General features: G+C 71.2%; 63 protein-coding genes (1 of these 63 only partly in view). 59 read left to right on the top strand and 4 right to left on the bottom strand.

What is annotated here, in order from left to right; genetic code table 11:
* From RF647_RS16945 to tuf, 15 genes are all read left to right on the top strand, one after another.
* Positions 1-293, top strand: partial view of an IclR family transcriptional regulator gene (locus RF647_RS16945; protein WP_368812736.1) — the 3' end only. Its footprint begins 472 nt before the window's first position; only the last 293 of its 765 coding nucleotides appear in the window; the start codon falls outside the window, past its left edge; its stop codon occupies positions 291-293.
* Between the two features lie 134 nt (positions 294-427).
* Positions 428-1,627 carry a 4-hydroxybenzoate 3-monooxygenase gene (locus RF647_RS16940; protein ID WP_368812735.1) on the top strand — a complete coding sequence of 400 codons (1,200 nt, stop codon included), beginning with the start codon at positions 428-430 and terminating at the stop codon, positions 1,625-1,627.
* 168 nt (positions 1,628-1,795) lie between these two features.
* Positions 1,796-2,617 carry a protocatechuate 3,4-dioxygenase subunit beta gene (pcaH, locus tag RF647_RS16935; RefSeq protein ID WP_368812734.1) on the top strand — a complete coding sequence of 274 codons (822 nt, stop codon included), beginning with the start codon at positions 1,796-1,798 and terminating at the stop codon, positions 2,615-2,617.
* Positions 2,610-3,185, top strand: coding sequence for a protocatechuate 3,4-dioxygenase subunit alpha (pcaG, locus tag RF647_RS16930; RefSeq protein ID WP_368812733.1), 576 nt, complete (start codon positions 2,610-2,612; stop codon positions 3,183-3,185). Before pcaH ends, pcaG begins: the two co-directional genes overlap by 8 nt.
* Positions 3,186-3,276: 91 nt before the next feature.
* Positions 3,277-4,722 (top strand): lyase family protein, encoded by a 1,446-nt coding sequence (locus RF647_RS16925; protein ID WP_368812732.1) that lies wholly within the window; start codon positions 3,277-3,279, stop codon positions 4,720-4,722.
* Positions 4,719-5,552: an alpha/beta fold hydrolase gene (locus tag RF647_RS16920; RefSeq protein WP_368812731.1), complete on the top strand. Its 834-nt coding sequence runs from the start codon at positions 4,719-4,721 to the stop codon at positions 5,550-5,552. Before RF647_RS16925 ends, RF647_RS16920 begins: the two co-directional genes overlap by 4 nt.
* On the top strand, positions 5,549-5,974 hold the full coding sequence (gene pcaC, locus RF647_RS16915; protein WP_368812730.1) for a 4-carboxymuconolactone decarboxylase: 426 nt from the start codon (positions 5,549-5,551) through the stop codon (positions 5,972-5,974). The genes RF647_RS16920 and pcaC overlap by 4 nt, the downstream gene beginning before the upstream one ends.
* A gap of 87 nt (positions 5,975-6,061) precedes the next feature.
* Entirely contained in the window at positions 6,062-7,255 is a 1,194-nt protein-coding gene (locus tag RF647_RS16910) for an acetyl-CoA C-acyltransferase (protein WP_368812729.1), read from the top strand.
* A 50-nt stretch (positions 7,256-7,305) separates the two neighbouring features.
* A complete protein-coding gene (locus RF647_RS16905) occupies positions 7,306-7,998 on the top strand; it encodes a 3-oxoacid CoA-transferase subunit A (RefSeq protein ID WP_368812728.1) in 693 nt (230 codons plus the stop codon).
* A 1-nt stretch (position 7,999) separates the two neighbouring features.
* The gene (locus RF647_RS16900; RefSeq protein WP_368812727.1) at positions 8,000-8,677 is read left to right on the top strand and encodes a 3-oxoacid CoA-transferase subunit B; all 678 of its coding nucleotides are present in this window, start codon (positions 8,000-8,002) and stop codon (positions 8,675-8,677) included.
* Positions 8,678-8,753: 76 nt separating this feature from the next.
* On the top strand, positions 8,754-9,566 hold the full coding sequence (locus RF647_RS16895) for an IclR family transcriptional regulator C-terminal domain-containing protein (protein ID WP_368812726.1): 813 nt from the start codon (positions 8,754-8,756) through the stop codon (positions 9,564-9,566).
* A gap of 314 nt (positions 9,567-9,880) precedes the next feature.
* Positions 9,881-10,255, top strand: a complete 375-nt coding sequence (gene rpsL, locus RF647_RS16890; protein WP_017833291.1) for a 30S ribosomal protein S12 — start codon at positions 9,881-9,883, stop codon at positions 10,253-10,255.
* The gene (gene rpsG / locus RF647_RS16885; protein ID WP_017833292.1) at positions 10,255-10,725 is read left to right on the top strand and encodes a 30S ribosomal protein S7; all 471 of its coding nucleotides are present in this window, start codon (positions 10,255-10,257) and stop codon (positions 10,723-10,725) included. The genes rpsL and rpsG overlap by 1 nt, the downstream gene beginning before the upstream one ends.
* Positions 10,726-10,794: 69 nt before the next feature.
* Positions 10,795-12,909 carry an elongation factor G gene (fusA, locus tag RF647_RS16880; protein ID WP_133409338.1) on the top strand — a complete coding sequence of 705 codons (2,115 nt, stop codon included), beginning with the start codon at positions 10,795-10,797 and terminating at the stop codon, positions 12,907-12,909.
* 159 nt (positions 12,910-13,068) lie between these two features.
* The gene (tuf, locus tag RF647_RS16875) at positions 13,069-14,259 is read left to right on the top strand and encodes an elongation factor Tu (protein WP_368812725.1); all 1,191 of its coding nucleotides are present in this window, start codon (positions 13,069-13,071) and stop codon (positions 14,257-14,259) included.
* Positions 14,260-14,346: 87 nt separating this feature from the next.
* Here tuf and RF647_RS16870 read toward each other — a convergent pair whose 3' ends face one another.
* The gene (locus tag RF647_RS16870) at positions 14,347-14,730 is read right to left on the bottom strand and encodes a VOC family protein (RefSeq protein WP_133409340.1); all 384 of its coding nucleotides are present in this window, start codon (positions 14,728-14,730) and stop codon (positions 14,347-14,349) included.
* 491 nt (positions 14,731-15,221) lie between these two features.
* Here RF647_RS16870 and rpsJ point away from each other — a divergent pair, with 491 nt between their 5' ends.
* From rpsJ to glmM, 34 genes are all read left to right on the top strand, one after another.
* Positions 15,222-15,530, top strand: a complete 309-nt coding sequence (gene rpsJ / locus RF647_RS16865) for a 30S ribosomal protein S10 (RefSeq protein ID WP_003803825.1) — start codon at positions 15,222-15,224, stop codon at positions 15,528-15,530.
* A gap of 16 nt (positions 15,531-15,546) precedes the next feature.
* Positions 15,547-16,203 carry a 50S ribosomal protein L3 gene (gene rplC, locus RF647_RS16860; RefSeq protein ID WP_017833296.1) on the top strand — a complete coding sequence of 219 codons (657 nt, stop codon included), beginning with the start codon at positions 15,547-15,549 and terminating at the stop codon, positions 16,201-16,203.
* Positions 16,204-16,210: 7 nt separating this feature from the next.
* The gene (rplD, locus tag RF647_RS16855; RefSeq protein WP_017833297.1) at positions 16,211-16,834 is read left to right on the top strand and encodes a 50S ribosomal protein L4; all 624 of its coding nucleotides are present in this window, start codon (positions 16,211-16,213) and stop codon (positions 16,832-16,834) included.
* On the top strand, positions 16,831-17,136 hold the full coding sequence (gene rplW, locus RF647_RS16850) for a 50S ribosomal protein L23 (RefSeq protein WP_017833298.1): 306 nt from the start codon (positions 16,831-16,833) through the stop codon (positions 17,134-17,136). The genes rplD and rplW overlap by 4 nt, the downstream gene beginning before the upstream one ends.
* Before the next feature lie 30 nt (positions 17,137-17,166).
* The gene (gene rplB, locus RF647_RS16845) at positions 17,167-18,006 is read left to right on the top strand and encodes a 50S ribosomal protein L2 (protein WP_017833299.1); all 840 of its coding nucleotides are present in this window, start codon (positions 17,167-17,169) and stop codon (positions 18,004-18,006) included.
* Between the two features lie 12 nt (positions 18,007-18,018).
* Complete coding sequence (rpsS, locus tag RF647_RS16840; RefSeq protein ID WP_017833300.1) at positions 18,019-18,300, top strand: 30S ribosomal protein S19; 282 nt, start codon at positions 18,019-18,021, stop codon at positions 18,298-18,300.
* Positions 18,301-18,353: 53 nt separating this feature from the next.
* Positions 18,354-18,719 (top strand): 50S ribosomal protein L22, encoded by a 366-nt coding sequence (gene rplV, locus RF647_RS16835; RefSeq protein ID WP_017833301.1) that lies wholly within the window; start codon positions 18,354-18,356, stop codon positions 18,717-18,719.
* A complete protein-coding gene (gene rpsC, locus RF647_RS16830; protein WP_017833302.1) occupies positions 18,720-19,571 on the top strand; it encodes a 30S ribosomal protein S3 in 852 nt (283 codons plus the stop codon).
* Positions 19,572-19,988 (top strand): 50S ribosomal protein L16, encoded by a 417-nt coding sequence (rplP, locus tag RF647_RS16825; protein ID WP_017833303.1) that lies wholly within the window; start codon positions 19,572-19,574, stop codon positions 19,986-19,988.
* Positions 19,989-19,990: 2 nt separating this feature from the next.
* Positions 19,991-20,266 (top strand): 50S ribosomal protein L29, encoded by a 276-nt coding sequence (rpmC, locus tag RF647_RS16820; protein ID WP_017833304.1) that lies wholly within the window; start codon positions 19,991-19,993, stop codon positions 20,264-20,266.
* Positions 20,263-20,553 (top strand): 30S ribosomal protein S17, encoded by a 291-nt coding sequence (rpsQ, locus tag RF647_RS16815; protein WP_368812724.1) that lies wholly within the window; start codon positions 20,263-20,265, stop codon positions 20,551-20,553. Before rpmC ends, rpsQ begins: the two co-directional genes overlap by 4 nt.
* A gap of 355 nt (positions 20,554-20,908) precedes the next feature.
* Positions 20,909-21,277, top strand: a complete 369-nt coding sequence (rplN, locus tag RF647_RS16810; RefSeq protein WP_017833306.1) for a 50S ribosomal protein L14 — start codon at positions 20,909-20,911, stop codon at positions 21,275-21,277.
* 2 nt (positions 21,278-21,279) lie between these two features.
* The gene (gene rplX, locus RF647_RS16805; RefSeq protein ID WP_109268117.1) at positions 21,280-21,624 is read left to right on the top strand and encodes a 50S ribosomal protein L24; all 345 of its coding nucleotides are present in this window, start codon (positions 21,280-21,282) and stop codon (positions 21,622-21,624) included.
* On the top strand, positions 21,624-22,193 hold the full coding sequence (gene rplE, locus RF647_RS16800) for a 50S ribosomal protein L5 (protein WP_017833308.1): 570 nt from the start codon (positions 21,624-21,626) through the stop codon (positions 22,191-22,193). Before rplX ends, rplE begins: the two co-directional genes overlap by 1 nt.
* A gap of 85 nt (positions 22,194-22,278) precedes the next feature.
* Entirely contained in the window at positions 22,279-22,677 is a 399-nt protein-coding gene (gene rpsH / locus RF647_RS16795; RefSeq protein ID WP_017833309.1) for a 30S ribosomal protein S8, read from the top strand.
* A gap of 23 nt (positions 22,678-22,700) precedes the next feature.
* A complete protein-coding gene (gene rplF, locus RF647_RS16790; RefSeq protein WP_031282950.1) occupies positions 22,701-23,237 on the top strand; it encodes a 50S ribosomal protein L6 in 537 nt (178 codons plus the stop codon).
* Positions 23,238-23,239: 2 nt separating this feature from the next.
* The gene (gene rplR, locus RF647_RS16785) at positions 23,240-23,611 is read left to right on the top strand and encodes a 50S ribosomal protein L18 (protein WP_017833311.1); all 372 of its coding nucleotides are present in this window, start codon (positions 23,240-23,242) and stop codon (positions 23,609-23,611) included.
* Positions 23,608-24,339 carry a 30S ribosomal protein S5 gene (gene rpsE / locus RF647_RS16780; protein WP_368812723.1) on the top strand — a complete coding sequence of 244 codons (732 nt, stop codon included), beginning with the start codon at positions 23,608-23,610 and terminating at the stop codon, positions 24,337-24,339. Before rplR ends, rpsE begins: the two co-directional genes overlap by 4 nt.
* Complete coding sequence (gene rpmD / locus RF647_RS16775; protein ID WP_017833313.1) at positions 24,339-24,548, top strand: 50S ribosomal protein L30; 210 nt, start codon at positions 24,339-24,341, stop codon at positions 24,546-24,548. The genes rpsE and rpmD overlap by 1 nt, the downstream gene beginning before the upstream one ends.
* A gap of 2 nt (positions 24,549-24,550) precedes the next feature.
* Positions 24,551-25,039 carry a 50S ribosomal protein L15 gene (rplO, locus tag RF647_RS16770; protein WP_133409341.1) on the top strand — a complete coding sequence of 163 codons (489 nt, stop codon included), beginning with the start codon at positions 24,551-24,553 and terminating at the stop codon, positions 25,037-25,039.
* Between the two features lie 274 nt (positions 25,040-25,313).
* Positions 25,314-26,624, top strand: a complete 1,311-nt coding sequence (secY, locus tag RF647_RS16765) for a preprotein translocase subunit SecY (protein WP_031282952.1) — start codon at positions 25,314-25,316, stop codon at positions 26,622-26,624.
* Positions 26,625-26,709: 85 nt separating this feature from the next.
* The gene (locus tag RF647_RS16760) at positions 26,710-27,273 is read left to right on the top strand and encodes an adenylate kinase (protein ID WP_133409342.1); all 564 of its coding nucleotides are present in this window, start codon (positions 26,710-26,712) and stop codon (positions 27,271-27,273) included.
* Positions 27,274-27,390: 117 nt separating this feature from the next.
* On the top strand, positions 27,391-28,227 hold the full coding sequence (gene map / locus RF647_RS16755) for a type I methionyl aminopeptidase (RefSeq protein ID WP_368796623.1): 837 nt from the start codon (positions 27,391-27,393) through the stop codon (positions 28,225-28,227).
* A 50-nt stretch (positions 28,228-28,277) separates the two neighbouring features.
* The gene (gene rlmN / locus RF647_RS16750; protein ID WP_031282953.1) at positions 28,278-29,450 is read left to right on the top strand and encodes a 23S rRNA (adenine(2503)-C(2))-methyltransferase RlmN; all 1,173 of its coding nucleotides are present in this window, start codon (positions 28,278-28,280) and stop codon (positions 29,448-29,450) included.
* A 262-nt stretch (positions 29,451-29,712) separates the two neighbouring features.
* Positions 29,713-29,934 carry a translation initiation factor IF-1 gene (gene infA, locus RF647_RS16745; protein ID WP_017833319.1) on the top strand — a complete coding sequence of 74 codons (222 nt, stop codon included), beginning with the start codon at positions 29,713-29,715 and terminating at the stop codon, positions 29,932-29,934.
* 55 nt (positions 29,935-29,989) lie between these two features.
* The gene (rpmJ, locus tag RF647_RS16740; RefSeq protein ID WP_017833320.1) at positions 29,990-30,103 is read left to right on the top strand and encodes a 50S ribosomal protein L36; all 114 of its coding nucleotides are present in this window, start codon (positions 29,990-29,992) and stop codon (positions 30,101-30,103) included.
* Positions 30,104-30,271: 168 nt separating this feature from the next.
* A complete protein-coding gene (gene rpsM, locus RF647_RS16735; RefSeq protein ID WP_017833321.1) occupies positions 30,272-30,640 on the top strand; it encodes a 30S ribosomal protein S13 in 369 nt (122 codons plus the stop codon).
* Positions 30,641-30,722: 82 nt separating this feature from the next.
* The gene (rpsK, locus tag RF647_RS16730) at positions 30,723-31,127 is read left to right on the top strand and encodes a 30S ribosomal protein S11 (protein WP_017833322.1); all 405 of its coding nucleotides are present in this window, start codon (positions 30,723-30,725) and stop codon (positions 31,125-31,127) included.
* Positions 31,128-31,264: 137 nt separating this feature from the next.
* On the top strand, positions 31,265-32,272 hold the full coding sequence (locus RF647_RS16725; protein ID WP_017833323.1) for a DNA-directed RNA polymerase subunit alpha: 1,008 nt from the start codon (positions 31,265-31,267) through the stop codon (positions 32,270-32,272).
* Between the two features lie 67 nt (positions 32,273-32,339).
* Positions 32,340-33,101, top strand: coding sequence for a 50S ribosomal protein L17 (gene rplQ / locus RF647_RS16720; protein ID WP_368812722.1), 762 nt, complete (start codon positions 32,340-32,342; stop codon positions 33,099-33,101).
* 103 nt (positions 33,102-33,204) lie between these two features.
* Entirely contained in the window at positions 33,205-34,173 is a 969-nt protein-coding gene (locus RF647_RS16715; RefSeq protein ID WP_368812721.1) for a tRNA pseudouridine(38-40) synthase TruA, read from the top strand.
* A gap of 295 nt (positions 34,174-34,468) precedes the next feature.
* Positions 34,469-34,912 (top strand): 50S ribosomal protein L13, encoded by a 444-nt coding sequence (rplM, locus tag RF647_RS16710; protein WP_017833326.1) that lies wholly within the window; start codon positions 34,469-34,471, stop codon positions 34,910-34,912.
* 33 nt (positions 34,913-34,945) lie between these two features.
* Positions 34,946-35,452, top strand: coding sequence for a 30S ribosomal protein S9 (gene rpsI, locus RF647_RS16705; protein WP_031282957.1), 507 nt, complete (start codon positions 34,946-34,948; stop codon positions 35,450-35,452).
* Positions 35,453-35,585: 133 nt separating this feature from the next.
* The gene (gene glmM / locus RF647_RS16700) at positions 35,586-36,941 is read left to right on the top strand and encodes a phosphoglucosamine mutase (protein WP_368812720.1); all 1,356 of its coding nucleotides are present in this window, start codon (positions 35,586-35,588) and stop codon (positions 36,939-36,941) included.
* Between the two features lie 73 nt (positions 36,942-37,014).
* Here glmM and mscL read toward each other — a convergent pair whose 3' ends face one another.
* From mscL to coaA, 3 genes are read right to left on the bottom strand one after another with little or no spacing between them, the layout of a single operon-like run.
* The gene (gene mscL / locus RF647_RS16695) at positions 37,015-37,407 is read right to left on the bottom strand and encodes a large conductance mechanosensitive channel protein MscL (protein WP_368812719.1); all 393 of its coding nucleotides are present in this window, start codon (positions 37,405-37,407) and stop codon (positions 37,015-37,017) included.
* A 9-nt stretch (positions 37,408-37,416) separates the two neighbouring features.
* Entirely contained in the window at positions 37,417-38,259 is an 843-nt protein-coding gene (locus tag RF647_RS16690) for a M15 family metallopeptidase (protein WP_368812718.1), read from the bottom strand.
* Complete coding sequence (gene coaA, locus RF647_RS16685) at positions 38,259-39,215, bottom strand: type I pantothenate kinase (protein WP_031282962.1); 957 nt, start codon at positions 39,213-39,215, stop codon at positions 38,259-38,261. The genes RF647_RS16690 and coaA overlap by 1 nt, the downstream gene beginning before the upstream one ends.
* A 172-nt stretch (positions 39,216-39,387) precedes the next feature.
* On the opposite strand from coaA, the gene RF647_RS16680 reads away from it, so the two are divergent.
* The 10 genes from RF647_RS16680 to RF647_RS16635 all read left to right on the top strand — a co-directional run bounded on the left by RF647_RS16680 (position 39,388) and on the right by RF647_RS16635 (position 55,110).
* On the top strand, positions 39,388-41,463 hold the full coding sequence (locus RF647_RS16680; protein ID WP_368812717.1) for a PTS mannitol transporter subunit IICBA: 2,076 nt from the start codon (positions 39,388-39,390) through the stop codon (positions 41,461-41,463).
* Positions 41,463-42,608 carry a mannitol-1-phosphate 5-dehydrogenase gene (locus tag RF647_RS16675; RefSeq protein WP_133409349.1) on the top strand — a complete coding sequence of 382 codons (1,146 nt, stop codon included), beginning with the start codon at positions 41,463-41,465 and terminating at the stop codon, positions 42,606-42,608. Before RF647_RS16680 ends, RF647_RS16675 begins: the two co-directional genes overlap by 1 nt.
* Before the next feature lie 124 nt (positions 42,609-42,732).
* Positions 42,733-44,625, top strand: a complete 1,893-nt coding sequence (gene glmS / locus RF647_RS16670) for a glutamine--fructose-6-phosphate transaminase (isomerizing) (RefSeq protein ID WP_368812716.1) — start codon at positions 42,733-42,735, stop codon at positions 44,623-44,625.
* A 77-nt stretch (positions 44,626-44,702) separates the two neighbouring features.
* Positions 44,703-45,074 carry a holo-ACP synthase gene (locus tag RF647_RS16665; RefSeq protein ID WP_368796615.1) on the top strand — a complete coding sequence of 124 codons (372 nt, stop codon included), beginning with the start codon at positions 44,703-44,705 and terminating at the stop codon, positions 45,072-45,074.
* Complete coding sequence (locus tag RF647_RS16660) at positions 45,071-46,639, top strand: NAD(P)H-hydrate epimerase (RefSeq protein WP_368812715.1); 1,569 nt, start codon at positions 45,071-45,073, stop codon at positions 46,637-46,639. The genes RF647_RS16665 and RF647_RS16660 overlap by 4 nt, the downstream gene beginning before the upstream one ends.
* A gap of 135 nt (positions 46,640-46,774) precedes the next feature.
* Positions 46,775-48,961, top strand: coding sequence for a glycogen debranching protein GlgX (glgX, locus tag RF647_RS16655; RefSeq protein WP_368812714.1), 2,187 nt, complete (start codon positions 46,775-46,777; stop codon positions 48,959-48,961).
* Positions 48,962-49,045: 84 nt separating this feature from the next.
* A complete protein-coding gene (gene treY, locus RF647_RS16650) occupies positions 49,046-51,403 on the top strand; it encodes a malto-oligosyltrehalose synthase (protein WP_368812713.1) in 2,358 nt (785 codons plus the stop codon).
* Positions 51,404-51,408: 5 nt separating this feature from the next.
* A complete protein-coding gene (gene treZ, locus RF647_RS16645; RefSeq protein WP_368812712.1) occupies positions 51,409-53,280 on the top strand; it encodes a malto-oligosyltrehalose trehalohydrolase in 1,872 nt (623 codons plus the stop codon).
* Between the two features lie 107 nt (positions 53,281-53,387).
* A complete protein-coding gene (locus tag RF647_RS16640; protein ID WP_368812747.1) occupies positions 53,388-54,413 on the top strand; it encodes an aldo/keto reductase in 1,026 nt (341 codons plus the stop codon).
* A 19-nt stretch (positions 54,414-54,432) separates the two neighbouring features.
* Positions 54,433-55,110 (top strand): LysE family translocator, encoded by a 678-nt coding sequence (locus tag RF647_RS16635; RefSeq protein ID WP_368812711.1) that lies wholly within the window; start codon positions 54,433-54,435, stop codon positions 55,108-55,110.
* Positions 55,111-55,287: the final 177 nt, after the last annotated feature.

Raw genomic sequence — 55,287 nt, 5'->3', positions numbered from 1 at the left:
ACCTGCAGGGGCCCCTCACCGCGTTCACCGAGCTCTCGCCGACCGACCCCGCGGTGCTGGCCGCGGAGCTCGAGCGGATCCGCGGCGCGGGCCACGCCCTGCAGACCGGCTATCTCGAGGCCGGCACGGCGGGCATCGCCGTCCCCATGCGGGGGCGCGGCGACCAAGTGGTGGCGGGCCTGGGCGTCATCACCCCGGCGGGCGACCCGGCCGCGCGGGCCGGGGCGATCGTCCAGGCGCTGCACACGGCGGCGCACGGCATCCGCCGGACCCTGCGGGACGCCCCGCGCTGAGACGGGCCGCGGCACCGGCTCCCGGGCACACCGCGCCCGTCGCCCCCGCATCCCGTTCAACGGGACGACTGTGGTGCCGCCCACAGGCCGCTGAGACACTGGACACGATTCCCGTCGTATCACCAGGAGCACTCATGAGCGCACAGCGCACCGTTCTCAGCACGCAGGTCGGCATCGTGGGCGGCGGCCCGGCCGGGCTGATGCTGGCCCACCTGCTCGGCCGCGCCGGCATCGACAGCATCGTGGTCGAGAGGCGCGACAAGGACACCATCCACACCACCCACCGGGCGGGCATCCTCGAGGCGCCCACGGTGCGGATGCTGACCGACTCCGGCGTCGACGGGCGGGTGCTCACGGAGGGCCACGAGCACGAGGGCACCGTGCTGCGCTTCGAGGGGGAGAGCCACCGGATCGACTTCAAGGAGCTCGTCGGCGAGTCCGTGTGGCTCTACCCGCAGAACGAGGTGTTCCTGGACCTGGCCGACGCCCGGGAGCGCGACGGCGGCGACGTCCGCTGGTCCGTCACGGACACCGAGGTGGTCGACCTGACCACCGACCGGCCCGGCATCCGCTTCACCGACGCCGCGGGCGAGGACTTCGAGATCCGCTGCGACATCCTCGTGGGCGCCGACGGGTCGCAGAGCATCTGCCGCCGCGCCATCCCGGAGCAGGAGCGCACCGACAACTTCATCGAGTACCCCTTCGCCTGGTTCGGCATCCTCGCCGAGGCCCCGCCGAGCGCCCCGGAGCTCATCTACTCGAACTCCGAGCACGGCTTCGCCCTCATCTCCCAGCGCAGCGGGACGGTCCAGCGGATGTACTTCCAGTGCGACCCCGAGGAGGACGTCGACGACTGGGACGACGAGCGGATCTGGGCCGAGCTCCAGCGCCGGGTCGAGGGCCCTGACGGGCTCCGGCTACAGGAGGGCCCCATCTTCGACAAGACCGTGCTGAAGTTCCGCTCCTACGTCTGCGAGCCCCTGCGCCACGGCAACCTGTTCCTCGTCGGCGACGCCGGCCACACCGTCCCCCCGACCGGCGCCAAGGGCCTGAACCTCGCGTTCTGCGACGTCCGCGTGCTCGCCCCGGCGATCGTCGAGTTCTTCCGCTCGGGCGACGGCACCGGGCTGGCCGGGTACTCGGCCACGGCGCTGGAGCGGGTGTGGAAGGCGCAGAACTTCTCCTACTGGGCCACCCACCTCATGCACACCCAGCCGGGGGAGAACCCCTTCAACCAGAAGCGCCGGCGCGGCGAGTTCAAGGCGATCACCGGCTCCGAGCGCGGCGCCGCCTACTTCGCGGAGTCCTACACCGGCTGGCCCGACGACCGCTGACCCCCGGCCCCGCCGGGGCCTTCCCACTGTGACCCCACAATAAGTTCGCACAGTGAACACATGTGCGAATGCTGCACCGGATGCGCTAGCCTCGGAGAGTTCGCCGCGGACGCGCCGACCACCGCGCCCGCCGGTGCGGCAGCCACCTCGCAACAAAGGAGCTGAACCATGACCGACCAGGACCAGGGGCCGGAGGAGTCCTTCGTGCACCTCACCCCGAAGGGCCCCGACGACGCGGCGGACACGCAGGCCGACCTCGACCGCGAGATGGCCGGCATCAGCGCCGACTACAGCGCGTCCGGCCGCACCGAGACGCAGCCGCGGCTGGACTACGCGCCCTACCGCAGCTCGATCCTGCGGCACCCCACCAAGGATCTGCACCACGCGGACCCGGAGACCATCGAGCTGCACGCCCCCGCCTTCGGCGAGAGGGACGTGCACCGGCTCGAGTCGGACCTGACCATCCAGTCGGGCGGGGAGCCCATCGGCGAGCGGATCAAGATCCGCGGCCGGGTCCTCGACGGCGACGGCCGGCCCGTGCGCCGCCAGCTCGTGGAGATCTGGCAGGCCAACGCGGCCGGGCGGTACATCCACAAGCGGGACCAGCACCCGGCTCCCATCGACCCGAACTTCACCGGCGTGGGGCGCTGCCTGACCGGCGACGACGGCTCCTACGAGTTCGTCACCATCAAGCCCGGGCCGTACCCCTGGAAGAACCACCACAACGCCTGGCGGCCCGCGCACGTGCACTTCTCCCTGTTCGGCACGGACTTCACCCAGCGGATGATCACCCAGATGTACTTCCCCTCGGACCCGCTGTTCGCGCTGGACCCGATCTTCCAGTCCATCGTGGACCCCGAGGCCCGCCGCCGGCTCGTGGCCGACTACGATCACGGCGCGTCCGAGCACGAGTGGCTGCTCGGCTACACCTGGGACATCGTGCTCAGCGGCTCGAACCGCACCTGGACGGAAGGCGACTCCAATGTCTGAGACCCCCGCACTCCCGGCCACCCCCGGCCAGACCATCGGGCCGTTCTTCGGCTACGCGCTGCCCTACGACAAGGGCGAGCTGCTGGTCCCGCTCGGGCACCCGCAGGCGGTGCGCCTGCACGGCACGGTGACCGACGGCGACGGCGACCTCGTGCCGGACGCCATGCTCGAGATCTGGCAGGCCGACGGCAACGGCGACGTGCCCACCGCGACCGGCTCGCTCGTGCGCGACGGCTACACCTTCACCGGTTTCGGCCGCGCGTCCGTCGACAACGAGGGCCACTACACCTTCACCACCGTGGACCCGGGGCCGACCGAGCCCGGCAAGGCGCCGTTCATCACGCTGACCGTCTTCGCCCGGGGCGTGACGAACCGGCTGTTCACCCGCATCTACCTGCCGGAGGACACCGAGGCCCTCGCGAACGACCCGCTGCTGCGCTCCCTGCCCGAGGACCGCCGCCGCACCCTGGTCGCCGAGCGGGAGGCCGACGGCTCCCTGCGCTTCGACCTCCGGCTCCAGGGCGAGGGCGAGACCGTCTTCCTCACCTACCCGAACCTCGAGGCGTGACCGCTCCGTGCGGGGGCCCCGGACGCCCCGGGCCCCCCGCACGGCACCACCCCGCCACGGACGACCCGACGACCACCGAAGGAGGACCCGCATGACCGACTCCGGGCTGCTCCGCCCCGGAGCCCACCGGGGTGACGCGCACACGGACGACACCGCGGTGCTCCAGGCGCTGCTCGACGTCGAGGCCGCCTGGGTCGCCGCGCAGGCGGACGCCGGACTCGCCCCGCGCGCCGCCGCGGCGTCCGCGCGTGCGGCCGCCCGCGCCGCCGACTACGACGCCGGGGACATCGCCCTGCGCGCCGAGGGCGGCGGCAACCCCGTCATCCCGCTCCTCGCCGACTACCGGCGCCGGCTGGGGGAGCTCGACCCCGGCGCCGTGCGCTTCGTGCACCGCGGCCTGACCAGCCAGGACGTCATGGACACCGCCATGATGCTGCTGGCCCGGCGCGCCGCCGTCCTCCTCGACGAGCAGCTGTCCGACACGGCCGACGCCCTGGCCCGGCTGGCGGACGACCACCGCGGCACCGTCCAGGCCGCCCGCACCCTGACCCAGCACGCGCTGCCCACCACCTTCGGGCTCAAGGCCGCCGGCTGGCTGGCCGGGCTGCAGGACCTCGAGGCGGACCTCGCCGGGCTCGCCCGGCTCCCGGTGTCCTGCGGCGGCGCCGCCGGCACCCTCGCCGGCAGCCTCGCGCTCTTCCCGGGCGCCCCCGACGCCGCCGAGCAGGCCCTCGAGCTCGCCCGCCGGTGGGCCGACGATCTCGGCCTGAGCCTGCCGCCGCACGTGTGGCACGCCACCAGGCGGCCGGTGCTGCGCACCGGCGAGACCTTCGCGGCGGTCTGCGCGGCCCTCGGCCGGATCGCCAACGACGTCCTGCTGCTGTCCCGCCCCGAGCTCGGCGAGCTGCGCGAACCGGCCGCCGAGGGCCGCGGCGTGTCCTCGGCGATGCCGCAGAAGCAGAACCCGGTGCTGTCCGTGCTGCTCAAGCGCACCGCCCTGACGGCGCCGCAGCTCGTGGCCCAGCTCCACGTCGCCGCCTCCCAGTTCGTCGACGAGCGCCCCGACGGCGCCTGGCACACGGAGTGGCCGGCGCTGCGGGAGCTCGCCCGGCTCGCCGTCGCGGCGTCGTCGCACGCGGCCGAGCTCACGGCCGGGCTTACCGTGCAGAGCGCCCGGATGCGGGCCAACCTGGACGCGTCGGGTCCCGCCGTGCTCGCCGAGCGGATCAGCGCGGAGCTCGCGCCCCTGCTGTCGCCCGCCGCCGACGGCGCCACAGGGCGGCAGCGCGTGCAGGCGGTCGTGCGCGAGCACGCGACCGACGGGCCGGGCATGCTCGACGCCCTCGTGGGCCTCGCCGCCGGCACCGCCCTGGCCGACGGCACCCCCGTGGACCGGGACGTCGTGGCCGGGCTGCTCGACCCCGCCGGGTACCTCGGGGCCAACGACCTGCTGATCGACCGCGTGCTCGCGCAGCACCGCCGGTCCGCGAACGACCGTCCGTCCACGACTCGGACCCGCCCAGGAGCACCCGCATGACCGTCCCCGTCCTGACCCTCGTCGAGTTCTCGACCCGCCGGGCCCCGTCGCCGCGGGCGCCCCTGCTGGTGCTCGGCCCCGGCCTCGGCACCTCCGCCGCCTCGCTGTGGTCCGCCGCGGCGCGCCTGCTGGAGGCCGACCTGCGCGTGGTCGGCTGGGACCTCCCCGGCCACGGCGGCTCCGCGCCCACCGACGAGCCGTTCGGCACCGCCGAGCTGGCCCGGGCCGTGCTCGACGCCGTGGACCGCTACCGCGAAGCCGCCGGCGTCGAAACCGGAGGCCCGTTCTACTACGCGGGCACCTCCCTCGGCGGCTGCGTCGGCCTCCAGCTGCTGCTCGACGCGCCGCACCGGCTGGCGGCGGCCGTGCTGGTGGGCACCGCCGCCCAAGTGGGGGAGCCCGCCGCGTGGTCCGAGCGCGCCCGGCTCGTGGCCGCCGCCGGCACCCCCACCCAGATCATGGGCTCCGCGCAGCGGTGGTTCGCCCCGGGCTTCATCGAGCGGGACGCGGTCACGACCACCGGGCTGCTGCACGCCCTCCAGGACGCGGACCGGTTCTCCTACGCCCGGGCCTGCGAGGCCCTCGCCGGCTTCGACGCGACCGGGCGCCTCGGCGCCGTCGACGTCCCCGTGCTCGCCGTGGTCGGCGCGCAGGACGCCGCCACGCCGCCCGACGCCGCGGCGGAGCTGGCCGGGGCGACCGGCGGCCGCCTCGTGGTCGTCGAGGACGCGGGCCACCTGGTGCCCGCCGAGGCCCCGCAGGACGTGGCGCGCCTGCTGGACGAGCACATCGGCGCCCACCCACCCCACCACGAAGGAGCACGAGCATGAGCGGCAATCCCCGGCGCACCGAGCAGGAGGCCCACGCGGACGGCATGACCGTGCGCCGCGAGGTGCTCTCCGACGCCCACGTGGACCGCGCCGAGGCCGGCAAGGACGCCTTCACCGCCGAGTTCCAGGACTTCATCTCCCGCTACGCCTGGGGCGAGATCTGGACCCGGCCGGGACTGGACCGGCGGATGCGCAGCGCCGTGACCCTGACCGCGCTGATCGCCGCCGGGCACTGGGAGGAGTTCGAGATGCACGTGCGCGCCGCCCTGCGCAACGGCCTGGAGCGGGACGAGATCAAGGAGATCCTGCTCCAGTCGGCGATCTACCTCTCCGTGCCCTCCGCCAACAACGCCTTCAAGCACGCCAAGCAGGTCCTCGACGCCCTCGACACCGAGGACTCCGGGGCGCCCCCGGCCCCCTGACCTGGCGGACCTCCGACCTGCCGGCCCTCCGACCACCCGATTCCGACACCCCGTGACCGACGTGCAACGACGCAAGTGAGGAACACCATGACCGAGGCCTACATCTACGACGCCGTGCGGACCCCCTTCGGCCGCTTCGGCGGCGCCCTGGCGGGCGTGCGCCCCGACGACCTGGCCGCCCTGGTGATTGGCGAGCAGGTCCGGCGCGCGTCCGCGCTGGACCCCGCCGCGATCGACGAGGTCGTGCTCGGCAACGCCAACGGCGCCGGCGAGGAGAACCGCAACGTCGCCCGCATGGGCACGCTGCTGGCCGGCCTGCCCGTCGAGCTCCCCGGCACCACCGTCAACCGCCTGTGCGGGTCGTCCCTGGACGCCGCGATCATCGCGTCCCGGCAGATCAACGCGGGCGAGGCCGACCTGATGCTCGTCGGCGGGGTCGAGTCCATGAGCCGAGCCCCCTGGGTGCTCCCGAAGACGGAGAAGCCCTACCCGGCCGGCGACCTGACCCTCGCCTCCACCACGCTGGGCTGGCGCCTCGTGAACCCGAGGATGAACCCGGAGTGGACCGTGTCCCTGGGCGAGGCCACCGAGCAGCTCGCCGAGCGCCACGGCATCACCCGCGACCGGATGGACGAGTTCGCGTTCCGCTCCCACCAGCTCACCCAGCAGGCGTGGGACGAGGGCTTCTACGACGACCTCACCGTCCCGGTCCCCGGCACCGAGCTGACCCGGGACGAGTCCGTCCGCGCGTCCTCGACGGTCGAGAAGCTGGGCGGGCTCAAGACCGTCTTCCGCCCGGCGGAGCAGGGCGGCACCGTCACCGCCGGCAACGCCTCCCCCCTCAACGACGGCGCCTCCGCGGCGCTGCTGGGCTCCGAGAAGGCCGCCGAGCTGACCGGCCTGCAGCCCCTCGCCCGCATCGCCGGACGGGCCGCCGCGGCCAACGAGCCGCAGTTTTTCGGCTTCGCCCCGGTCGAGGCCGCGAACCTGGCGCTGCGCCGCGCCGGGATCACGTGGGACGACGTCGCAGCCGTCGAGCTCAACGAGGCCTTCGCCGCCCAGTCCCTCGCCTGCGTCGACGCGTGGGGGATCGACCCCGCGAACGTCAACCGGCACGGCGGCGCCATCGCCATCGGCCACCCCCTCGGGGCTTCGGGCACCCGCATCCTCGGCACGCTCGCGAAGTCCCTGCGGGCCTCCGGGGCCCGCTGGGGCGTGGCGGCCATCTGCATCGGCGTGGGCCAGGGCCTCGCCGTCGTGCTCGAGAACCAGAACGCCTGAGACCCGTGCGGGACCCGGGCGGAGAAGACCACCGAAGGAAGGCACAACGCATGCTGAACATCGCAGAGAGCTGCGCGCAGGCCGTGGCCCCGATCCACGACGGCGCCGTCGTCATGATCGGCGGCTTCGGCGTGGCCGGCCAGCCCGTCGAGCTGATCGACGCGCTCATCGAGCACGGGGCCACCGACCTGACGGTCGTGAACAACAACGCCGGCAACGGCGACGTGGGCCTGGCCCGGCTGATCCAGCTCGGCCGCGTGCGGAGGATCATCTGCTCCTTCCCGCGCCAGTCCGACTCCTGGCACTTCGACGAGAAGTACCGCGCCGGGCAGATCGAGCTCGAGGTCGTGCCCCAGGGCAACCTCGCCGAGCGGATCCGCGCCGCCGGCGCCGGCATCGGGGGGTTCTTCACCCCCACCGGCTACGGCACCCTGCTCGCGGAGGGCAAGGAGGTCCGCGAGATCGACGGCCGCCACTACGTGCTCGAGCACCCCATCAAGGCCGACTTCTCACTGACCAAGGCGCACGTCGCCGACCGGGCCGGCAACCTCGTCTACCGCAAGACGGCCCGCAACTTCGGCCCGATCATGGCCGCCGCCGCCACCACCTCCATCGTGCAGGTCGCGGAGGTCGTGGAGCGCGGCGGGCTGGACCCCGAGGCCGTCGTGACCCCCGGCATCTACGTGGACACCGTCGTGCGGATCGACGCATCCGCCCAGACCGACCCCCGAGAGGACATCTGAGATGAGCGAGAACACCGTGGACACCGTGCCCAGGACCTCCGAGACGCCCCTCGCCCCGGAGGAGCTGGCCCGCGTGGTGGCCCGCGACATCCCCGCCGGCTCCTACGTCAACCTCGGCATCGGCCAGCCCACCCTGGTCTCCAACTACCTGAGCGCCGAGGACGACGTCACCCTGCACACCGAGAACGGGATGCTCGGCATGGGCCCCGAGGCCCACGGCGACGAGGTCGACGCCGACCTCATCAACGCCGGCAAGATCCCCGTGGTCGAGACGCCGGGCTGCTCCTACTTCCACCACGCGGACTCCTTCGCCATGATGCGCGGCGGGCACCTGGACTACTGCGTGCTCGGCGCCTTCCAGGTGGACCGGACGGGCAACCTCGCCAACTGGCACACCGGCAGCCCGGACGCGATCCCCGCCGTGGGCGGGGCCATGGACCTGGCCACGGGTGCGAAGATGACCTTCGTGATGATGTCCCTGCTGACCAAGAAGGGCCGGTCCAAGCTCGTGGAGCAGTGCACCATGCCGCTCACCGGCGTCGGCTGCGTCTCCCGGATCTACACCGACCAGGCCGTGTTCCTCCTCGAGGAGGGCGGCGTGACGGTGCGCGAGACCTTCGGCACGAGCTTCGAGGAGCTCCAGCAGGTCGTCGACGTCCCGCTGCGGCCCGCCCGCTGAGCCCAGCACCGCTCCCGGGGCGCGGCGGGCCGGCACCGGCCGCCGCAGCCCGGACGAGGCCCGCAGGAGGCCACCGATGACCGAGCAGGACCCGACCGCCCCGGCGGGGGAGCGGGGCACCCCCGGACAGTTCGTGCAGTCCCTGGCGCGCGGGCTCGGCGTGATCACGGCCTTCGACGCCCGGCACCCCCGGATGACCCTCAGCGACGTGGCCCGGCGCACCGGGCTGACCCGCGCCACCGCGCGCCGGTTCCTGCTCACGCTCGAGGAGCTGGGCTACGTCCGGACCGACGGGCGGCTCTTCGAGCTCACCCCCGTGGTCCTCCAGCTCGGCTACTCCTACCTCTCCTCGCAGCCGCTGCCCGCCCTGGCCGCCCCGCACCTCGAGACCCTCTCGGCGCAGGTCGAGGAGTCCACGTCCGCCTCGGTGCTGGACGGCGCCGACATCGTCTACGTCGCCCGCGTCTCCACGCACCGGATCATGACCGTGGCGATCGCCGTGGGCACCCGGTTCCCCGCCCACGCCACGTCCATGGGCCGGGTGCTGCTGGCTGGGCTGGACCCGGAGGAGCTCGCCGAGTACTTCCGCACGGCGCGGATCGAGCGCCTGACCGAGCGCACCCTCACCGACCGCGCGGCCCTCGAGGCCGACCTGCGCCGGGTCCGCGCCCAGGGCTGGGCGCTCGTCGACCAGGAGCTCGAGGTCGGGCTGCGCTCGGTCGCCGCCCCCGTGACCGACGGCACCGGGCGCGTGGTCGCGGCCGTGAACGTCTCCATGCGCGTGGGGATGCCCGGCGCCAGCGCCGGGGACCCCGTGGACGACGTCGTGCCGCTCCTGCTCGAGTGCGCCCGGAGGATCTCCGCCGACCTCGCCGCGACCGGGCGCTGAACGGGGCCGGCCCGGCCCCGTTTCCCCGCCCCGGCCGGGGTCTGATAGGCTGTCGAGGAATTGAACGGTCATCCCTCGGCGCCCGCGCCCCTGGAGGCCGAAGAAATCATGGCAGAACGGACTCGGTCCTCCGGTACGCGTTGTGTACCGAAATGCCATCCTTTTCGTCTGCCCAGCTACCTTCGGCGCGGCGACCGTGGTGCCCGCCCGCCGGGCCCACGACAGGCGCCGCACCCGCTCCCGGCCCCGGCCGGACGCGGGGGAGCCGAACACCCAGCGGGCCGCTGACGCGTCCCGTCCGATCAGGAGACACTGTGCCTACAATCCAGCAGCTGGTCCGCAAGGGCCGGACCCCGAAGGTCGTCAAGACCAAGGCGCCCGCACTCAAGGGCAGCCCCATGAAGCGCGGCGTGTGCACCCGCGTCTACACCACCACCCCCAAGAAGCCGAACTCCGCGCTGCGCAAGGTCGCCCGCGTGAAGCTCAACGGCGGCGTGGAGGTCACGGCCTACATCCCCGGTGAGGGCCACAACCTGCAGGAGCACTCCATCGTGCTCGTCCGCGGCGGTCGCGTGAAGGACCTCCCCGGTGTCCGCTACAAGATCGTCCGCGGCGCGCTCGACACCCAGGGTGTCAAGGGCCGCCAGCAGGCCCGTTCCCGTTACGGCGCCAAGAAGGAGAAGAAGTAATGCCTCGTAAGGGTCCCGCTCCCAAGCGCCCGCTCGTCGTCGACCCGGTCTACAGCTCCCCGGTCGTCACACAGCTGATCAACAAGGTCCTCCAGGACGGCAAGAAGTCCACCGCCGAGCGCATCGTCTACGGTGCCCTCGAGGGCGTCCGCGCCAAGTCCGGTGCCGACCCCGTCGCCACCCTCAAGAAGGCCCTGGAGAACGTCAAGCCGGCCCTCGAGGTGAAGTCCCGCCGCGTCGGCGGCGCCACCTACCAGGTGCCCGTCGAGGTCAAGCCGGGCCGCGCCCAGGCGCTGTCCCTGCGCTGGCTCGTCGGCTACTCGAAGATCCGTCGTGAGAACACCATGACCGAGCGTCTGCAGAACGAGATCCTGGACGCGTCCAACGGTCTCGGTGCCGCCGTGAAGCGCCGGGAGGACACCCACAAGATGGCGGAGTCCAACAAGGCCTTCGCCCACTACCGCTGGTAGAATCTTCCAGGCCTGTCGGCCCCACCCGGGCCGACAGGCCGCCGGCACCATCTCCGAAAGGGAACCACCGTGGCACTTGACGTGCTTACCGACCTCAAGAAGGTCCGCAACATCGGCATCATGGCGCACATCGATGCCGGGAAGACCACCACCACCGAACGCATCCTGTTCTACACCGGTATCTCCCACAAGATCGGCGAGACCCACGATGGTGCCTCCACCATGGACTGGATGGCGCAGGAGCAGGAGCGCGGCATCACGATCACGTCCGCCGCGACGACCTGCTACTGGCACGACAACCAGATCAACATCATCGACACCCCGGGCCACGTGGACTTCACGGTCGAGGTCGAGCGCTCCCTGCGCGTGCTCGACGGCGCCGTGGCGGTCTTCGACGGCAAGGAGGGCGTCGAGCCCCAGTCGGAGACGGTCTGGCGTCAGGCCGACAAGTACGACGTCCCCCGCATCTGCTTCGTCAACAAGATGGACAAGCTGGGCGCCGACTTCTACTTCACCGTCGACACCATCATCAACCGCCTCGGCGCGAAGCCGCTGGTCATGCAGCTGCCGATCGGCTCCGAGTCGGAGTTCACCGGCGTGGTCGACCTGCTCACCATGAAGGCCTTCGTCTGGCCGGGCGACTCCAAGGGCGACGTCTCCCTCGGCGCCAAGTACGAGATCGAGGAGATCCCCGCCGACCTGCAGGAGCGGGCCGAGGAGTACCGCAACCAGCTGGTGGAGTCCGTCGCCGAGGCCGACGACGAGCTGATGGAGAAGTACCTGGGCGGCGAGGAGCTCACCCTCGAGGAGCTCAAGGCCGGCATCCGGAAGCTCACCATCACCTCGCAGGCGTACCCCGTGCTGTGCGGCTCCGCGTTCAAGAACCGCGGCGTGCAGCCGATGCTCGACGCCGTCATCGACTTCCTGCCGTCCCCGCTGGACGTCCCGAACGTCGAGGGCCACGCGCTGAACAACGAGGAGGAGATCCTCTCCCGCCCGGTCGACTCGACCGCGCCGTTCTCCGCGCTCGCCTTCAAGGTGGCCAACCACCCGTTCTACGGGCAGCTGACCTACATCCGCGTGTACTCCGGCAAGGCGTCCAACGGCGACCAGGTGCTCAACTCCACCAAGGGCAAGAAGGAGCGCATCGGCAAGCTGTTCCAGATGCACTCCAACAAGGAGAACCCGGTCGACACCGTCCAGGCCGGGCACATCTACGCCGCGATCGGGCTCAAGGACACCACCACGGGGGACACCCTGTGCGACCTGCAGAAGCCGATCGTGCTCGAGTCCATGTCCTTCCCGGCCCCGGTCATCTCGGTGGCCATCGAGCCGAAGACCAAGGGCGACCAGGAAAAGCTCTCCATCGCGATCCAGAAGCTCTCCGCCGAGGACCCCACGTTCACCGTGTCCCTCAACGAGGAGACCGGCCAGACCGAGATCGGCGGCATGGGCGAGCTCCACCTGGACATCCTGGTGGACCGCATGAAGCGCGAGTTCAAGGTCGAGGCGAACGTCGGCAAGCCGCAGGTGGCCTACCGCGAGACGATCAAGAAGGCCGTCGAGAAGATCGACTACACGCACAAGAAGCAGACCGGCGGCTCCGGCCAGTTCGCCAAGGTGCAGATGGCGTTCGAGCCGATCCCTCTGGATGCCGAGGAGCTCTACGAGTTCGACAACAAGGTCACCGGCGGCCGCGTCCCGCGCGAGTACATCCCCTCCGTGGACGCCGGCATCCAGGACGCCATGCGTCTCGGCATCCTCGCCGGGTACCCGGTCGTGGGCGTCAAGGCCACGCTGCTCGACGGTGCCTACCACGACGTCGACTCCTCCGAGATGGCGTTCAAGATCGCCGGCTCGATGGTGTTCAAGGAGGGTGCCCGCAAGGCGCAGCCCGTCCTCCTCGAGCCGCTCATGGCGGTCGAGGTGCGCACCCCCGAGGAGTACATGGGCGAGGTCATCGGCGACCTGAACTCCCGCCGCGGCCAGATCCAGTCGATGGAGGACGTGAGCGGCATCAAGCTGGTCAGCGCCCTCGTCCCGCTGTCCGAGATGTTCGGCTACATCGGCGACCTCCGGTCCAAGACCCAGGGCCGCGCCGTGTACTCGATGCAGTTCGACAGCTACTCGGAGGTCCCCAAGGCCGTCGCCGAGGAGATCGTCCAGAAGAACCGCGGCGAGTAGGCACCACCCCTCGGCCCCGGCCGGGAATTTCATCAATCACGTACAGCCAAAGTAGACTTGCAGAGGTTTCAGTACTGCTGAGCGCCTCAAGCTCCCCCCGGAAACACGCGGTGGGGTAGTGCTGAGCAAGTTTCGACAAATGTTCTAGGAGGAACAACCATGGCGAAGGCCAAGTTCGAGCGCACCAAGCCGCACGTCAACATCGGCACCATCGGCCACGTCGACCACGGCAAGACGACGCTCACGGCTGCCATCTCCAAGGTCCTGGCCGACAAGTACCCGGACCTGAACGAGAAGCGCGACTTCGGCGCCATCGACTCCGCTCCGGAGGAGAAGCAGCGCGGCATCACCATCAACATCGCGCACATCGAGTACCAGACGGAGAAGCGCCACTACGCGCACGTCGACGCCCCGGGTCACGCGGACTACGTCAAGAACATGATCACCGGTGCGGCGCAGATGGACGGCGCCATCCTCGTGGTCGCCGCCACGGACGGCCCCATGGCCCAGACCCGCGAGCACGTGCTGCTCGCCCGCCAGGTGGGCGTGCCCTACCTGCTGGTGGCCCTGAACAAGTCCGACATGGTCGACGACGAGGAGCTGCTGGACCTCGTCGAGATGGAGGTGCGCGAGCTCCTCGCCGACCAGGGCTTCGACGGCGACAACGCGCCGGTCGTCCGCGTCTCGGCGCTGAAGGCCCTCGAGGGCGACCCCGAGTGGGTCGCCAAGGTCGAGGAGCTCATGGAGGCCGTCGACGAGAACGTGCCCGACCCCATCCGTGAGATGGACAAGCCGTTCCTCATGCCCATCGAGGACGTTTTCACCATCACCGGTCGCGGCACCGTGGTGACCGGCCGTGCCGAGCGCGGCACGCTGCCGATCAACTCCGAGGTCGAGATCGTCGGCATCCGTCCGGTCCAGAAGACCACGGTCACCGGCATCGAGATGTTCCACAAGCAGATGGACGAGGCCATGGCGGGCGAGAACTGCGGCCTGCTGCTGCGCGGTCTCAAGCGTGACGACGTCGAGCGCGGCCAGGTCGTGTGCAAGCCGGGTTCCATCACCCCGCACACCGACTTCGAGGCCAACGTCTACATCCTCTCCAAGGAGGAGGGCGGGCGTCACAACCCGTTCTACTCGAACTACCGTCCGCAGTTCTACTTCCGGACCACCGACGTCACCGGCGTCATCACGCTGCCCGAGGGCACCGAGATGGTCATGCCCGGCGACAACACCGAGATGACGGTCGCGCTGATCCAGCCGATCGCCATGGAGGAGGGCCTCGGCTTCGCCATCCGTGAGGGTGGCCGCACCGTGGGCTCCGGCCGCGTCACCAAGATCATCAAGTAGTCCCCGGACTGCCGATCTGCGCAGAACCCCCCGTCGCTCCTGCAGCGGCGGGGGGTTCCGCGCGTTCCGGGGTCGCCACGACGGGGCTCAGCCGGTGAGCTGGTGCAGGCACAGGACGTTGCCCTCGGAGTCGGTGAACCACGCCGCGCGCATCCCGTCGGCGGTGAGGACGTGGTCGACGGTGCGCAGGCCGGGCAGGTCGTAGTCCTCGAAGCGCACGCCCCGGCCCTCGAGCTCCCGGACCGCGGCCTCGACGTCGGGGACCTCGAAGCTGGCCTGTGTCAGCTCGGACGCCGGCGCGTCCGGGCGCAGCAGCAGCTGCAGGCCGGTGTGCCCGTCCTCGCTGAACAGGACGCTGTCCGGCTCGGGGGCGTCGGCGGGGGAGAGACCCAGCGTCTCCTGGTAGAACCGGCGGGCGCGGTCGAGCTCCCGGACGGGGACGATCGCGACCAGTCTCGCGGTGGACAGCATGGGACCCATCTCCTGGGACGTCGGGGTGCGGACGAGGCCAGGATACGACCGTGGGCGCCGGCGCCGGTCGCGGTTGCCTCACGGTTCCGGCACGGTTGCGCACGGCCCGCCCCCGGCCGTGCGTTTGCACCGGTCTGCCATCTCTGGCAGGATGGAGGACGTTGTTCAAGCGCCGACGCGTGCTCCCAACGGTTCGAACCGGCAGACCCCAGGACACCATCGGGTTCCGAAGCAGAACCGGGGTCAGCAGCTCCTCGAAGCTGCCACGCACGGACCACATACAGCCCGCCCCGAGAAACGGAATCGGTGTGCCCCCGTGCCAGCACGGGACGACACGCCCGAGTTCGGGGGTCGGAGCTCCAGCAGGGTGAGGAACCCGGATCCTTCCGGATTCAGTCTGCGTGGAGGGGCGCCCACCAGGTGGCGCCATGCACAAGGAGCCCTCGGCTCCGTCACAGGGAAGATCGTTCAAGAAAGAGAGTCACGACGCCATGGCGGGACAGAAAATCCGCATCCGGCTGAAGTCTTATGACCACGAGGTCATCGACGTCTCGGCCCGGAAGATCGTTGAGACGGTGACGCGCGCAGGCGCCACGGTGGTCGGCCCCGTGCCGCTGCCCACGGAGAAGAACGTGTACTGCGTCATCCGCTCGCCGCACAAGTACAAGGACAGCCGTGAGCACTTCGAGATGCGCACGCACAAGCGGCTGATCGACATCATCGACCCCACGCCGAAGGCCGTCGACTCGCTCATGCGCCTCGACCTGCCGGCTGACGTGAACATCGAAATCAAGCTGTAAAGAGGATCGCATCCCAATGACTACCACTTTCGAACGCCAGGTGAAGGGCCTGCTGGGCACGAAGCTCGGCATGACCCAGGTCTGGGACGAGAACGGGAAGTTCGTGCCGGTGACCGTCGTCAAGGCGGACTCCAACGTCGTGACCCAGCTGCGCAACCAGGACCGTGACGGCTACTCGGCCGTCCAGATCGGGTTCGGTGCGATCGACCCCCGCAAGGTCACCCAGCCGCTGGCCGGCCACTTCGAGAAGGCCGGCGTCACGCCGCGCCGCCACGTCGTGGAGCTGCGCACGGCCGACGCCGACACCTACGAGCTGGGCCAGGAGCTCTCCGTCGAGCTCTTCGAGGCCGGCCAGAAGGTCGACGTGATCGGCAAGACCAAGGGCAAGGGCACGGCCGGTGTGATGAAGCGTCACGGCTTCTCCGGCGTCGGCGCCTCCCACGGTGCCCACAAGAACCACCGCAAGCCGGGATCCATCGGCGGCGCGTCCTACCCCGCTCGCGTGTTCAAGGGCATGCGCATGGCGGGCCGCATGGGCGCCGTCCGTCACACGACGCAGAACCTCACCGTTCACGCCGTGGACGCCGAGAACTCCCTGCTGCTCATCAAGGGCGCCCTGCCGGGCCCCAAGGGTTCGGTCGTCCTCGTCCGCACCGCAGTGAAGGGAGCCTGATCAGACCATGGCAACTCAGACCGTCAACGTCGACCTGCCCGCCGAGATCTTCGACGTCCAGACCAACGTGCCCCTGCTGCACCAGGTCGTCGTCGCTCAGCTGGCCGCGGCCCGCCAGGGCACGCACAAGACCAAGAACCGCGCCGAGGTCTCCGGCGCCGGCCGCAAGCCCTTCAAGCAGAAGGGCACCGGCCGCGCGCGCCAGGGCTCGATCCGCGCCCCGCACATGACCGGCGGCGGCGTGGTGCACGGGCCGACCCCGCGCGACTACAGCCAGCGCACCCCCAAGAAGATGAAGGCCGCCGCCCTGCGCGGAGCCCTCTCGGACCGGGCGCGCAACAACCGCATCCACGTCGTGGAGGCACTCGTCGAGGGCACCGTCCCCAACACGAAGGCCGCCCAGGCGACGCTGCGCGGGCTCTCCGACCGCAAGAACCTGCTGGTCGTCCTGCACCGCTCGGACGACGTGGCCGCGCTGTCGGTGCGCAACCTCGACGACGTGCACACCCTCTACGCGGACCAGCTCAACACGTACGACGTGCTGGTCTCCGACGACGTGGTCTTCACCAAGGACGCGTTCGAGTCCTTCGTGGCGGCCGCCAGCAAGAAGAAGCAGGAGGACGCCAAGTGAGCGCGACCACCATCAAGGATCCCCGGGACGTCATCATCGCGCCGGTCGTCTCGGAGAAGTCCTACGGGCTCATCGACGAGGGCCGCTACACGTTTTTCGTGGCGCCCGACTCGAACAAGACCCAGATCAAGTACGCCGTCGAGCAGATCTTCGGCGTCAAGGTCGAGTCCGTGAACACCATCAACCGTGCCGGGAAGCGGAAGCGCACGCGCTTCGGCTGGGGTCAGCGCAAGGGCACCAAGCGTGCCGTTGTGACCCTCAAGGAAGGCACCATCGACATCTTCGGCGGTCCGCTCGCCTGAGCGGAGACCACTTTAACGAGGAACTGACACATGGCTATCCGTAAGCACAAGCCGACAACCCCGGGCCGTCGCGGCTCCTCCGTTGCCGACTTCGCAGAAATCACGCGCACGACCCCCGAGAAGTCGCTGGTCCGGCCGCTGCCCAAGAAGGGCGGGCGGAACAACACCGGCCGCATCACCACCCGGCACAAGGGTGGCGGGCACAAGCGCCAGTACCGCGTCATCGACTTCCGTCGCCACGACAAGGACGGCGTCGACGCCAAGGTCGCGCACATCGAGTACGACCCGAACCGCACGGCGCGCATCGCGCTGCTGCACTTCGTGGACGGCTCCAAGCGCTACATCATCGCGCCGAACAAGCTGTCCCAGGGCGACGTCGTCGAGTCGGGCCCCGGCGCCGACATCAAGCCCGGCAACAACCTGCCGCTGCGCAACATCCCCGTCGGCACCGTGATCCACGCCGTGGAGCTCCGTCCGGGCGGCGGCGCCAAGCTCGCCCGCTCCGCCGGCGCGTCGGTGCAGCTCGTCGCCAAGGAGGGCAAGTACGGCCAGCTCCGGCTGCCCTCCGGCGAGATCCGCAACGTCGACGTGCGCTGCCGCGCGACGGTCGGCGAGGTCGGCAACGCCGAGCAGTCGAACATCAACTGGGGCAAGGCCGGCCGCAACCGCTGGAAGGGCGTCCGCCCGACCGTCCGCGGTGTGGTCATGAACCCCGTCGACCACCCGCACGGTGGTGGCGAGGGCAAGACCTCCGGTGGCCGTCACCCGGTCAACCCGAACGGCAAGCCCGAGGGCCGCACCCGCCGCCCCAACAAGGAGAGCGACAAGCTCATCGTCCGCCGTCGTCGCACCGGCAAGAACAAGCGCTAAGGAGCCTGACACATGCCACGCAGCCTGAAGAAGGGCCCTTTCGTCGATCAGCACCTTTTCCTGAAGGTCGCCAAGGAGAACGACAAGGGCACCAAGAACGTCATCAAGACGTGGTCCCGCCGCTCGATGATCGTCCCCGACATGCTCGGGCACACGATCGCCGTGCACGACGGACGCAAGCACATCCCCGTGTTCATCACCGAGTCGATGGTCGGGCACAAGCTCGGCGAGTTCGCCCCCACGCGGACCTTCCGCGGCCATGTGAAGGACGACAAGAAGGGCAAGCGCCGCTGATCCTTCGGGATCCCGCAGCGTGAGCACTTCGAGAAGACGAGAGAAGGAAAGCAATGGAAGCCAAGGCATCTGCGCGCTACATCCGCGTGACGCCTATGAAGGCCCGGCGCGTCGTCAACCTGATTCGTGGCCAACAGGCGAATGAGGCTCTGGCGATTCTGAAGTTCGCCCCCCAGGGTGCTTCGGAACCGGTGTTCAAGGTCCTCCAGTCGGCGGTCGCCAACGCGCGCCAGCTGGCGGACCGCGACGGCCTGCCGTTCAAGGAGGAGGAGCTCGTCGTGAGCGAGGCCTTCGTCGACGAGGGTCCGACCATGAAGCGGTTCCAGCCGCGGGCCCAGGGCCGCGCCTACCGCATCAACAAGCGCACGAGCCACATCACCGTGATCGTGGCGAGCCCTGACAGCGAGGAGGTCCGCTAAGTGGGACAGAAGATCAACCCGCACGGGTTCCGGCTGGGCATCACCACCGACCACGTGTCGCACTGGTACGCGGACTCCACCAAGGAGGGCCAGCGCTACAAGGACTACGTCCGTGAGGACATCAAGATCCGCAAGCTCATGTCCACGGGCATGGAGCGGGCCGGAATCTCCAAGGTCGAGATCGAGCGGACCCGGGACCGCGTGCGCGTGGACATCCACACCGCCCGCCCCGGCATCGTCATCGGCCGCCGTGGCGCCGAGGCCGACCGCATCCGCGGCGAGCTCGAGAAGCTCACCGGCAAGCAGATTCAGCTGAACATCCTCGAGGTCAAGAATCCCGAGGTGGACGCCCAGCTGGTCGCCCAGGGTGTCGCCGAGCAGCTCGCCTCCCGCGTGGCCTTCCGCCGCGCCATGAAGAAGGCCATCCAGTCGGCGCAGCGCGCCGGCGCGAAGGGCATCCGCATCCAGTGCGCCGGCCGCCTCGGCGGCGCCGAGATGAGCCGCTCGGAGTTCTACCGCGAAGGCCGTGTGCCCCTGCACACCCTGCGCGCGAACATCGACTACGGCTTCTTCGAGGCCAAGACCACCTTCGGCCGCATCGGCGTGAAGGTCTGGATCTACAAGGGCGACCTCACCGCGAAGGAACTGGCGGCCCAGCAGGCCGCCGCTCCCTCGCGCGGCCGCGGCGGCGACCGTGACCGTCGCGGCGGTCCCGGCGAGCGTCGTGGAGGCGGCGGCGGCGACCGTCGTCGTCCCGACCGTAACGACCGTGGCGGACGCCGTGAGCGCAACGACTCCGCCGCCTCCCCGGCTCCGGCCGCGGGAGCGACCAACGCAGAGGGTGGTAAGTAAATGCTCATCCCACGTCGTGTGAAGTTCCGCAAGCAGCACCACCCGAAGCGGTCGGGCGCTGCCAAGGGCGGCACCACTGTCGCCTTCGGCGAGTGGGGCATCCAGGCGCTCACGCCGGCCTACGTGACGAACCGTCAGATCGAGGCCGCCCGTATCGCCATGACCCGCCACATCAAGCGTGGCGGCAAGGTCTGGATCAACATCTATCCGGACCGCCCCCTGACCAAGAAGCCCGCCGAGACCCGCATGGGCTCCGGCAAGGGCTCCCCCGAATGGTGGGTCGCCAACGTCAAGCCCGGGCGCGTGATGTTCGAGCTCTCCGGTGTCTCCGAAGAGGTCGCCCGCGAGGCCCTGCGCCTGGCGATCCACAAGCTCCCGATGAAGGCACGCATCGTGCGTCGCGAAGGTGGTGAATGAGAATGGCTGTTGGATCCAAGGATCTGAGCATCGAGAACCTCGCGGCCCTCGACAAGGACTCTCTGGGTGAGGCGCTGCGCAAGGCCAAGGAGGAGCTGTTCAACCTCCGCTTCCAGTCCGCAACCGGTCAGCTCGAGAACAACGGCCGCCTCAAGGCCGTCAAGCGCGACATCGCGCGCATCTACACGGTGCTGCGCGAGCGCGAGCTCGGCATCCGGCCCCAGGCGGGCTCCGCCGAGACCACCGCCGAGACCACCTCCGAGGAGGACGCCAAGTGACCGAGCAAATCAACAACGAGGCCGATCAGGCCGACGAGCGCGGTGACCGCAAGAGCCGTCGTGGCTACGTGGTCTCCGACAAGATGGACAAGACCGTCGTGGTGCAGCTGCAGGACAACGTCAAGCACTCGCTGTACGGCAAGGTCATGCGCCGCTCCTCGAAGGTCAAGGCCCACGACGAGCAGAACGCCGCCGGCGTCGGCGACCTCGTCCTGATCGCCGAGACCCGTCCGCTGTCCGCGACCAAGCGGTGGCGGATCGTGGAGATCCTCGAGAAGGCCAAGTGACCCGAGCTCGCTAGAGCCGGCCACGGCCCCGACGGCCCGTCCCCTCCACGAGGGGGCGGGCCGTCGCCCGTTCACCGCCCGCACGGACGGCGCCCCGCCTGTGCTAGGCTGGTGAGCTTGTATGGGCGGAAATCTCTGCCCGTGCAATCCACAGCTCTTCGTGCCAGCGCATAATGACCGCGTGCAGGGCGCCCCCGTGCCACCTGGTGGCGGGTTCAGATGCTCCTGGCATGGAGGGCTGGGCCCGGTCCGGCGTGCGCGCCGGGGGAGGGCACATCATCCGACAAGCTGTTCCGCAAGGCCCGCACCGTGCTCTCGATCGGTGTTGGAACCGGCGTGACGACAGGAGTAATCAGTGATTCAGCAGGAGTCGCGACTGAAGGTCGCCGACAACACGGGTGCGAAGGAAATCCTCACCATCCGTGTTCTCGGTGGATCCGGACGTCGCTACGCAGGCATCGGCGACATCATCGTCGCCACCGTCAAGGACGCGATCCCCGGCGGGAACGTGAAGAAGGGCGACGTGGTCAAGGCCGTGATCGTCCGTACCAAGAAGGAGCGCCGTCGTCCGGACGGCTCCTACATCAAGTTCGACGAGAACGCCGCAGTGATCCTGAAGAACGACGGTGACCCCCGTGGTACCCGCATCTTCGGCCCCGTGGGCCGTGAGCTGCGCGACAAGAAGTTCATGAAGATCATCTCGCTGGCCCCGGAGGTGCTCTGACCATGGCGAAGTTCAAGATCAAGACCGGCGACCTGGTGCAGGTCATCTCCGGCAGCAAGGACAACAAGGGCAAGCAGGGCAAGGTCCTGCGCGTGATCCCCGAGACGTCCCGCGTGGTCGTGGAGGGCATCAACGTGATCACCCGCCACCGCAAGGCCTCCATGCAGGGCGAAGCCGGCGGCATCGACAAGGTCGAGGCCCCGATCCACGTGTCCAACGTGGCGCTCGTGGACCCGGAGACCAACAAGCCGACCCGCGTCGGCCACCGCACCGAGACCGTGGAGCGCGACGGACGCCAGAAGACCGTCCGCGTCCGCGTCTCCAAGAGCACCGGCAAGGACCTGTGATGACCGAAACCACCGAGATCAGCGTGTCCCCGCGCTTCAAGGACAAGTACCAGGAGACCGTCGTGCCCGCGCTGCAGGAGCAGTTCGGCTACGGCAACGTCATGGAGATCCCGCGCGTCGTCAAGGTCGTCGTGAACATGGGTGTCGGTGACGCCGCGAAGGACTCGAAGCTCATCGACGGCGCCGTCCGCGACCTCACCGCCATCACGGGCCAGAAGCCGCTCGTGACCCGGGCGAAGAAGTCCATCGCGCAGTTCAAGCTCCGCGAGGGCATGCCGATCGGCGCGCACACCACGCTGCGCGGCGACCGCATGTGGGAGTTCCTCGACCGCCTGGTGACCCTGGCCCTGCCGCGCATCCGCGACTTCCGCGGTCTGTCCGACCGCCAGTTCGACGGCAACGGCAACTACACCTTCGGCCTCACCGAGCAGTCCATGTTCCACGAGATCGACCAGGACCGCATCGACCGGGTCCGCGGCATGGACATCACGGTGGTCACCACCGCGAAGACCGACGACGAGGGCCGCGCGCTGCTGAAGGCGCTCGGCTTCCCCTTCAAGACCAACTAATCTCGCTACGTTCCAGGTCCGGCCGGGCGCCCACGGGCGCCGCCAGGTGCGGAAACCGGGACGAGGAAGGGCACGTGCCCCCAAAATGACAATGACAGATCCTGTCGCGGACATGCTGACGCGTCTGCGCAACGCCAACTCCGCCTACCACGACTCCGTGAGCATGCCGTACTCGAAGCTCAAGGCTCGCGTGGCGGACATCCTCAAGGCCGAGGGCTACATCGCGGACTACAAGGAGGAGGCGGCGGAGGTCGGTAAGACCCTCACGCTCTCCCTGAAGTTCGGCCCCAACCGGGAGCGCTCCATCGCGGGCGTCCGGCGCATCTCCAAGCCGGGCCTGCGCGTCTACGCCAAGTCCACCAACCTCCCCAAGGTCCTGGGCGGCCTGGGCATCGCCATCCTGTCCACCTCTTCCGGGCTGCTGACCGACAAGCAGGCCGCGAAGAAGGGCGTGGGCGGCGAAGTCCTCGCGTACGTCTGGTAACCCGGAACAGAAAGGAAGAGAACATGTCACGTATCGGACGTCTCCCCATCTCTGTGCCGGCCGGTGTGGAGATCAAGATCGACGGCAACGTCGTCTCCGTCAAGGGCGCCAAGGGCGAGCTGCAGCACACCGTTGCCAGCCCGATCACCGTCGCGCTCGACGACAGCACCCTCACCGTCACCCGACCCGACGACGAGCGCGAGTCCCGCTCGCTGCACGGTCTCACCCGCACCCTGATCGCCAACATGATCCAGGGCGTCACCCAGGGCTACACCAAGGGCATCGAGATCGTCGGCACCGGTTACCGCGTGCAGGCCAAGGGCCAGGACCTCGAGTTCGCCCTCGGCTACAGCCACCCGATCACCTTCAAGGCGCCGGAGGGCATCTCGTTCGCCGTCGAGGGCGTCAACAAGCTCTCGGTCAACGGCATCGACAAGCAGCAGGTCGGCGAGGTCGCCGCCAAGATCCGCAAGCTCCGCGCCCCCGAGCCCTACAAGGGCAAGGGCGTGCGGTACGCCGGCGAGCAGATCCGCCGCAAGGCCGGAAAGGCTGGTAAGTAACCATGGCTCTGAAGATCAAGGGCAAGTCCAAGGCCGCCGCCCGCAGCCGCCGCCACGTCCGGGTGCGCAAGCACCTGGCCGGCACGGCCGCGCGCCCGCGCCTGGTCGTCAACCGCTCCGCCCGCCACGTGTTCGTCCAGGTCGTCGACGACACCAAGGGTGTCACCGTCGCCTCGGCCTCCACCATGGAGGCCGACCTGCGCGGCGCCGACGCGGACAAGACCGCCAAGGCCAAGCGCGTGGGTGAGCTCGTGGCCGAGCGCGCCAAGGCCGCCGGTGTCGAGTCCGTCGTGTTCGACCGCGGCGGCAACAAGTACCACGGTCGCGTGGCGGCTGTCGCCGACGGCGCCCGCGAAGGAGGTCTGGCACTGTGAGCGAGCAGAACAACGAGAAGGAAACCCAGGTGACCGAAGCCAGCACTGCCTCCACGGAGGCGACCGGGGCCCAGCAGACCACCGAGGTCAACCGCTCCCAGGACTCCCGCGGCGACCGCGGGGGCCGTGGCGAGCGCGGCGGCCGCGGTGAGCGCGGGGGCCGTGGCGAGCGCGGCGGCCGCGGTGGCCGCGGCGGCCGCGACGAGGAGAAGGACAAGTTCCTCGAGCGCGTCGTGACCATCAACCGTGTCTCCAAGGTCGTCAAGGGCGGTCGTCGCTTCAGCTTCACCGCCCTCGTCGTCGTCGGCGACGGCAACGGCATGGTTGGCGTCGGCTACGGCAAGGCCAAGGAGGTGCCGGCGGCGATCTCGAAGGGCGTCGAGGAGGCGAAGAAGAACTTCTTCCGCGTCCCGCGCATCGAGGACCGCACGATCCCGCACCGCGTGCAGGGCGAGGCCGCCGCAGGCGTCGTCATGCTGCGCCCGGCGACCCCGGGTACCGGTGTGATCGCCGGTGGTCCGGTCCGCGCCGTGCTCGAGTGCGCCGGCATCCACGACGTGCTGTCGAAGTCCCTCGGCTCGTCGAACCAGATCAACATCGTGCACGCAACCATCGAGGCGCTCCGCCAGCTCGAGGAGCCGGCGGCCGTCGCGGCCCGTCGTGGGCTCCCGATGGACGAGGTCGTCCCCGGTCCGTTGCTGCGCTCGATCCAGAAGGCAGGTGCCTGATGTCCGGCAAGCGTATCCAGCCCGACGGCACGGAGCTGCGCATCACGCAGGTCCGGTCGGTGGTCGGCCAGAAGCAGAACATGCGCAACACCCTGCGGTCCCTCGGCCTCAAGCGGCCGGGCAACGTCGTGGTCCGCAAGGCCGACGGCGTGACCGCGGGCATGGTCAACACCGTCGCCCACCTGGTCAAGGTCGAGGAGGCCAAGTAACCATGGCAGAGAACACTGCTGAGAACACCGCTCAGAGCAATGAGAAGGTGCACGCGCTCAAGGTGCACCACCTGCGTCCGGCCCCGGGCGCGAAGACCGCCAAGACCCGCGTGGGTCGCGGTGAGGGCTCCAAGGGCAAGACCGCCGGCCGCGGCACCAAGGGCACCAGTGCCCGGTACCAGGTCAAGGCGGGCTTCGCGGGCGGGCAGCTTCCGCTGCACATGCGCCTGCCCAAGCTGCGCGGGTTCAAGAACCCGTTCCGCGTGGAGTACCAGGTCGTCAACCTGGACAAGCTCACCGAGCTCTTCCCGGAGGGTGGCGAGGTGACCGTGGAGTCGCTCGTGGCCCGCGGCGCCGTGCGCAAGAACCAGCCCGTCAAGGTCCTGGGCTCCGGCGAGATCGCGGTCGCGGTCGACGTGAAGGCGCACGCCTTCTCGGGTTCCGCCGCGGAGAAGATCGCCGCCGCCGGCGGCAGCACCACCGCGCTGTGAGCGCGGGCCGCGGGGCCGGGCGCACGCCCGGCCCCGCGGCACCCACGGATCAGGCCCCGTCCACGCCAGCGTGGGCGGGGCCTGATCCGTCAGCGGGCACGAGCCCGCCCCGTCGGCGCGCGCCCCCGGTGAGTCCCGGGCGGGCCGCGTTCGCTAGACTTGCCGGAGTCGTCCGCGCCCACCGGGCGCGGGGACCCCGGACCGAGCTCCCGCACCACCACACCCCCCGCCACCGCCACCGGATGCCGGTCGGACCCAGTCTCTAGGAGGACATGTGCTCAGCGCTTTCGGACGGGCGTTGCGAACCCCCGACCTGCGACGCAAGCTGGGGTTCACCCTCGCCCTCATCGTGCTCTACCGCCTGGGCACGTTCATCCCGGCGCCGGGCGTCGACTACGGCAACGTCCAGCAGTGCCTGGCCCTCGGGACCACGACGGGCGGCGTGTACGACATGGTGAACCTCTTCAGCGGCGGCGCGCTGCTGCAGCTGTCGGTCTTCGCCCTGGGCGTCATGCCCTACATCACCGCGAGCATCATCGTGCAGCTGCTGCGCGTGGTCATCCCACGCTTCCAGGAGCTGCACGAGGAGGGGGCGCAGGGGCAGACGCAGCTGACCCAGTACACCCGTTACCTCACCATCGGTCTCGCGCTGCTCAACGCCACCACGGTGGTCTCGCTCGCCCGGTCCGGCGCACTGCTGGGGGACTGCCCCCTGCCGATCATCCCGAACGACACCTGGCTGACCGTGCTGATCATCATCATCACGATGACCGCCGGCACGGCGATCATCATGTGGCTGGGGGAGCGGATCACGGAGAAGGGCGTGGGCAACGGCATGTCGCTGCTCATCTTCACGTCCATCGCCGCGACCTTCCCCTCCGCGCTGGGCGAGATCCTCCGCACCCGGGGCTGGGGCGTGTTCCTCTCCGTGCTGGCAGTGGGGCTCGTGGTGATCACCTGCGTGGTGTTCGTGGAGCAGTCCCAGCGCCGCGTGCCGGTGCAGTACGCCAAGCGGATGGTGGGCCGGCGCACGATCGGCGGGACCACCACCTACATCCCGCTCAAGGTCAACATGGCCGGTGTCATCCCCATCATCTTTGCGTCCTCGATGCTGATGCTCCCCGGCATGCTCGCCCAGTTCGGCATGCCGGACGACGGTACGGACATCCCCGGCTGGGTCAACTGGATCAACACCTACCTCGTCACCGGCGACCACCCCGTGTACATGGCGATGTACTTCCTGATGATCGTGTTCTTCACGTACTTCTACGTGTCGATCACGTTCAACCCGGAGGAGGTCTCCAACAACATGAAGCGCTACGGCGGCTTCATCCCGGGGATCCGCGCGGGACGGCCCACCGAGAAGTACCTCGCCTACGTGCTCAGCCGGATCACGTTCCCGGGTGCCCTCTACCTGGGCATCGTGTCGATGATCCCCCTCGTGGCGCTCGTGCTGATCGACGCGAACCAGAACTTCCCCTTCGGCGGTCCGTCGCTGCTGATCATGGTGGGCGTCGGCCTGGACACGGTGAAGCAGATCGAGGCCCAGCTGCAGCAGCGCAACTACGAGGGCCTGCTGCGCTGACCCCTCCCCGCCGTCCCCCGCCGGGGACGGCGGGCACGCCCCGGTAGACTGTGACCGCAGCCACCACCGACCGCAAGGAGACTTCATGACCCGCATGCTCATCATCGGACCGCCCGGCGCAGGCAAGGGCACGCAGGCCGTGCGCATCTCGGAGCGGCTCGGCATCCCGGCGATCTCCACCGGCGACATCTTCCGGGCCAACATCAAGGGCCGGACCCCCCTGGGGCAGGAGGCCAAGAGCTACATCGACGCCGGCGACCTCGTCCCGGACTCCGTGACCAACCGGATGGTCCGCGACCGTCTCGCCGAGACGGACACCGCCGACGGCTTCCTGCTCGACGGCTACCCGCGCAACGCCGCGCAGGTGGACGAGCTCGACGCCATCCTGGCCGAGCTGGGGCAGGAGCTCGACGTCGTGCTGAAGCTGACCGCCGACCGCGACGAGCTCGTCCAGCGGCTCCTCGGGCGGGCACAGAAGGAGGGGCGAACCGACGACACGGAGGCGGTCATCCGGCACCGCCTCGACGTGTACGACGCCGAGACGGCCGTGGTCGTCGACGTCTACGACCGGCGCGGCATCGTCCGCGAGGTCGACGGGCTCGGGACCGTCGACGAGGTCTCCCAGCGGATCATGACAGCGCTGTCCTGACGCACCGTCCCGCACCGCGCACGCCGTGACACCCCCGGACACCCCCGGGGGTCTCACGTTTAACCCACGACAGCCGCGAGCTCCCCGACCGGGGGAGCGGCTCGGAAGGAAGACCGCATGTTCGGCCGCCGCCGGATCGAGTACAAGACCCACGCCCAGCTGCGCACCATGCAGCGCGCCGGGGTGGTGACCTCCCGCGCCCTCGACGCCGCCGTGGCGGCCGCCGTGCCCGGCGCGACCACCGCGTCCCTCGACGACGTCTTCCGCTCCGTCCTCGACGAGCACGGGGCGAGCTCCAACTTCCTCGGCTACTTCGGCTACCCCGCCGCGGTGTGCGTGTCCGTCAACGAGGTGGTCGTCCACGGCATCCCGGGGGACCAGGTGCTGCAGGAGGGGGACATCCTCTCCGTGGACGGCGGGGCCGTGGTCGAGGGCTGGCACGGGGACTCCGCGCGCACCGTGCTCCTGGGCCGCCCGGACCCCGCGGACGCCGAGCTCTCCGACGTCACCCGCAACGCCATGTGGCACGGCATCGCGGCGGCGGCCACCGGCACGCACGTCGGCGACATCGGCGCGGCCGTGGAGGACTACGTGCGCAAGGCCTCCGGGCACCGCTTCGGGATCCTCGAGGAGTACGTGGGACACGGGATCGGGTCCAAGATGCACATGGCCCCCGACGTGCTCAACTTCCGCAGCACCGACCGCGGGCCCCGCCTGCGCGCCGGGATGGCACTGGCCATCGAGCCGATGCTCGTGCGCGGCGGGATCGGCACCCGCGTGCTCGACGACGAGTGGACCGTGGTCACCACCGACGGCGCCCGCTCCAGCCAGTGGGAGCACTCCGTGGCCCTGCACGCCGACGGCGTCTGGGTGCTCACCGCCGAGGACGGCGGGGCCTCGGAGCTCGAGCCCCTCGGCGTGCGCCCCGTCCCGATCCCGGAGGACCTGCCGTGACCGGGCAGCCCTCCACCACCCCGGACCCGCGACACCGCGAGGAGAACACCGTGGCCCAGCAGCCGCAGCAGAGCACCACCAGCACACCAGTCGAGCTCACCGTGAAGCCCCGGCCCGGTCAGCTGACCTTCGCCGCGCCGCGGCGCGGCAAGCCCCCGCGCCACCTCGCCGACTTCGACATGGCGGGCCGCCGGGAGTTCCTCGCCGAGCTGGGGCACCAGCCCTTCCGGGCGGGCCAGCTCTCCCGCCACTACTTCGACCGGTTCGCCACGGCCCCCGAGGACATGACCGACCTGCCCGCGGCCGGCCGGGAGGAGCTCGTCTCCCAGGCCCTGCCGACGCTGCTGACGACCGTGCGCAGCCTCGAGGCCGACCAGGGGGACACCGTCAAGAACGTGCACCGGTGCTTCGACGGCGCCACCGTGGAGTCCGTGCTCATGCGCTACACCCACCGGGTGACCATGTGCATCTCCTCCCAGGCCGGCTGCGGGATGAACTGTCCCTTCTGCGCGACCGGCCAGGCGGGCCTGACCCGCAACCTCTCGACCGCGGAGATGGTCGAGCAGGTCGTGCAGGGTGCGCGGATGCTGCGCGGCGGCAGGGTCGGCCGGGCCGAGCAGGAGCCGCTGCGCATCTCCAACATCGTGTTCATGGGCATGGGGGAGGCCCTCGCCAACTACAAGGCCTCCATCGGGGCGATCCACCGCCTCATCGACCCCTCCCCGGAGGGCCTCGGCATCTCGGCCCGCGGCATCACCATGTCCACGGTGGGTCTGGTGCCCGGGATCCGGAAGTTCACGCAGGAGAAGCTGCCGGTCACCCTGGCGCTGTCCCTGCACGCCCCGGACGACGAGCTGCGCGACGAGCTCATCCCGATCAACACCCGCTGGAAGGTCGACGAGGCCCTCGACGCCGCCTACGACTACTACCAGGCCACCGGCCGGCGGGTCTCGATCGAGTACGCCCTGATCCGCGACATCAACGACCACGGGTGGCGGGCCGACCTCCTCGGCGAGAAGCTCAACGCCCGCGGCGGGGGGTGGGTGCACGTGAACCCCATCCCGCTCAACCCGACCCCCGGCTCCAAGTGGACCGCGTCGCGGCCCGGCGTGGAGCAGAACTTCGTGGAGCGGCTCCGGGCCCACGGCATCCCCACCACCGTGCGGGACACCCGCGGCTCCGACATCGACGGGGCCTGCGGGCAGCTCGCCGCGACCGTCTGAGCGCCGTCGTCCCCGGCGGCGTCCCCGGCACCGTTTCCCGGGGGCGCCTCCCGCGTTGCGGGAGGCGCCCCCGATCCCGTAGAGTGTCCTGTTGGTTGTCTGTGCTCCAGCGATTCCGCACACTTCGGACCACGCCGACCTCACCGTGCACCACGAACGGTGATGGTGCGCGCGTACAGGTCCGCTGCGGCGTTTAACGACGATGTACACCCGAAACCCTGCTCGCCGCCCCGGCGGGGGGCACCTGAAGTTAGCGGAGGATATGGCCAAGAAAGACGGAGTCATCGAGATCGAAGGCACTGTGGTCGAGGCTCTGCCCAACGCGATGTTCCGCGTTGAGCTGAACAACGGTCACCTGGTCCTCGCCCACATCTCCGGGAAGATGCGACAGCACTACATCCGGATCCTCCCCGAGGACCGCGTGGTGGTGGAGCTGAGCCCGTACGACCTCACCCGCGGTCGTATCGTCTACCGCTACAAGTAGGACCGGCGGCCGTCCGGGCCGCACACCACTCGAGAGAACGACGCGAAGGAATGCGATGAAGGTCCAACCGAGCGTGAAGCCGATCTGCGACAAGTGCAAGGTGATCCGCCGCAACGGGCGGGTCATGGTGATCTGCGAGAACCCGCGCCACAAACAGCGTCAGGGCTGACCCGCCCCGAGCTGCCCACGCAAGTGGATCGACAAAGGCACCGCTCCCGACCGGAGAGATCCAGGCGGGCGCCCCCGGTACAGAGGCCGGGGACCGGAGGGGACATGACGTCCCCGACCGGACAGCGATGCTCCAGACCTCTGGTACACCACAAGGAGAACCGCCGATATGGCTCGTCTCGCAGGCGTCGACCTCCCCCGCGAAAAGCGGCTGGAAATTGCGCTCACCTACATCTACGGCGTGGGTCGCACCCGCGCGCTCGCCACCCTGGACGCCACCGGCATCTCGGGCGACCTGCGCGTGCGCGAACTCACCGATGCCCAGCTCGTGGAGCTGCGCGACTACATCGAGGACAACTACAAGGTCGAGGGTGACCTCCGCCGCGAGGTGGCCGCCGACATCCGCCGCAAGGTCGAGATCGGCAGCTACCAGGGCATCCGGCACCGCCGCGGCCTGCCCGTGCACGGTCAGCGCACCAAGACCAACGCCCGCACCCGCAAGGGTCCGAAGCGCACGGTCGCCGGCAAGAAGAAGTAGCCCGCTGCCGCTCGTGCGCCAGGACCCCGCGGTCCCCCGAGCGGCCCACCACCACTCTTCCCGAACTTTGTAGGAGATCTCCATGCCCCCGAAGACTCGCGCAGCGGCTGCCCGCAAGCCCCGCCGCAAGGACAAGAAGAACGTCACCCAGGGCCAGGCCCACATCAAGTCGACGTTCAACAACACCATCGTCACCATCACCGACCCCTCCGGCGCCGTCCTCTCCTGGTCGTCCGCCGGCGAGATGGGTTTCAAGGGCTCTCGCAAGTCCACCCCCTTCGCGGCCCAGATGGCCGCCGAGGCCGCCGCGAAGCGCGCGCAGGAGCACGGCATGCGCAAGGTCGACGTGTTCGTCAAGGGCCCCGGCTCCGGGCGCGAGACCGCCATCCGCTCCCTGCAGGCCACCGGCCTCGAGGTCGGCTCCATCTCGGACGTCACCCCGAGCGCGCACAACGGTTGCCGCCCGCCGAAGCGCCGCCGCGTCTGATGTGAGCACGCCCACCGGGACCCTGCGGGGTCCCGGTGCGCATGCCGACAACGGACCGGGCACCGGTCCGCACCCATCAACTGTTTTCCACCATTTGCGCGCGTCATATAGCGGATGCCCGCTGAAAGGAAACATCAGTGCTCATCGCACAGCGCCCCACCCTCTCTGAAGAGGTCGTGGCCGACAACCGGTCCCGCTTCGTGATCGAACCGCTCGAGCCCGGCTTCGGCTACACCCTCGGCAACTCCCTCCGCCGCACCCTCCTGTCCTCGATCCCCGGTGCCGCCGTGACCAGCATCCGGCTCGACGGGGTGCTCCACGAGTTCTCCACCGTGGAGGGCGTGAAGGAGGACGTCTCCGAGGTCATTCTCAACATCAAGAAGCTCGCCGTCTCCTCGGAGCAGGACGAGCCCGTCGTCGCCTACCTGCGCAAGCAGGGCCCCGGCGTCGTCACCGCCGCGGACATCACGGCCCCGGCCGGTGTGGAGATCCACAACCCGGACCTGCACATCGCGACCCTCAACGCGAAGGGCCAGCTCGAGCTCGAGCTGACCATCGAGCGCGGGCGCGGGTACGTCTCCGCCGCCCAGAACAAGGCCGGCGACGCGGAGATCGGCCGCATCCCGGTCGACTCGATCTACTCGCCCGTCCTGAAGGTGACCTTCCGCGTGGAGGCCACCCGTGTGGAGCAGCGCACCGACTTCGACAAGCTGGTCCTGGACGTGGAGACCAAGGAGGCCATCACCCCGCGTGACGCCGTGGCCTCCGCCGGCACCACCCTGGTCGAGCTGTTCGGTCTCGCCCGGGAGCTCAACACGGCCGCCGAGGGCATCGAGATCGGGCCCTCGCCGACGGACGCCGCGATGGCCGCCGACATGGCGCTGCCCATCGAGGACCTCGAGCTCACCGTGCGGTCCTACAACTGCCTCAAGCGCGAGGGCATCCACACCGTGGGTGAGCTCGTGGGCCGTTCCGAGGCGGACCTGATGGACATCCGCAACTTCGGCGCCAAGTCGATCGACGAGGTCAAGGCCAAGCTCGTCGACCTCGGGCTGTCCCTCAAGGACTCGCCCCCCGGTTTCGACCTCGCCGCTCGCGCCGCCGCGATCGACGACGAGAACCCGTTCGACGACGACGACCACTAGTCCTTCCCGCTGACGTCCCGACGGGTGCCCGCCCGGGCCGGGACACACTTCCAGGAGATCAACAACCATGCCTACTCCCACCAAGGGACCCCGCCTCGGAGGCGGACCCGCGCACGAGCGCCTGATGCTGGCGAACTTGTCGCAGCAGCTGTTCGAGCACAAGCGCATCACCACCACCGTGACCAAGGCGAAGCGGATGCGTCCCTACGCCGAGCGCCTGATCACCTTCGCCAAGCGCGGCGACCTGTCCGCCCGCCGTCGCGTGCTGGCGCAGCTGACCGACAAGTCCGTGGTGCACGAGCTGTTCACCACCATCGCCTCGGCGATGGAGGACCGCAACGGCGGCTACACCCGCATCACCAAGATCGGCAACCGCAAGGGCGACAACGCCCCCATGGCGGTCATCGAGCTCGTGATGGAGCCCGTCGCGACCAAGGCCACCGTGGCCGAGGCCGAGCGCGCCACCGAGAAGGCCGCCCCGGCCCCCGCCGCCCCGGTCGACACCCCGGCGGACTCCACCGCCGGTGAGGTCGCCGCCGAGGAGATCCCCGCCGACGAGCAGGCCCCCGAGGTCGGCTCCGAGCAGGCCGCCGAGGTCGCCGCCGAGAACTCCGACGCCGAGTTCCCCGGTTCGCACGCCCCGCTCGAGTCCGGCGAGACCCCCGAGGGCTTCGAGGTCAAGGGCAACAAGAACTCGATGAAGTACCACGTGCCCGGCTCGCGCTGGTACGCGGGCACCACCGCCGAGATCTGGTTCGACTCGCCGGCCAACGCCGAGGCCGCCGGCTTCCAGCCGGCCGGCGGCGCCGCCGCGCAGAAGCTGCGCTGACCGGACGACGCACGGACGGACACCGCGACGCCGCCGGGGACCTGGTCCCCGGCGGCGTCGTCGTGCCCGCCGGAGCCCCACCACCCCCTCCCAGGAGCTGACCATGAGCCTGTCCGATTCCCCCGTGCGCGTGCGGATCGACCTGGCCTACGACGGCGCGCCGTTCGCCGGGTGGGCCCGTCAGCCGGGCCTGCCCACCGTGCAGGGGGCCGTGGAGGACGCCCTCGCCGTGCTGGTCCGCCGGGACGTGCGGGTCGCGGTGGCCGGCCGGACGGACACCGGGGTGCACGCCCGCGGCCAGGTGGCGCACCTGGACCTGGCCCCGGCGGAGTGGACCGGTCTCGCCCGCGGCCGGGACGAGGACCCGGGGCATGCGCTCGAGCGCCGCCTCACCGGGGCCCTGGCCCACGTCCTGGGCCGCGGCCGCCGCGCGCAGGGCCTGCCCGAGTGCCCGGGCGCGGTCGTGGTCCGCCGCGCGGGCGCCGCCCCGGCCGGCTTCGACGCCCGCTTCTCCGCCGTCTCCCGCCGCTACAGCTACCGGATCGACGACGGCGCGGCGGGCCGGGACCCGCTGACCCGGCACCTGACGTGGTGGTCGAAGGACGTGCTCGACGTCCCCGTGATGGCCCGGGCGGCGCAGGAGCTGGTGGGGCTGCACGACTTCCTGTCCTTCTGCCGCCCCCGGGAGGGCGCCACGACGGTGCGGGAGGTCCTGGACGTGTCCGTCGAGCGGGACCGGGACGGGCTCGTGCTGCTGGGCATCGAGGCGGACGCCTTCTGCCACCACATGGTCCGCTCGGTCGTGGGCGCGGCCGCCCGCGTGGGCGCGGGCCGCGAGGACCCCGACTGGCTCGGCCGTCGGCTCGCGGAGCGGGTCCGGGACGCCAAGGCGCTGATGGCCCCGCCGCACGCCCTCGTGCTCGAGGAGGTCCGCTACCCCGGGGACGCCGCCCTGGGGGAGCGGGCCGAGCGCACCCGGGCGCGGCGCGCCCCGCTCGGCGACCCCGCCCGCGAGGATCTCCGAGGAGATCCCCGCGACGCTCCCCGGGCGCCCCGGCACGGCGGAGCGTGAACCGCCGCGGGCCCGGGCGCCCGCGGGGAGATTGACCGCCGCACCCTCCGGGTGTATGGCCCGAGTGGTCTTTGGCCGCTCCATCCGGTACCGTGGGGTGCTGTTGTGCGTGTCCCGCCTCGGTTCACGTGTACCCGGCTCCGCTGTCCCGTTGCAGGACGCCTGGCGGTCCGGTGCACCGGGGTCTCGGGCACCGGATGCAGCTCGGCCCTCACCCGAGCCCCGGACGGCACACCGAGAAACGGCGTGATCCCAACTAGCGCCACCGAGATAACCCGAACGAAGGCAAACTAACGTGCGTACGTACACCCCGAAGCCCGGTGACATCCAGCGCCAGTGGCACGTCATCGATGCCACCGACGTCGTCCTGGGTCGCCTTGCCAGCCAGACCGCAACGCTGCTGCGCGGAAAGCACAAGCCGACCTTTGCTCCCCACGTGGACGCCGGTGATTTCGTCATCATCATCAACGCCGAGAAGGTGGCCCTGACCGGCTCCAAGCTCGAGAAGAAGCGGGCCTACCGCCACTCCGGCTACCCGGGCGGGCTTAAGTCCAGCTCCTACGCCGAGCTGCTGGAGAAGCACCCGGTCCGCGCCGTGGAGAAGGCCATCCGTGGCATGCTCCCGAAGAACAAGCTGGCCGCCCAGCAGATGTCCAAGCTCAAGGTCTACGCCGGCCCGGAGCACCCCCACGGTGCCCAGCAGCCGCAGACCTTCGAGTTCACCCAGGTCGCCCAGTAACCGGGCCTACGACAGAAACGAGCGAGGAAAATCGTGGCTCAGAATACTGAAGAGCAGAACATCGTGGACGGCGAGGAGCAGCTGAGTAGCTACACCTCCGAGTCCTCCCCCGCGGAGGAGACCGAGGCCGCCGCCGAGCGCCCGGCCCTCACCGTCTCCGGCCAGGCCGTCGGCCGCCGCAAGGAGGCCGTCGCCCGCGTGCGCGTCGTCCCCGGCTCCGGCCAGTGGACCGTCAACGGCCGCACCCTGGAGAACTACTTCCCGAACAAGCTGCACCAGCAGGAGGTCAACGACCCCTTCAAGGTGCTGGAGCTCGAGGGCGCCTACGACGTCATCGCCCGCATCCACGGCGGTGGCCCCTCCGGCCAGGCCGGTGCCCTGCGCCACGGCGTGGCGCGCGCCCTGAACGAGATCGACCTCGAGAACAACCGCCCGACCCTCAAGAAGGCCGGCTTCCTGACCCGCGACCCGCGCGTCATCGAGCGCAAGAAGGCCGGTCTCAAGAAGGCCCGCAAGGCTCCGCAGTACTCGAAGCGCTGATCGGAGGGCCTCCCGGCTCGCCCCCAGCGTCACGGACCCCGTCCGACACCGGTGCACACCGGTGTCGGACGGGGTCCGTTCGTTTCTGCCCGCCTGCCGGTGTCCGGGCCGCGGGGAACGTAGGATGGGGGCGATGTCTAGATTATTCGGAACGGACGGCGTGCGCGGGCTCGCGAACGACCTCCTCACAGCCAACATGACCCTGGACCTGGCCCAGGCCGCCGCGATCGTGCTCGGCCACGGCCACGCACGCGAAGGGCGGCGCCCCACGGCGGTCGTCGCCCGGGACGGGCGGGCCAGCGGGGAGTTCCTCAGCGCCGCCGTGACCGCGGGTCTCGCCGGGTCGGGCGTGGACGTCCACGACGCCGGGGTCCTGCCGACCCCCGCGCTGGCCTACCTGGTGGCGGACCTCGACGCCGACTTCGGCGTGATGATCTCCGCCTCGCACAACCCGGCCCCCGACAACGGGATCAAGTTCCTGGCCCACGGCGGGCGGAAGCTCCCGGACCGGGTGGAGGACGAGATCCAGCAGGTCTTCGAGTCCGGCGACTTCCGGCGCCCCACCGGCGCCGGGGTCGGGCGCATCCACCTGCTCACGGACGCCGAGGACCGCTACGTCCTGCACCTGGTGGGGGCCATCCCGCACCGGCTCGAGGGGATGCGCGTGGTCCTGGACTGCGCCAACGGCGCCGCCAGCGGGGTCTCGCCGGACGCCTTCCGCGGCGCGGGCGCCGACGTGCACGTCATCGGCGCGGAGCCCGACGGCCTGAACATCAACGACGGCTGCGGCTCGACCCACCTGGAGCCCCTCCAGCGGGCCGTCGTCGAGCTCGGGGCCGACCTCGGGATCGCCCACGACGGCGACGCCGACCGCTGCCTCGCCGTGGACGCCACCGGCCGCGAGGTCGACGGGGATCAGATCATGGCGATCCTCGCCCTGGCGCTCAAGGACGCGGGCCGGCTCGTCGAGGACACGCTCGTGGCCACCGTGATGAGCAACCTCGGCCTCAAGCTGGCCCTGCGGGACGCGGGCATCGACGTGCGGGAGACCGCCGTGGGGGACCGCTACGTCCTCGAGACGATGACCGAGCACGGGTACAACCTGGGCGGCGAGCAGTCCGGCCACGTGATCATGTCTGACTACGCCACCACCGGCGACGGGCTGCTGACCGGGCTGATGCTGGCCTCGCGCGTGGCCCAGACCCGCGCACCGCTCGCGGAGCTGGCCCGCGTGATGACGCGGCTGCCGCAGGTGCTGCTCAACGTGCGCGGGGTGGACCGCACCGCGGTGGGCTCCAACCCCGGCGTGCAGGCGGCCGTCGCGGAGGTCGAGCAGCGCCTCGGCGAGACAGGCCGCGTGCTGCTGCGCCCCTCGGGGACCGAGCCGGTGGTCCGCGTGATGGTCGAGGCGGCCTCCGAGGAGATCGCCCGGGCCGAGACGGAGTTCCTCGCGTCCGTCGTGGAGCGCGAGCTGGCCCTCACCGTCTGAGCCGGCCCCGCCGGACGCCGGAGGCCCGCACCGTGTACACGGTGCGGGCCTCCGGCGTCCGGCAGGATCGGGATCAGGTGCGCCGGCGCAGGGCGTCGCGGATCTCGGTGAGCAGCTGCACCTGGGCGTCGGCCTCCTCCTCGGTGGGATCGATGCCGAGCCGGCGGTTGCGGCCCTCGATCATCTTCTTCATCGGCAGCACGATGGCGAAGTACACGGCGGCGGCCACGAGCAGGAAGTTGACGAGCGCGGTGAGCAGCACGCCGAACCTGATGTCGTTGCCGTTGACGGTGAGCACCGCGAACGAGTCGAAGTCGGGCGAGCCGACCAGCGCGGAGATGAGCGGCATGAGCACCGCCTCGACCATGGCGTTGACGACCTGGGCGAACGCCGCGCCGATGATCACGGCGACGGCCAGATCGAGCACGTTGCCCTTCATGATGAATTCTCGGAACCCCTTGAGCATGGCCACAGACTAGCCGGGCGCGGGCGGTCCGTAGTCCGGGGCCGGCGGCAGGCCGGAGAACTCCTCGAGCGTCGCGGCGCCCGAGCGCGCGAGCTCTTGGGCCCGCTCCGGGCCGAGGTAGCGCAGGTGCCACGGCTCGTACCAGTAGCCGGTGGTGCCGTGCTCGCCCCAGGGGTAGCGGACCACGAAGCCGTGCTCCGGCCCGTGCTCGGCCACCCACGCGGCGGTGGCCGTCCCGTCGAAGCACACGCGCAGGTCGCACTGGGAGCCGTCACCGACGTCCACCGCCAGCCCCGTCTGGTGCTCCGAGTGGCCCGGGCGGGCGGACGCCGTGTCGGCGGCCTCCGGGCCTTTCTGCGCCACCCACCCGGCGTACGTGCGGGACTGCTCGGCGAAGGAGCGGTAGCCCGACACGATCCGGACCGGCACGCCGTCCGCCCGGGCCGCGGCCAGCAGCGTGCGCGCCGCGGCGGCCGCCTCGGGGCGCAGCAGGTGCCCCTCGACGTCCTCGAGGGCGGCGGGAGCCCAGTCCTGCGGGTCCAGGGGCCGCCGCTTGTTGACCACCACGGCGAGCGAGGCGGGGTCGTCTAGCTCCGGGCGCGGTCCCGGGTCCCGGCCGGGGGCGGGCGCCGGTGCCTGCGACGCCGTGCCGGAGGCGGACGCCGGCCCGGACGGGGACGCCTGAGCCGGCAGGGACGCAAGACCGGACCCGGGCGGGGCGGGCGCGGTCGGTGCCGTGGTGGCGCCGGAGAGTTCCGGCGGGGCCGGGGGAGCGCCCCCGGGATCAGGTGCGCACCCGGCCACGAGCACCGCGGCGGCGAGCAGGAGGGCGCCGGCGCGCAGGGCGTCCATCAGTTCTTGCGCAGCAGCACGCGCCGGATCGAGTGGTCGGAGTCCTTGGAGAGGATCAGCCGGGCGCGGCCGCGCGTCGGCTGCACGTTCTCGATCAGGTTCGGCTCGTTGATCCGCCGCCAGATGCCGGTGGCGGTGGCCACGGCCTTCTCGTCGGAGAGGTCGGCGTAGCGGTGGAAGTAGGAGCCGGGGTCGGCGAACGCCGAGGAGCGCAGGGCCTGGAACCGCTCCACGTACCAGCGCTCGATGTCCGCGGGCCGGGCGTCCACGTAGATCGAGAAGTCGAAGAAGTCGCTCAGGGCGAGGGCGGCCCGGTCCCCGGGGCCCACCTTGGCGGGGGCGAGCACGTTGAGCCCCTCGATGATGACCACGTCCGGGCGGGTCACCACGACCTCCTCGCCGGGCAGGATGTCGTAGCTGTGGTGCGAGTACTTGGGCGCCCGCACCTCGGGGGCGCCCGACTTGATCTTCGCGACGAAGCGCAGCAGGGCGCGGCGGTCGTAGGACTCCGGGAAGCCCTTGCGGTCCATGAGCCCGCGGCGCTGCAGCTCCGCGTTGGGGTACAGGAACCCGTCCGTGGTGATGAGCTGCACGTGGGGGGTGGACGGCCACCGGGACAGCAGCTCGCGCAGGAGGCGGGCCGTGGTGGACTTGCCGGCGGCCACGGAGCCGGCGATGCCGATCACGAACGGGGTCCGGGCGTGCTCCTCGCCGAGGAACGCGTTGGTCGAGGCGTTGAGCCGGTTCGACGACTCGTCGTAGAGGGTCAGCAGCCGCGAGATGGGGAGGTACACCTCGCGGACCTCCGCGACGTCGAGCCGGTCGCCGAGGCCGCGCAGGTTCTCGATCTCCCGAGAGGTGAGGGGAACGTCGATCTCGTGGGAGAGTCTCGACCAGGTCTGCCGGTCGAGCTCCACGAAGGGCGAGGCGCGTTCGCTCAGCGTAGATGCGGTCATCGACCACAGTCTAGACCGCACCCCGGCGCCCGAGGTGTACCGGAGACAGGCCCCGTACCCGGGTGTAGATTTGGTCCCGATCCGGTATTCGCCGTGAGGGAACTCACAGCAGTGCACGGCGCGTGCGCTCCGCCGGTGGAGGACCACCCCGCTCGAGAGTCAGGACAGGACCATGGCGACGGCAACGACCTCAGGGACCACAGCGCCGGCGGGAGGGCGGTCGACGGCGGCCCGCGCGCACGTGCAGCGCTTCGGCACGTTCCTCTCGGGAATGATCATGCCCAACATCGGAGCGTTCATCGCCTGGGGGCTGATCACCGCGTTCTTCATCGAGGCGGGCTTCACCCCCTTCGGCCCGCTGGGCGGATTCGGCGAGAACGCCGAGGGCGAGCCGTACACGGGCCTGGTCGGCCCGATGATCACCTACCTCCTGCCGCTGCTGATCGCCTACACGGGCGGGCGGATGGTCTACGACGTCCGCGGCGGCGTGGTCGGGGCGATCGCCACGATGGGCGTGATCGTGGGCACCGACATCCCCATGTTCATCGGGGCGATGCTCATGGGCCCGCTGACCGCGTGGGTGATGAAGAAGGTCGACGCCATCTGGGACGGGAAGATCAAGCCCGGCTTCGAGATGCTCGTGAACAACTTCTCCGCCGGCATCCTGGCCGCGGCCATGGCCATCTTCGGCTTCTTCCTGATCGGCCCCGCCGTGCTGGCCTTCTCCAACGCGGCCGCCTCGGCGGTGGACTTCCTGGTCACCCGGGGGCTGCTGCCGCTGACCTCGATCCTCATCGAGCCCGCGAAAGTGCTGTTCCTCAACAACGCGATCAACCACGGCATCCTCACCCCCCTGGGCACCGCCCAGGCCCTGGAGGAGGGCAAGTCGATCCTGTTCCTGCTCGAGGCCAACCCCGGCCCCGGTCTGGGCATCCTGCTGGCCTACACGGTCTTCGGCCGCGGCGCCGCGCGCGCCTCGGCCCCCGGCGCGGCCCTGATCCACTTCGTGGGCGGCATCCACGAGATCTACTTCCCGTACGTGCTGATGAAGCCGGCGCTGATCCTGGCGGCGATCGCGGGAGGCATGACGGGCATCTTCACGCTGACCCTGTTCGACGCGGGCCTGCGCGCCCCGGCCGCCCCGGGCTCGATCATCGCGATCTTCGCCCAGGCCACCACCGACAGCTACGTGGGCGTGGCCCTCGCGGTGACGGCCGCGACCGCCGTGTCCTTCTTCGTGGCCTCGATCATCCTCAAGGCCTCCAAGGACAAGGGCGAGGGGGACCTCACCGAGGCCACCTCCCGGATGGAGGGGATGAAGGGCAAGAAGAGCTCCGTGTCCTCCGCGATCGTCGGCACCAGCGGCGGCGCGGACACCGGCGGGACCCCCGCACATGAGCTGGCCGACGGCGGACCGGTGCAGCGCATCGTGTTCGCGTGCGACGCCGGCATGGGATCCTCCGCGATGGGCGCCTCCGTGCTGCGGAACAAGGTCAAGGCGGCCGGGTTCGCCGACGTCAAGGTCACCAACGCGGCGATCGCCAACCTCACCGACGACTTCGACATCGTGGTCACCCACCAGGACCTGGCCACGCGGGCCCGGCCGAAGGTGCCCAGCGCCTCGGTGGTGACCGTCGACAACTTCATGGGCAGCCCCCGCTACGACGAGATCGTCGAGGCCGTGCAGCAGCGCAACGGCGCCGCCGTCCCGGCGGGCGGCGGCGCGGCGGCGGCCACGGCCGGCGGCGGGGGAGCGGCCACCGGCGGCGACACCGTGGCCGCGGACCCGGGCGAGGGCGCCGGGACGTCCGGGGACGCCACCGTCCTCACCAGGGACCGGATCGTCATGGACGGCGGCGCGCGCAACGCCGCGCAGGCCATCGACGAGGCCGGCGGCCTGCTGGTGGCGGCCGGTGCCGTGACCGACGCGTACGTGGCCTCCATGCACGAGCGCGAGGAGTCGGTGTCCACCTTCATGGGCAACGGTCTCGCCATCCCGCACGGCACCAACCAGGCGAAGGACAGCATCCGCTCCTCGGCCCTGTCGGTCGTGCGCTACCCCGAGGGCCTGGACTGGAACGGCAAGCCTGTCACCTGGGTGATCGGCATCGCAGGCAAGGACAACGAGCACCTCGCGATCCTCTCCCGGGTCGCGAAGATCTTCGGCAACAAGGAGAAGGTGCGCCAGCTGGACGAGGCGAGGACCGCCGACGAAGTGCTCGACCTGCTGGGGAAGGTGAACGACTGATGAAGTGCGTCCACTTCGGGGCGGGCAACATCGGCCGCGGCTTCGTCGGCCTGCTCATGCACCGCTCGGGCTACGAGGTCGTGTTCGCCGACGTGGCGGCCCCGCTGATCGACGCGCTGGCGTCGACCCCCAGCTACACCGTGCACGAGGTCGGCGCCGGCTCCCGCGACACGGTCGTCGAGGGGTACCGGGCGCTCAACTCGGCGGACGACCCGGAGTCCGTGGTCGCCGAGATCGCCACGGCGGACGTGGTCACCACGGCCGTGGGCGCGCACATCCTCCGGTTCGTGGCGCCGCTCGTGGCGCGCGGCATCGCCGCGCGCCCGGACGGCGCCGCCCCCGTGGCGGTCATGGCGTGCGAGAACGCCCTGTCCGCCACCGACCTGCTCGCCGAGGCCGTCCGCGCCGAGTACGGCGGCGAGGACCTCGACCGGCGGGCGGTGTTCGCCAACACCGCCGTCGACCGGATCGTGCCCCAGCAGGACGGCGGCGGGCTCGACGTGGTCGTGGAGCAGTTCCACGAGTGGGTCATCGACCGCACCCCGTTCGCGGGGAGCGAGCCGGCCATCGAGGGGGCGACCTACGTCGACGACCTCGTGCCCTACATCGAGCGCAAGCTGTTCACGGTCAACACCGGCCACGCCGCGTGCGCGTACTTCGGCTACCGGGCCGGCCGGCACCGCATCGCGGAGGCGATCGCCGACCCCGGGATCCGGGAGCGGGTCGCGGCGGCGCTCGCGGAGACGCAGGCGCTGCTCGTGGCCAAGCACGGGTTCGACGAGCAGGAGCACGGACGCTACGTCGCGAAGATCCTCGACCGCTTCGCCAACGAGCACCTCCCCGACACCGTCGAGCGCGTGGGCCGCGCCCCGCTGCGCAAGCTCGGCCGGCACGAGCGGTTCGTGGGCCCGGCGGCCGAGCTGGCCGAACGGGGCCTCGGCACCGACGGGCTGCAGGCGGCCGTGGGGGCCGCCCTGCGCTTCGACCCGGCCGACGACCCGGAGGCCGTCCGGCTGGGCGAGCTCCTCGACACGCTGGAGCCGGCCGACGCCGTCCGGGAGATCACGGGACTGGACGCCGAGCACCCGCTCTTCCCGCCGCTCGAGGCGCTGGTGGCCGACGCCGTCCGGGAGCGGCGGGGCTGACCGAGCCCCACGGAAGGGCCCACAGACGGGCCGGGCCGTGTCCCTAGAAGAGGCGGGAACACGGCCCGGCCCGCCGGGTCCGGTGCACCCGGCCGGGCGAGATCCATGCGGTACTGTGAAGCGCATGTGTGGAATTGTTGGATATGTGGGCCCCTCCTCCCAGCGCTCGGACGTGCCCGGCACCGGCTCCGGGCACGACGCCCTGGACGTCCTCGTCGAGGGCCTCCGGCGCCTCGAGTACCGCGGCTACGACTCCGCGGGCGTGGCCGTCGTCGCGGACGGCACCGTCGGCTTCCGCAAGAAGGCCGGCAAGCTGCTCAACCTCGAGCAGGAGCTGCGCGACAGCCCGCTGCCCCGCTCCACCACCGGCATCGGGCACACCCGCTGGGCCACCCACGGCGGACCGTCGGACGTCAACGCCCACCCGCACGTCGTCGACGGCGGCCGGCTCGCCGTGATCCACAACGGCATCATCGAGAACTTCGCCGAGATCAAGCGCGAGCTGATCGAGAAGGGCCACGAGTTCCGCTCGGAGACCGACACCGAGGTCGCCGCCGTGCTCCTGGCCGACACCTACAACGACCTCGGCGACCAGGACCTCACCGCGGCCATGCAAGTCGCGTGCCGCCGGCTCGAGGGCGCGTTCACGCTCCTCGCCGTGCACGTCGACCACCCCGGCCGCGTGGTCGCCGCCCGCCGCAACTCGCCGCTGGTGCTCGGGCTGGGCGAGGGGGAGAACTTCCTCGGCTCCGACGTCTCCGGGTTCATCGACTACACCCGCAGCGCCGTGGAGCTGGGGCAGGACCAGGTCGTGTCCATCACGGCCGACGACTACGAGATCACCGACTTCCACGGCAACCGCGCCGACGGCAAGCCCTTCCAGGTGCTGTGGGACGCGGCCGCCGCCGAGAAGGGCGGCTTCCCGTCCTTCATGGAGAAGGAGATCAACGAGCAGCCCGCCGCCGTGGAGCAGACCCTCATGGGCCGCACCGACCCGGACGGGAATTTGGTCCTCGACGAGCTCAAGATCGACGAGGCGGTGCTCCGCGCCGTGGACAAGATCGTCGTCGTTGCCTGCGGCACCGCCGCCTACGCGGGGCAGGTCGCCCGGTACGCGATCGAGCACTGGTGCCGGATCCCCACCGAGGTCGAGCTCGCCCACGAGTTCCGCTACCGGGACCCGATCGTCAACGAGCGGACCCTGGTGGTCGCCCTGTCCCAGTCCGGCGAGACCATGGACACCCTCATGGCGGTCCGGCACGCCCAGGAGCAGGGGGCCAAGGTCGTGGCGATCTGCAACACCAACGGCTCCACGATCCCGCGCGAGGCCGACGCCGCGCTCTACACGCACGCCGGGCCCGAGATCGCCGTCGCCTCGACCAAAGCGTTCCTGGCCCAGATCACCGCCGCCTACCTCCTGGGCCTCTACCTGGCCCAGCTGCGCGGCAACAAGTACAAGGACGAGATCGGGGAGATCCTCGCCGAGCTGGAGGCCATGCCGGCCAAGATCCAGCAGGTCATCGACGCGCAGGCCGCGGTCAAGGATCTCGCGCAGTCCATGAAGGACGCCTCGTCCGTGCTCTTCCTGGGCCGCCACGTCGGCTTCCCGGTGGCCCTCGAGGGCGCGCTCAAGCTCAAGGAGATCGCCTACATCCACGCCGAGGGCTTCGCCGCCGGCGAGCTCAAGCACGGGCCGATCGCCCTCATCGAGGAGGGCCAGCCGGTGTTCGTCATCGTCCCCTCCCCGCGCGGGCGGGACTCGCTGCACGCGAAGGTGGTCTCCAACATCCAGGAGATCCGTGCCCGCGGGGCCGTGACCATCGTCATCGCGGAGGAGGGGGACGAGTCGGTCGCCGACTACGCGAATCACATCTTCCGCGTGCCGCAGTCCCCGGTGCTGCTCCAGCCGCTGCTGACCACGGTCCCGCTGCAGATCTTCGCGTGCGAGCTGGCCACGGCGAAGGGCTACGACGTCGACCAGCCCCGCAACCTTGCGAAGTCCGTCACCGTCGAGTAGTCCGCGCCCGCCGCTGCGCCGGCCCGCCGTCCCGGATCCTCCCGGGCGGCGGGCCGGCGGTCGTTAGGCTGGGGACCATGATCATCGGCACCGGCATCGACGTGGTGGACATCGCCCGCTTCGAGGAGCAGATCGCCCGCACCCCCGGCCTCGTGGCCCGGCTGTTCACCCCGCTCGAGCGGGACCTGCACGTGCGCTCGCTCGCCGCGCGCTTCGCCGCCAAGGAGGCGGCGGCGAAGGCGCTCAAGGCGCCGCCCGGGATGATCTGGCAGCACTGCTGGATCGAGAAGGACCCCTCCGGCGCCCCGCTGCTGTGCACCGAGGGGACGGTGGCGGAGGAGGCGCGCCGGCAGGGCATCGACAGGTGGCACCTCACCATGACGCACGACGGCGGGATCGCCATGGCCATGGTCATCGCCGAGCGCACCGGGGACGGGGGGCCGGCGTGATCGCCGCCTGGACCGGGGCGCAGGTGCGCGTGGCCGAGACGCCCTTCTTCGAGCGCGGGGAGGGCCCCGCGCTGATGCGGCGCGCCGCCCACGGCCTGGCCCTGGTCGGCGCGCAGCGCCTGCGCGGGCTCCGGGGCCGGGTCGCCGGAGCGCGCGTGGTCGTGCTCGCCGGCACCGGCAACAACGGCGGGGACGGGCTGTGGGCGGGGGCGGAGCTGGCGGGCCGCGGCGCCTCCGTGCTCGCCGTGGCGGTCGGCGACCGGCTGCACCCCGAGGGCGCGGCCGCCCTTGAGGCCGCGGGGGGACGGGTGCTGCGCGCCGGGGACGGCGGGCCCATCCTCGAGGAGGCGACCGAGCACGTGCTTCGTGCCGACCTCGTGCTCGACGCCGTGCTGGGCACCGGCGCCCGGCGCGGGCTGCGCGGGCCGGCGGCGGAGCTCGTCCGCGCGGTCCTGGACCGGTGGCCCCCGGACGGCGGCCCCGCGGTCGTGGCGTGCGACGTCCCCTCGGGCGTCTCGGCGGACACGGGTGCGGTGGCCGGGCCGGTCCTGGCCGCGGACGTCACCGTGACGTTCGGCGGGGCCAAGGCCGGGCTGTTCCTGCCGCCGGGGGACCGGTGGTGCGGCGAGGTGCGAACCGTGCCCCTCGGGATCGAGCACGCCCTGCCCGCCCCCGCGCTGCGGCGCCTGGAGCCCGACGACGTCGCGGCGCTGTGGCCGGGGCCGGGGGCGGCCTCCCACAAGTACTCACGGGGCGTGGTGGGGGTCGTGGCAGGCTCCCCGACCTACCCCGGGGCGGCGCTGATGTGCACACGCGCCGCCGTGGACGCCGGCGCCGGCATGGTCCGCCACCTCGGCGACGCCGCCACCCGCTCCCTCGTGTGCCTGACCAGCCCGGAGGTGGTCGCCTCCGAGGACCACCCCGACGACGTCCACGTCCAGGCGTGGGTCGTGGGCCCCGGCGCCGTGGGCGACGCGGCCCAGGAGTCCCGGATCGGCGCCGTGCTCGCGGGCCCCATCCCCGCCGTCGTCGACGCCGGCGCCCTCGACGCGGCGGCCCGGGCGGCCGCCGACGGCGCCCTCGGCCCCGGCAAGGTCCTCACCCCGCACGCCGGGGAGCTCGAGCAGGTGCTCGCCTGGCTCGCCGCCCTCGGCGGCGGCGGGCAGGCGCCGGACCGGGCGGCGATCGAGGCCGAGCCCGCCCGGTGGGCGCGCGCGGCCGCGGAGGCGACCGGTGCCGTCGTCGTCCTCAAGGGCGCCACCACCCTGGTGGCGTCCCCCGACGGGACGCTGCTCTCCCAGGCCGACGGCAGCCCGTGGCTGGCGACCGCCGGCAGCGGGGACACCCTCGCGGGGATCATGGGCGCAGCGCTCGCGGGCAGCGCCGAGGACCCGGACGCGTTCGCCGCTGCAGGGGACTGGGCCCGCGGGGACGCCCGCCGCGCCGTGGCCGCCGCCCTCGCCGTGGCCGTGCACGGCTACGCCTCCCGGCTGGAGGGCCTCGGCCCCGTGCCGCCCACGGCGCTGTCCGCGAACGTGCGGACGGTCCTGCGCCGGGACCGCTGAGCCGGCGGTCCCGGCCCCGACGGACCGCCCCCGGGACACGGGCGCCTCCGGTCCGGGCTAAGATCGATCCCACTTGCCCCAAAACCCAGCCCGCTGATGGTGACCCCTGCCCGGCGGTACGACAGGAGATCCCCCATGGAAGTCTGGCCAGGTCAGCCCTATCCCCTCGGAGCCACCTTCGACGGGACCGGCACGAACTTCGCCCTCTTCAGCGAGGGCGCCGAGAAGGTCGAGCTGTGCTTGTTCGACGAGGACGGCACCGAGACCCGCATCGACGTCGCGGCCCAGGACAGCTACGTCTGGCACTGCTACCTCCCGACCGTCCAGCCCGGGCAGCGCTACGGCTACCGCGTGCACGGACCGTGGAACCCCGCCGAGGGCCAGCGCTTCAACTCGGCCAAGCTGCTGCTCGACCCCTACGCGAAGGCCGTCTCCGGCCAGATCGACTGGGACCAGGCGCTGTTCTCCTACGACTTCGGCGACGAGGACTCGTTCAACGACGAGGACTCCGCCCCCCACATGATGATGGGCGTGGTGATCAACCCGTTCTTCAACTGGGAGGGCGACCGCACCCCCCGCACGCCGTACCACAAGTCGGTGATCTACGAGGCCCACGTCAAGGGCCTCACCCAGCAGCACCCCGAGGTGCCGGAGGAGCAGCGCGGCACGTACGCCGGCGTGGCCCACCCCGCGGTGATCTCGCACCTGCAGAAGCTGGGGGTCACGGCCATCGAGCTCATGCCCGTGCACCAGTTCGTGCAGGACAGCACCCTGCTCGACCAGGAGCTGCGCAACTACTGGGGCTACAACACCATCGGTTTCTTCGCCCCGCACAACGAGTACCACTCCACCAACGACCTCGGCGGCCAGGTCCAGGAGTTCAAGGCCATGGTGCGGGCCCTGCACCAAGCCGACATCGAGGTCATCCTCGACGTGGTGTACAACCACACGGCCGAGGGCAACCACATGGGACCGACGCTGTCCATGAAGGGCATCGACAACCAGGCCTACTACCGGACGGTGGAGGGTGACCAGAAGTTCTACATGGACTACACGGGCACCGGCAACACCCTCAACGTCCGCCACCCCCACTCGCTGCAGCTCATCATGGACTCCCTGCGCTACTGGGTGACCGAGATGCACGTGGACGGCTTCCGCTTCGACCTCGCCTCCGCCCTGGCCCGCGAGTTCTACGACGTGGACAAGCTGGCCACGTTCTTCGAGCTCGTCCAGCAGGACCCGGTGGTCTCCCAGGTCAAGCTCATCGCGGAGCCGTGGGACGTCGGCCCCGGCGGCTACCAGGTGGGCAACTTCCCGCCCCAGTGGACGGAGTGGAACGGGAAGTACCGGGACACCGTGCGCGACTTCTGGCGCGGGGAGCCCGCGACCCTCGGCGAGTTCGCCTCCCGGATCACCGGCTCGGCGGACCTCTACGAGCACAGCGGCCGCCGGCCGTTCGCCTCGATCAACTTCGTCACCGCCCACGACGGCTTCACGCTGCGGGACCTGGTCTCCTACAACGAGAAGCACAACGAGGCCAACGGCGAGGGCAACAACGACGGCGAGTCCCACAACCGCTCCTGGAACTGCGGCGTGGAGGGCCCCACCGACGACCCCGAGGTCCTCGCCCTGCGTTCCCGCCAGCAGCGCAACTTCCTGGCGACGCTGCTGCTGTCCCAGGGCACGCCCATGGTGCTGCACGGCGACGAGCTGGGCCGCACGCAGGACGGCAACAACAACACGTACTGCCAGGACAACGAGCTGTCGTGGATCAACTGGGACACCATGGACGGCCCGCTCACCGAGTTCGTCGCCGCCGTGACCCACCTGCGCCACGACCACCCGACGTTCCGCCGCTCCGAGTTCTTCGACGGCCGGCCCGTCGAGATGGACGCGGACGACACCGGCCGCCCGATGCCCGACATCGCGTGGCTGAACACGGACGGGGCGCCGCTGAAGCCCGCCGACTGGGACGAGCCCCTGTCCCGCTCCTTCGGGATGTGGCTCAACGGCAACGGCATCGCCGGCGTGGACATGCGCGGTCGGCCCATCACGGACGTGAACTTCATCGTGTACTTCAACTCCAACCCGGAGGCCGTGAAGTGCAAGCTCCCGCCGGTGCGCTACGGCCGGCAGTGGGAGGAGGTCATCGACACCGCGGGCAAGTACGCCGACGGCCAGATCCGCAAGGCCCGCACCTCGATCGTCCTCGAGGGCAAGTCGATGGTCGTGCTGCGCGCCTACGAGGCCGCCGAGGAGGAGCCCGACGCGTCGGTCGCCGCCTCCGTGGCCGCGTACGCGAAGACGCCGCAGGACCAGTGAGCTGACGGCCCCGGCAGGCTGTCGACCCGGACACGGGTCGACAGCCTGCTGGCGTTTCCGGGGCCGGGCCGACAGACTGGTGCGGTGCGCACACCTATCTCGACCTACCGACTCCAGATCACCTCCGACCTGACGCTCGACCGCGCCGCGGGGCTCGTGGACTACCTCCACGACCTCGGCGCCGACTGGGTCTACCTGTCGCCGATCCTCCGGGCCGTCGACGGCTCCGACCACGGCTACGACGTCGCGTCCCCCGCCGAGGTGGACCCCGTCCGGGGCGGTGCCGCCGGGCTCAAGGCGCTCGCCGACGCCGCCCACGCCCGCGGCATGGGCGTGCTGGTGGACATCGTCCCCAACCACCAGGGCGTCGCCGCCCCGGAGCAGAACCCCTGGTGGTGGTCGCTGCTCGCGCAGGGCCAGGCCTCGCCGTACGCGAAGGCCTTCGACGTCGAGTGGGCATCCGGCGGCGGCCGGGTGCTGATCCCCGTGCTGGGCGACGGCGACGACGAGCTCGCGCAGCTGCGGGTCCAGGACGGCACGCTGCGCTACTACGACAACGTCTACCCGCTGGCCGAGGGCACCTGGGCGGAGGGCGACGACCCGCAGGACGTCCACGACCGGCAGCACTACGAGCTCGTGAACTGGCGCCGCGGCGACGCCGAGCTCAACTACCGCCGCTTCTTCACCGTCGCCACGCTCGCGGGCGTGCGCGTCGAGGACCCGGAGGTCTTCGAGGAGTCCCACGCGGAGATCAAGCGGTGGATCGACGAGGGCCTCGTCGACGGACTGCGCATCGACCACCCCGACGGGCTGCGCGACCCGCGGCAGTACCTCGAGCAGCTGAAGGAGCTCACGGGCGGCGCCTACGTCGTCGTCGAGAAGATCCTCGAGCCCGGCGAGCGGCTGCCCCGCGACTGGGCCACCGCGGGCACCACCGGCTACGACGCCCTCGGCGTGATCGACCGGCTGCTCACCGACCCGGCCGGGGAGTACGCGCTCACGAGCCTGGACGCCCGGCTGCGGGGCGGGGAGCCCGTGCACTGGGACGAGATGATCCACGGCACCAAGCGCGCCATGGCCGACGGCGCGCTGCTGGCCGAGGTCCGGCGCCTCGCCCGCCTCGTGCCCGAGGACGCCGGCCTGGACCGGGCCGTCGCCGAGGATGCCCTGGCGGAGATCCTCGCGAATTTCCCCGTCTACCGCAGCTACCTGCCCGAGGGCGCCGAGCACCTGCGGGCGGCCCTCGACGCCGCCCGGGAGCAGCGCCCGGACCTCGCCGGCGCGATCGGGATCCTGGGCGGGCTGCTCGGGGTCGACGCCACGGACGAGGCCGGGCTCGGGGAGCTCGCCCGCCGCTTCCAGCAGACCTCCGGGATGGTGATGGCCAAGGGCGTCGAGGACACGGCGTTCTACCGCTTCCCCCGCCTGACCTCGCTGACCGAGGTGGGCGGCGACCCCTCGCACTTCTCCGTGACCCCCGAGGAGGCGCACGCCGAGCTCGCCCGCCGGGCGGCCGAGGAGCCCCTCGCGATGACGACGCTGTCCACGCACGACACCAAGCGCTCCGAGGCGGTGCGGGCGCGGATCACCGTGCTCGCCGAGGCGGGGGAGCAGTGGGCCGGCGTGGTCGGCACCGTCAAGAAGCTCGCCGAGCAGGCCGGGGCCCTCGTGGGCGACGGCCCGCTCGTGAACCTCGTGCTCCAGGCCGTGGTGGGCGCCTGGCCCATCTCGCAGGAGCGCGTGCTGGACTACGCCCTCAAGGCCGCCCGGGAGGCCGGCAACTCCACCGCCTGGGTCGACGGGGACGCCGGGTTCGAGCAGCGGCTCACCCGGTTCGTCGAGCTCGTCCACCACGACCCGCAGATGCGGGCCGTCGTCGAGGGCTTCGCCGAGCACGTCACCGCGGCCGGCTGGGCGAACGGGCTCGCCGCCAAGCTCGTCCAGCTCACGATGCCCGGCGTCCCGGACGTCTACCAGGGCTCCGAGCTGTGGGCGGAGTCCCTCGTGGACCCCGACAACCGCCGTCCCGTCGACTTCGGGGCCCGGGCCGCCGGGCTCGCCCGGCTGGACACCCCCGTGGGCGGCACCGCCGACGGGATCCCCGCCGTGGGACCGGACGGCGCGGCCAAGCTGCTCGTCACCAGCCGCGCCCTGCGGCTGCGCCGGGACCATCCCGAGCTGTTCACCGGCTACACCCCGCTGACCGCGTCCGGCCCGCTGGCCGGGCACGTGTTCGCGTTCGACCGCGGCGGCGCCGTGACCGTGGCCACCCGCCTGCCCCTCGGACTCGCCGCCGCGGGCGGCTTCGACGGCGAGACCCTCGAGCTGCCCGCGGGCGGGTTCGAGGACCTGCTGACCCGCCGCACGCACTCGGGCACCGTGGCGCTGTCCCGGCTGCTCGCCGACTACCCCGTGGCGCTGCTGCGCCGGAAGGACTCCTGACCTCCATGAACACCCGCGAGCACCTGAACCGCTTCGACGTCTGGGCCCCGCACGCCAGGACGGTGACCGTGCGGATCGAGGGCGACGACCACGACATGATCCCCGCCGCGGACTTGCCTGAGGACTCCCCGGCGGGCACGGCGGCGCGCCGCGACGGCTGGTGGACCCTGCCCGACGGCGCGGACGTCCCCGAGGGCACCGTGCGCTACGGCTACCTCCTGGGCAAGATCTTCGACGAGGGCACGGCGCAGGAGCGCTCGCAGGTCTCCGAGGTCCTGCCGGACCCGCGCTCCCGCCGCCAGCCGCAGGGCGTGCACGACCTCTCCTGCACGTTCGAGCCCTCCGCGCACCGGTGGGGGGACGCCGCGTGGACCGGGCGGACCCTGGCCGGGTCCGTCGTCTACGAGCTGCACCCCGGCACGTTCACCCCGGAGGGCACCCTCGACTCGGCGGTCGAGCGGCTCGACCACCTCGTGCAGCTCGGCGTGGACTTCGTGGAGCTGCTGCCCGTCAACGGGTTCAACGGCGAGCACAACTGGGGCTACGACGGTGTCCTCTGGTACACCGTGGACGAGTCCTACGGCGGGCCCGCGGCCTATCAGCGCTTCGTGGACGCGTGCCACCAGCGCGGGATCGGCGTGATCCAGGACGTCGTCTACAACCACCTGGGCCCGTCCGGGAACTACCTGCCCCTGTTCGCCGACTACTTCAAGCCCGGCTCCAGCACCTGGGGCGACCTCATCAACCTCGACGGCTGGGGCTCGGACGGCGTCCGGGACTACATCCTCGACAACGTGGAGATGTGGCTGCGCGACTACCACGTGGACGGGTTCCGCCTCGACGCGGTGCACGCCCTGCAGGACCACCGGGCCGTGCACATCCTCGAGGAGATCGCCGAGCTCGTGGAGCGCGTGGGCGTGGAGACCGGCAAGCCCCTCTTCACCGTCGCGGAGTCCGACCTCAACGACCACCGGATGATCACGCCGACCACGGCACACGGCCTCGGCATGACCGGGCAGTGGCTCGACGACTTCCACCACGCCGCGCACGTCGCCCTCACCGGGGAGACGCAGGGCTACTACGCCGACTTCGCCGCCCTCGGGACCCTCGACAAGGTGATGCGGGACGCGTTCTACCACGACGGCACCATGTCGGTGTTCCGCGGCCGCCACCACGGACGGCCGGTCGACAAGCAGCGGGTGCGCCCGTGGCAGTTCGTCACGTGCATCCAGAACCACGACCAGATCGGCAACCGCGCCGCGGGGGACCGGATCAGCGCGAGCCTCACACCGGACCAGCTCGTGCTGGGTGCCGCATTGCTCCTCACCCAGCCGTTCACCCCCATGCTGTTCATGGGGGAGGAGTGGGGCGCGTCCACGCCGTGGCAGTTCTTCACCGCCCACCCCGAGCCCGAGCTCGGGGAGGCCGTGGCGAAGGGCCGCAAGGCGGAGTTCGCGTCCATGGGCTGGGACGAGGACACGGTCCCGGACCCCCAGGACCCCAGCACGTTCACGAACTCGAAGCTCGACTGGGACGAGCTCGGCCGGGACGACCACGCCCGGGTGCTGAGCGCCTACCGCGAGCTCATCGCGCTGCGGCGCGCCGTGCCCGAGCTCACCGACCCGCGCTTCGACACGATCGGCACCGACCTCGACGAGGACGCCCGCTGGTTCGTGCTGCGCCGTGCCACGGCCCCGGGCTCCGACCACGGGGTCGCGGTGCTGCTGAACTTCGGGGCCGGGCCCGCGCAGGTCCCCTTCCCCGGCCGCCCGGACGCCGAGGTGCTCTACCGCTCCGGCGACGTGTCGCTGACCGCGGGCTCCGGCGGCGGCGTCGCCGCGCTGCCCGCCCACGGCGCCGCCGTGGTGCGCTACTGAGCCCCCTCCGCCGCCACCCGAACGACCTCACCGACCCTCGAAAGGCCCCCGTGCGCACCTACGGACCCGACGTCCCCTACCTCCCGGCCGACGACCGCTACGAGACCATGCCCTTCCGCCGCGTGGGCGACTCCGGGCTGAAGCTGCCCGTGATCTCGCTCGGGCTGTGGCACAACTTCGGCGACGACAAGCCGCTCGCCACCCAGCGCGCCACGCTGCGCCGGGCCTTCGACCTCGGCGTGACCCACTTCGACCTCGCCAACAACTACGGCCCGCCGGCCGGCGCCGCGGAGCTGAACTTCGGGCGGATCCTGGCGCAGGACCTCGCGCCGTACCGGGACGAGCTCGTGATCTCCTCCAAGGCCGGCTGGACCATGGGCCCGGGCCCGTACCACTTCGGCGGCTCCCGGAAGTACCTCGTGTCCTCCCTGGACCAGTCCCTGCAGCGGATGGGCCTGGACCACGTGGACATCTTCTACCACCACCGCCCGGACCCGGACACCCCGCTCGAGGAGACGATGCGGGCCCTCGACCACATTGTGCGCTCCGGGCGAGCCCTGTACGTGGGGATCTCCTCCTACAACGCCGAGCTGACCCTGCGCGCCCAGCAGATCATGCGGGAGCTGGGCACGCCGCTGCTGATCCACCAGCCGTCCTACTCGATGCTCAACCGGTGGATCGAGTCCCCCGGACCGTCGGGGACCTCCCTGCTGGGCGCCCTGACGGAGGCGGGGATGGGCTCGATCGTGTTCTCCCCCCTGGCCCAGGGCATGCTCACAGACCGGTACCTGGACGGCGTCCCGGAGGGCTCCCGGGCCGCCGCGGAGAAGTCCCTGAACCCGGAGTGGCTGACCGGCACGACCCTGGAGAAGGTCCGCGGTCTGCACGAGATCGCCGCCGCCCGCGGGCAGAGCCTGGCCCAGATGGCGATCGCGTGGGTGCTGCGCGAGCAGGCGGACGGCCAGGTCAGCACCGCGCTCGTCGGCGCGTCCTCGCCGCAGCAGCTCGAGGACAGCGTGGGCGCCGTGCACCACCTCTCCTTCACCCCGGAGGAGCTGGAGTCGATCGACCGGCTGGCCACGGACTCCGACATCAACATCTGGGCGGGCGCCCGCGACTCCAAGACCGCGTGAGCGGCGGGTCCCGGTAGCCGTGGAGGCCTCGCAGTACCTCGCCCTGCTCGGGCTGTGGATCGCCGGGATCGTCGCCCCCGGCCCGGACGTCCTGGTGATCCTGCGCAACGCGTCGCTGGGCTCCCGGGCGGCCGGCATGCTCACCGCGGTGGGGGTGATGACCGGCAACCTCGTGTGGATCACGCTCTCCCTCACCGGGGTGACCGTCCTGATCGGCCAGGCGGACACGCTCCAGCGGCTCATCCAGGTGGCCGGGGCACTGTTCCTCGGCTGGCTGGGGGTGAGCGGGATCCGGGCGGGTCTCGCCGCCCGGGCCGTGCCGGACCGGGTGCCGAGCGCGGCGGGCGGTGGGCCCGGCAGCGTCCCGGGGGAGCCGCAGGCCCCGCCGGGGCGCTCCGTCACCCCCGGCCGGGCCTTCGTGCTCGGGCTCGTGACGAACCTCTCGAACGCGAAGGCCATCATCTTCTTCGTGGCACTGTTCGCCAACGTGGTCCCGGCGGGCGCGCTGTGGTGGGAGACGGCCCTGGTCTTCGCGCTGCTCGTGGTCGTGGGCCTCGCCTGGTTCACCGCGGTCGCGTGGGTCGGCTCGGTCGAGCGGCTGGCCGCGGGCTTCCGGCGGCACGGGGCCGCCGTGGAGCTCGCCGCCGGCGTGCTGTTCCTCGTGCTCGCCCTCGGCCTGCTGCTCAGCGCGCTGTGAGCCCGCCGTCCGGCCGCCGGGCCGGGCCCGCCCCCGGCGGGCACTAGACTGGAGCGCTGGGTCCCGCCCGGCCGGGCGCCGGGGACGGGACCCAGACGACCAGACAAAGGAGTCCCGTGTCCCACCATCCCATTCGCGTGGCCGTCGCCGGTGTCGGCAACTGCGCCTCCTCGCTGA

Source organism: Kocuria sp. CPCC 205263 (assembly GCF_040981075.1).
Classification (GTDB): domain Bacteria; phylum Actinomycetota; class Actinomycetes; order Actinomycetales; family Micrococcaceae; genus Kocuria; species Kocuria rosea.
This window is presented reverse-complemented; position numbering and strand designations above follow the sequence as displayed.

What these genes read in the sequence shown, in the direction of transcription:
- rpmD (WP_017833313.1), top strand. Translation starts at nt 24,339, where the DNA reads ATGTCCGGCAAGCGTATCCAGCCCGACGGCACGGAGCTGCGCATCACG.
- pcaH (WP_368812734.1), top strand. Translation starts at nt 1,796, where the DNA reads ATGACCGACCAGGACCAGGGGCCGGAGGAGTCCTTCGTGCACCTCACC.
- mscL (WP_368812719.1), bottom strand. Translation starts at nt 37,407, where the DNA reads ATGCTCAAGGGGTTCCGAGAATTCATCATGAAGGGCAACGTGCTCGAT.
- rplB (WP_017833299.1), top strand. Translation starts at nt 17,167, where the DNA reads ATGGCTATCCGTAAGCACAAGCCGACAACCCCGGGCCGTCGCGGCTCC.
- RF647_RS16895 (WP_368812726.1), top strand. Translation starts at nt 8,754, where the DNA reads ATGACCGAGCAGGACCCGACCGCCCCGGCGGGGGAGCGGGGCACCCCC.
- RF647_RS16640 (WP_368812747.1), top strand. Translation starts at nt 53,388, where the DNA reads ATGCCCTTCCGCCGCGTGGGCGACTCCGGGCTGAAGCTGCCCGTGATC.
- tuf (WP_368812725.1), top strand. Translation starts at nt 13,069, where the DNA reads ATGGCGAAGGCCAAGTTCGAGCGCACCAAGCCGCACGTCAACATCGGC.
- rpsK (WP_017833322.1), top strand. Translation starts at nt 30,723, where the DNA reads ATGCCCCCGAAGACTCGCGCAGCGGCTGCCCGCAAGCCCCGCCGCAAG.
- rpsH (WP_017833309.1), top strand. Translation starts at nt 22,279, where the DNA reads ATGACAATGACAGATCCTGTCGCGGACATGCTGACGCGTCTGCGCAAC.
- glmS (WP_368812716.1), top strand. Translation starts at nt 42,733, where the DNA reads ATGTGTGGAATTGTTGGATATGTGGGCCCCTCCTCCCAGCGCTCGGAC.
- RF647_RS16925 (WP_368812732.1), top strand. Translation starts at nt 3,277, where the DNA reads ATGACCGACTCCGGGCTGCTCCGCCCCGGAGCCCACCGGGGTGACGCG.
- glmM (WP_368812720.1), top strand. Translation starts at nt 35,586, where the DNA reads ATGTCTAGATTATTCGGAACGGACGGCGTGCGCGGGCTCGCGAACGAC.
- rpmC (WP_017833304.1), top strand. Translation starts at nt 19,991, where the DNA reads ATGGCTGTTGGATCCAAGGATCTGAGCATCGAGAACCTCGCGGCCCTC.
- RF647_RS16760 (WP_133409342.1), top strand. Translation starts at nt 26,710, where the DNA reads ATGACCCGCATGCTCATCATCGGACCGCCCGGCGCAGGCAAGGGCACG.
- rplC (WP_017833296.1), top strand. Translation starts at nt 15,547, where the DNA reads ATGACTACCACTTTCGAACGCCAGGTGAAGGGCCTGCTGGGCACGAAG.
- rplP (WP_017833303.1), top strand. Translation starts at nt 19,572, where the DNA reads ATGCTCATCCCACGTCGTGTGAAGTTCCGCAAGCAGCACCACCCGAAG.
- rpsM (WP_017833321.1), top strand. Translation starts at nt 30,272, where the DNA reads ATGGCTCGTCTCGCAGGCGTCGACCTCCCCCGCGAAAAGCGGCTGGAA.
- rpsJ (WP_003803825.1), top strand. Translation starts at nt 15,222, where the DNA reads ATGGCGGGACAGAAAATCCGCATCCGGCTGAAGTCTTATGACCACGAG.
- RF647_RS16870 (WP_133409340.1), bottom strand. Translation starts at nt 14,730, where the DNA reads ATGCTGTCCACCGCGAGACTGGTCGCGATCGTCCCCGTCCGGGAGCTC.
- RF647_RS16675 (WP_133409349.1), top strand. Translation starts at nt 41,463, where the DNA reads ATGAAGTGCGTCCACTTCGGGGCGGGCAACATCGGCCGCGGCTTCGTC.
- rplD (WP_017833297.1), top strand. Translation starts at nt 16,211, where the DNA reads ATGGCAACTCAGACCGTCAACGTCGACCTGCCCGCCGAGATCTTCGAC.
- rplV (WP_017833301.1), top strand. Translation starts at nt 18,354, where the DNA reads ATGGAAGCCAAGGCATCTGCGCGCTACATCCGCGTGACGCCTATGAAG.
- RF647_RS16920 (WP_368812731.1), top strand. Translation starts at nt 4,719, where the DNA reads ATGACCGTCCCCGTCCTGACCCTCGTCGAGTTCTCGACCCGCCGGGCC.
- pcaG (WP_368812733.1), top strand. Translation starts at nt 2,610, where the DNA reads ATGTCTGAGACCCCCGCACTCCCGGCCACCCCCGGCCAGACCATCGGG.
- RF647_RS16690 (WP_368812718.1), bottom strand. Translation starts at nt 38,259, where the DNA reads ATGGACGCCCTGCGCGCCGGCGCCCTCCTGCTCGCCGCCGCGGTGCTC.
- rplX (WP_109268117.1), top strand. Translation starts at nt 21,280, where the DNA reads ATGGCGAAGTTCAAGATCAAGACCGGCGACCTGGTGCAGGTCATCTCC.
- rpsG (WP_017833292.1), top strand. Translation starts at nt 10,255, where the DNA reads ATGCCTCGTAAGGGTCCCGCTCCCAAGCGCCCGCTCGTCGTCGACCCG.
- RF647_RS16665 (WP_368796615.1), top strand. Translation starts at nt 44,703, where the DNA reads ATGATCATCGGCACCGGCATCGACGTGGTGGACATCGCCCGCTTCGAG.
- rplQ (WP_368812722.1), top strand. Translation starts at nt 32,340, where the DNA reads ATGCCTACTCCCACCAAGGGACCCCGCCTCGGAGGCGGACCCGCGCAC.
- rpmJ (WP_017833320.1), top strand. Translation starts at nt 29,990, where the DNA reads ATGAAGGTCCAACCGAGCGTGAAGCCGATCTGCGACAAGTGCAAGGTG.
- rplF (WP_031282950.1), top strand. Translation starts at nt 22,701, where the DNA reads ATGTCACGTATCGGACGTCTCCCCATCTCTGTGCCGGCCGGTGTGGAG.
- pcaC (WP_368812730.1), top strand. Translation starts at nt 5,549, where the DNA reads ATGAGCGGCAATCCCCGGCGCACCGAGCAGGAGGCCCACGCGGACGGC.
- RF647_RS16680 (WP_368812717.1), top strand. Translation starts at nt 39,388, where the DNA reads ATGGCGACGGCAACGACCTCAGGGACCACAGCGCCGGCGGGAGGGCGG.
- infA (WP_017833319.1), top strand. Translation starts at nt 29,713, where the DNA reads ATGGCCAAGAAAGACGGAGTCATCGAGATCGAAGGCACTGTGGTCGAG.
- coaA (WP_031282962.1), bottom strand. Translation starts at nt 39,215, where the DNA reads ATGACCGCATCTACGCTGAGCGAACGCGCCTCGCCCTTCGTGGAGCTC.
- RF647_RS16910 (WP_368812729.1), top strand. Translation starts at nt 6,062, where the DNA reads ATGACCGAGGCCTACATCTACGACGCCGTGCGGACCCCCTTCGGCCGC.
- rpsS (WP_017833300.1), top strand. Translation starts at nt 18,019, where the DNA reads ATGCCACGCAGCCTGAAGAAGGGCCCTTTCGTCGATCAGCACCTTTTC.
- rplR (WP_017833311.1), top strand. Translation starts at nt 23,240, where the DNA reads ATGGCTCTGAAGATCAAGGGCAAGTCCAAGGCCGCCGCCCGCAGCCGC.
- RF647_RS16900 (WP_368812727.1), top strand. Translation starts at nt 8,000, where the DNA reads ATGAGCGAGAACACCGTGGACACCGTGCCCAGGACCTCCGAGACGCCC.
- rplE (WP_017833308.1), top strand. Translation starts at nt 21,624, where the DNA reads ATGACCGAAACCACCGAGATCAGCGTGTCCCCGCGCTTCAAGGACAAG.
- RF647_RS16715 (WP_368812721.1), top strand. Translation starts at nt 33,205, where the DNA reads ATGAGCCTGTCCGATTCCCCCGTGCGCGTGCGGATCGACCTGGCCTAC.
- RF647_RS16905 (WP_368812728.1), top strand. Translation starts at nt 7,306, where the DNA reads ATGCTGAACATCGCAGAGAGCTGCGCGCAGGCCGTGGCCCCGATCCAC.
- rplO (WP_133409341.1), top strand. Translation starts at nt 24,551, where the DNA reads ATGGCAGAGAACACTGCTGAGAACACCGCTCAGAGCAATGAGAAGGTG.
- RF647_RS16940 (WP_368812735.1), top strand. Translation starts at nt 428, where the DNA reads ATGAGCGCACAGCGCACCGTTCTCAGCACGCAGGTCGGCATCGTGGGC.
- glgX (WP_368812714.1), top strand. Translation starts at nt 46,775, where the DNA reads ATGGAAGTCTGGCCAGGTCAGCCCTATCCCCTCGGAGCCACCTTCGAC.
- map (WP_368796623.1), top strand. Translation starts at nt 27,391, where the DNA reads ATGTTCGGCCGCCGCCGGATCGAGTACAAGACCCACGCCCAGCTGCGC.
- treZ (WP_368812712.1), top strand. Translation starts at nt 51,409, where the DNA reads ATGAACACCCGCGAGCACCTGAACCGCTTCGACGTCTGGGCCCCGCAC.